This window comes from Pokkaliibacter sp. CJK22405 (assembly GCF_046614695.1).
GTDB lineage: Bacteria > Pseudomonadota > Gammaproteobacteria > Pseudomonadales > Balneatricaceae > Pokkaliibacter.
Window position 1 is genome coordinate 1 of record NZ_JBKKHQ010000027.1, and the last position, 57,671, is coordinate 57,671.

48 protein-coding genes (1 of these 48 running past the window's edge) are annotated in these 57,671 nt (G+C 52.5%); 30 read left to right on the forward strand and 18 right to left on the reverse strand.

Annotation, left to right across the window (positions count from 1 at the left end; all coding sequences use genetic code 11):
* Positions 1-227 precede the first annotated feature (227 nt).
* Positions 228-983, forward strand: a complete 756-nt coding sequence (locus ACKC9G_RS17110; protein WP_411407648.1) for a hypothetical protein — start codon at positions 228-230, stop codon at positions 981-983.
* A gap of 33 nt (positions 984-1,016) precedes the next feature.
* Here the strand turns inward: ACKC9G_RS17110 and ACKC9G_RS17115 are convergent, their stop codons facing one another.
* Entirely contained in the window at positions 1,017-1,382 is a 366-nt protein-coding gene (locus ACKC9G_RS17115) for a hypothetical protein (RefSeq protein ID WP_411407649.1), read from the reverse strand.
* A gap of 368 nt (positions 1,383-1,750) precedes the next feature.
* On the opposite strand from ACKC9G_RS17115, the gene rpsA reads away from it, so the two are divergent.
* From rpsA to phaR, 3 genes are all read left to right on the forward strand, one after another.
* Complete coding sequence (gene rpsA, locus ACKC9G_RS17120; protein ID WP_411407651.1) at positions 1,751-3,406, forward strand: 30S ribosomal protein S1; 1,656 nt, start codon at positions 1,751-1,753, stop codon at positions 3,404-3,406.
* An 87-nt stretch (positions 3,407-3,493) separates the two neighbouring features.
* Positions 3,494-4,141 carry a hypothetical protein gene (locus ACKC9G_RS17125; protein WP_411407653.1) on the forward strand — a complete coding sequence of 216 codons (648 nt, stop codon included), beginning with the start codon at positions 3,494-3,496 and terminating at the stop codon, positions 4,139-4,141.
* A gap of 473 nt (positions 4,142-4,614) precedes the next feature.
* Positions 4,615-5,097: a polyhydroxyalkanoate synthesis repressor PhaR gene (gene phaR / locus ACKC9G_RS17130; RefSeq protein ID WP_411407655.1), complete on the forward strand. Its 483-nt coding sequence runs from the start codon at positions 4,615-4,617 to the stop codon at positions 5,095-5,097.
* A gap of 78 nt (positions 5,098-5,175) precedes the next feature.
* On the opposite strand, the gene phaC is transcribed toward phaR, so the two are convergent.
* The 3 genes from phaC to ACKC9G_RS17145 all read right to left on the reverse strand — a co-directional run bounded on the left by phaC (position 5,176) and on the right by ACKC9G_RS17145 (position 8,400).
* Positions 5,176-6,237: a class III poly(R)-hydroxyalkanoic acid synthase subunit PhaC gene (phaC, locus tag ACKC9G_RS17135; protein ID WP_411407657.1), complete on the reverse strand. Its 1,062-nt coding sequence runs from the start codon at positions 6,235-6,237 to the stop codon at positions 5,176-5,178.
* Between the two features lie 14 nt (positions 6,238-6,251).
* Complete coding sequence (locus tag ACKC9G_RS17140) at positions 6,252-7,343, reverse strand: poly(R)-hydroxyalkanoic acid synthase subunit PhaE (RefSeq protein ID WP_411407659.1); 1,092 nt, start codon at positions 7,341-7,343, stop codon at positions 6,252-6,254.
* A 160-nt stretch (positions 7,344-7,503) separates the two neighbouring features.
* Positions 7,504-8,400 carry a LysR family transcriptional regulator gene (locus tag ACKC9G_RS17145; RefSeq protein ID WP_411407661.1) on the reverse strand — a complete coding sequence of 299 codons (897 nt, stop codon included), beginning with the start codon at positions 8,398-8,400 and terminating at the stop codon, positions 7,504-7,506.
* A 107-nt stretch (positions 8,401-8,507) separates the two neighbouring features.
* Between ACKC9G_RS17145 and leuC the strand changes: the two genes are divergently transcribed.
* The 15 genes from leuC (at position 8,508) to purF (ending at position 25,917) form a co-directional block, all read left to right on the forward strand.
* Positions 8,508-9,929, forward strand: coding sequence for a 3-isopropylmalate dehydratase large subunit (gene leuC / locus ACKC9G_RS17150; protein WP_411407663.1), 1,422 nt, complete (start codon positions 8,508-8,510; stop codon positions 9,927-9,929).
* Positions 9,930-9,940: 11 nt separating this feature from the next.
* The gene (leuD, locus tag ACKC9G_RS17155; protein WP_411407665.1) at positions 9,941-10,579 is read left to right on the forward strand and encodes a 3-isopropylmalate dehydratase small subunit; all 639 of its coding nucleotides are present in this window, start codon (positions 9,941-9,943) and stop codon (positions 10,577-10,579) included.
* A gap of 110 nt (positions 10,580-10,689) precedes the next feature.
* Positions 10,690-11,772: a 3-isopropylmalate dehydrogenase gene (gene leuB / locus ACKC9G_RS17160; protein ID WP_411407667.1), complete on the forward strand. Its 1,083-nt coding sequence runs from the start codon at positions 10,690-10,692 to the stop codon at positions 11,770-11,772.
* Between the two features lie 66 nt (positions 11,773-11,838).
* On the forward strand, positions 11,839-12,951 hold the full coding sequence (gene asd / locus ACKC9G_RS17165) for an aspartate-semialdehyde dehydrogenase (protein ID WP_411407669.1): 1,113 nt from the start codon (positions 11,839-11,841) through the stop codon (positions 12,949-12,951).
* Positions 12,952-13,104: 153 nt separating this feature from the next.
* Positions 13,105-14,079, forward strand: a complete 975-nt coding sequence (locus tag ACKC9G_RS17170; protein ID WP_411407671.1) for an Asd/ArgC dimerization domain-containing protein — start codon at positions 13,105-13,107, stop codon at positions 14,077-14,079.
* A 225-nt stretch (positions 14,080-14,304) separates the two neighbouring features.
* On the forward strand, positions 14,305-16,878 hold the full coding sequence (locus tag ACKC9G_RS17175; protein ID WP_411407673.1) for a FimV/HubP family polar landmark protein: 2,574 nt from the start codon (positions 14,305-14,307) through the stop codon (positions 16,876-16,878).
* Positions 16,879-17,040: 162 nt separating this feature from the next.
* A complete protein-coding gene (gene truA / locus ACKC9G_RS17180) occupies positions 17,041-17,868 on the forward strand; it encodes a tRNA pseudouridine(38-40) synthase TruA (RefSeq protein WP_411407675.1) in 828 nt (275 codons plus the stop codon).
* A 136-nt stretch (positions 17,869-18,004) separates the two neighbouring features.
* Positions 18,005-18,634, forward strand: a complete 630-nt coding sequence (locus ACKC9G_RS17185; RefSeq protein WP_411407677.1) for a phosphoribosylanthranilate isomerase — start codon at positions 18,005-18,007, stop codon at positions 18,632-18,634.
* Positions 18,621-19,838, forward strand: coding sequence for a tryptophan synthase subunit beta (trpB, locus tag ACKC9G_RS17190; protein ID WP_411407679.1), 1,218 nt, complete (start codon positions 18,621-18,623; stop codon positions 19,836-19,838). The genes ACKC9G_RS17185 and trpB overlap by 14 nt, the downstream gene beginning before the upstream one ends.
* Positions 19,839-19,847: 9 nt before the next feature.
* Entirely contained in the window at positions 19,848-20,651 is an 804-nt protein-coding gene (gene trpA / locus ACKC9G_RS17195) for a tryptophan synthase subunit alpha (RefSeq protein WP_411407681.1), read from the forward strand.
* Between the two features lie 79 nt (positions 20,652-20,730).
* The gene (accD, locus tag ACKC9G_RS17200; RefSeq protein WP_411407683.1) at positions 20,731-21,618 is read left to right on the forward strand and encodes an acetyl-CoA carboxylase, carboxyltransferase subunit beta; all 888 of its coding nucleotides are present in this window, start codon (positions 20,731-20,733) and stop codon (positions 21,616-21,618) included.
* Positions 21,619-21,718: 100 nt separating this feature from the next.
* The gene (folC, locus tag ACKC9G_RS17205; protein ID WP_411407685.1) at positions 21,719-23,029 is read left to right on the forward strand and encodes a bifunctional tetrahydrofolate synthase/dihydrofolate synthase; all 1,311 of its coding nucleotides are present in this window, start codon (positions 21,719-21,721) and stop codon (positions 23,027-23,029) included.
* Between the two features lie 147 nt (positions 23,030-23,176).
* Positions 23,177-23,746 carry an SPOR domain-containing protein gene (locus ACKC9G_RS17210; RefSeq protein ID WP_411407687.1) on the forward strand — a complete coding sequence of 190 codons (570 nt, stop codon included), beginning with the start codon at positions 23,177-23,179 and terminating at the stop codon, positions 23,744-23,746.
* A gap of 100 nt (positions 23,747-23,846) precedes the next feature.
* The gene (locus tag ACKC9G_RS17215) at positions 23,847-24,341 is read left to right on the forward strand and encodes a CvpA family protein (protein WP_411407689.1); all 495 of its coding nucleotides are present in this window, start codon (positions 23,847-23,849) and stop codon (positions 24,339-24,341) included.
* A gap of 61 nt (positions 24,342-24,402) precedes the next feature.
* Complete coding sequence (purF, locus tag ACKC9G_RS17220) at positions 24,403-25,917, forward strand: amidophosphoribosyltransferase (RefSeq protein ID WP_411407691.1); 1,515 nt, start codon at positions 24,403-24,405, stop codon at positions 25,915-25,917.
* Positions 25,918-26,112: 195 nt separating this feature from the next.
* Here purF and ACKC9G_RS17225 read toward each other — a convergent pair whose 3' ends face one another.
* From ACKC9G_RS17225 to ACKC9G_RS17240, 4 genes are all read right to left on the reverse strand, one after another.
* A complete protein-coding gene (locus tag ACKC9G_RS17225) occupies positions 26,113-28,032 on the reverse strand; it encodes a methyl-accepting chemotaxis protein (RefSeq protein WP_411407693.1) in 1,920 nt (639 codons plus the stop codon).
* A gap of 526 nt (positions 28,033-28,558) precedes the next feature.
* Complete coding sequence (locus tag ACKC9G_RS17230; protein WP_411407695.1) at positions 28,559-29,221, reverse strand: anthranilate synthase component II; 663 nt, start codon at positions 29,219-29,221, stop codon at positions 28,559-28,561.
* Positions 29,218-30,627, reverse strand: coding sequence for an anthranilate synthase component I family protein (locus ACKC9G_RS17235; protein WP_411407697.1), 1,410 nt, complete (start codon positions 30,625-30,627; stop codon positions 29,218-29,220). The genes ACKC9G_RS17230 and ACKC9G_RS17235 overlap by 4 nt, the downstream gene beginning before the upstream one ends.
* Positions 30,628-30,753: 126 nt before the next feature.
* Complete coding sequence (locus ACKC9G_RS17240) at positions 30,754-30,999, reverse strand: Trp family transcriptional regulator (RefSeq protein ID WP_411407699.1); 246 nt, start codon at positions 30,997-30,999, stop codon at positions 30,754-30,756.
* A gap of 111 nt (positions 31,000-31,110) precedes the next feature.
* Between ACKC9G_RS17240 and ACKC9G_RS17245 the strand changes: the two genes are divergently transcribed.
* Positions 31,111-31,794, forward strand: a complete 684-nt coding sequence (locus tag ACKC9G_RS17245; RefSeq protein ID WP_411407701.1) for a lysozyme inhibitor LprI family protein — start codon at positions 31,111-31,113, stop codon at positions 31,792-31,794.
* Between the two features lie 87 nt (positions 31,795-31,881).
* On the opposite strand, the gene aguA is transcribed toward ACKC9G_RS17245, so the two are convergent.
* The 4 genes from aguA to ACKC9G_RS17265 form a co-directional block, all read right to left on the reverse strand.
* Entirely contained in the window at positions 31,882-32,979 is a 1,098-nt protein-coding gene (aguA, locus tag ACKC9G_RS17250) for an agmatine deiminase (protein ID WP_411407703.1), read from the reverse strand.
* Positions 32,980-32,981: 2 nt separating this feature from the next.
* Positions 32,982-33,854 carry an N-carbamoylputrescine amidase gene (aguB, locus tag ACKC9G_RS17255; RefSeq protein WP_411407705.1) on the reverse strand — a complete coding sequence of 291 codons (873 nt, stop codon included), beginning with the start codon at positions 33,852-33,854 and terminating at the stop codon, positions 32,982-32,984.
* Between the two features lie 244 nt (positions 33,855-34,098).
* A complete protein-coding gene (locus ACKC9G_RS17260; protein WP_411407707.1) occupies positions 34,099-34,758 on the reverse strand; it encodes a TetR/AcrR family transcriptional regulator in 660 nt (219 codons plus the stop codon).
* A 130-nt stretch (positions 34,759-34,888) separates the two neighbouring features.
* Positions 34,889-35,935, reverse strand: coding sequence for an NAD(P)H-dependent flavin oxidoreductase (locus ACKC9G_RS17265; protein WP_411407709.1), 1,047 nt, complete (start codon positions 35,933-35,935; stop codon positions 34,889-34,891).
* A gap of 254 nt (positions 35,936-36,189) precedes the next feature.
* On the opposite strand from ACKC9G_RS17265, the gene ACKC9G_RS17270 reads away from it, so the two are divergent.
* The 4 genes from ACKC9G_RS17270 (at position 36,190) to ACKC9G_RS17285 (ending at position 39,295) form a co-directional block, all read left to right on the forward strand.
* Positions 36,190-36,888 (forward strand): YebC/PmpR family DNA-binding transcriptional regulator, encoded by a 699-nt coding sequence (locus ACKC9G_RS17270; protein ID WP_411407711.1) that lies wholly within the window; start codon positions 36,190-36,192, stop codon positions 36,886-36,888.
* A gap of 177 nt (positions 36,889-37,065) precedes the next feature.
* Positions 37,066-37,707 (forward strand): TetR family transcriptional regulator C-terminal domain-containing protein, encoded by a 642-nt coding sequence (locus ACKC9G_RS17275; protein WP_411407713.1) that lies wholly within the window; start codon positions 37,066-37,068, stop codon positions 37,705-37,707.
* Between the two features lie 82 nt (positions 37,708-37,789).
* Positions 37,790-38,773 carry an MDR family oxidoreductase gene (locus ACKC9G_RS17280; RefSeq protein ID WP_411407715.1) on the forward strand — a complete coding sequence of 328 codons (984 nt, stop codon included), beginning with the start codon at positions 37,790-37,792 and terminating at the stop codon, positions 38,771-38,773.
* A gap of 48 nt (positions 38,774-38,821) precedes the next feature.
* A complete protein-coding gene (locus ACKC9G_RS17285; protein WP_411407717.1) occupies positions 38,822-39,295 on the forward strand; it encodes a GFA family protein in 474 nt (157 codons plus the stop codon).
* Positions 39,296-39,338: 43 nt separating this feature from the next.
* Here ACKC9G_RS17285 and ACKC9G_RS17290 read toward each other — a convergent pair whose 3' ends face one another.
* The 5 genes from ACKC9G_RS17290 to ACKC9G_RS17310 all read right to left on the reverse strand — a co-directional run bounded on the left by ACKC9G_RS17290 (position 39,339) and on the right by ACKC9G_RS17310 (position 45,135).
* The gene (locus ACKC9G_RS17290; protein WP_411407719.1) at positions 39,339-40,043 is read right to left on the reverse strand and encodes an NTP transferase domain-containing protein; all 705 of its coding nucleotides are present in this window, start codon (positions 40,041-40,043) and stop codon (positions 39,339-39,341) included.
* Positions 40,044-40,073: 30 nt separating this feature from the next.
* Positions 40,074-41,138 (reverse strand): XdhC family protein, encoded by a 1,065-nt coding sequence (locus ACKC9G_RS17295; RefSeq protein ID WP_411407721.1) that lies wholly within the window; start codon positions 41,136-41,138, stop codon positions 40,074-40,076.
* 64 nt (positions 41,139-41,202) lie between these two features.
* Entirely contained in the window at positions 41,203-43,449 is a 2,247-nt protein-coding gene (locus tag ACKC9G_RS17300; protein WP_411407723.1) for a xanthine dehydrogenase family protein molybdopterin-binding subunit, read from the reverse strand.
* A 13-nt stretch (positions 43,450-43,462) separates the two neighbouring features.
* On the reverse strand, positions 43,463-44,452 hold the full coding sequence (locus ACKC9G_RS17305) for an FAD binding domain-containing protein (RefSeq protein ID WP_411407725.1): 990 nt from the start codon (positions 44,450-44,452) through the stop codon (positions 43,463-43,465).
* Positions 44,449-45,135 carry a 2Fe-2S iron-sulfur cluster-binding protein gene (locus ACKC9G_RS17310; protein ID WP_411407727.1) on the reverse strand — a complete coding sequence of 229 codons (687 nt, stop codon included), beginning with the start codon at positions 45,133-45,135 and terminating at the stop codon, positions 44,449-44,451. Before ACKC9G_RS17310 ends, ACKC9G_RS17305 begins: the two co-directional genes overlap by 4 nt.
* 695 nt (positions 45,136-45,830) lie before the next feature.
* Between ACKC9G_RS17310 and ACKC9G_RS17315 the strand changes: the two genes are divergently transcribed.
* The 5 genes from ACKC9G_RS17315 (at position 45,831) to ACKC9G_RS17335 (ending at position 56,269) form a co-directional block, all read left to right on the forward strand.
* Positions 45,831-48,386, forward strand: coding sequence for a hypothetical protein (locus tag ACKC9G_RS17315; RefSeq protein ID WP_411407729.1), 2,556 nt, complete (start codon positions 45,831-45,833; stop codon positions 48,384-48,386).
* Positions 48,387-48,488: 102 nt separating this feature from the next.
* A complete protein-coding gene (locus ACKC9G_RS17320; RefSeq protein ID WP_411407731.1) occupies positions 48,489-51,200 on the forward strand; it encodes a hypothetical protein in 2,712 nt (903 codons plus the stop codon).
* A 203-nt stretch (positions 51,201-51,403) separates the two neighbouring features.
* Complete coding sequence (locus ACKC9G_RS17325) at positions 51,404-53,011, forward strand: hypothetical protein (RefSeq protein WP_411407733.1); 1,608 nt, start codon at positions 51,404-51,406, stop codon at positions 53,009-53,011.
* 39 nt (positions 53,012-53,050) lie between these two features.
* Complete coding sequence (locus ACKC9G_RS17330; protein WP_411407735.1) at positions 53,051-54,604, forward strand: hypothetical protein; 1,554 nt, start codon at positions 53,051-53,053, stop codon at positions 54,602-54,604.
* A 36-nt stretch (positions 54,605-54,640) separates the two neighbouring features.
* Positions 54,641-56,269: a hypothetical protein gene (locus ACKC9G_RS17335; RefSeq protein ID WP_411407737.1), complete on the forward strand. Its 1,629-nt coding sequence runs from the start codon at positions 54,641-54,643 to the stop codon at positions 56,267-56,269.
* Positions 56,270-56,279: 10 nt separating this feature from the next.
* Here the strand turns inward: ACKC9G_RS17335 and ACKC9G_RS17340 are convergent, their stop codons facing one another.
* A complete protein-coding gene (locus ACKC9G_RS17340; protein ID WP_411407739.1) occupies positions 56,280-57,182 on the reverse strand; it encodes a LysR family transcriptional regulator in 903 nt (300 codons plus the stop codon).
* A gap of 148 nt (positions 57,183-57,330) precedes the next feature.
* Here ACKC9G_RS17340 and ACKC9G_RS17345 point away from each other — a divergent pair, with 148 nt between their 5' ends.
* A protein-coding gene (locus tag ACKC9G_RS17345; protein ID WP_411407741.1) for an SDR family oxidoreductase crosses the window boundary here: on the forward strand, positions 57,331-57,671 show its 5' portion. 700 nt of this gene lie beyond the right edge of the window; the window shows 341 of its 1,041 coding nt (coding positions 1-341); it begins with the start codon at positions 57,331-57,333; its stop codon lies off the right edge, out of view.

Below are 57,671 nucleotides of genomic sequence, written 5' to 3' on the forward strand. Positions count from 1 at the left end.
GGGCTATAGCTCAGCTGGGAGAGCGCTTGCATGGCATGCAAGAGGTCAGCGGTTCGATCCCGCTTAGCTCCACCAAAAGAACTGCCTTTCCTTATCTCTATATCCTTCTCTTTTTTCTCTACCTTCTCTGGTGATTTCTGATCTTGTATTCAGTAAAAAGCCATAACTTACTTGAGTCTCTGTTATCAATCTGGCAGCGTGTAAAAACGTAGTTGTCAGGGGTTTGTATGAAGCGATTGGTTGTGGCGTCTGTGCTTGTTGCGGGCGTGGTGGCTGGTACGGTTTCGTATTTCTTGTTCAAGGGGCAGGATCTCTACCAAGATAATGTGGCTGATTTTGGAAGCTTTGGATATAAAGTGATTCCAATGGCCAGTAGCGGTCGTGCATCTTCTTTTCTGTCCGGGTCTTCCGAGCCTAAGATTTCGCCGGATGACTTGCCTGTGCCTCCATCTAATGTGGCTAGGGTTTATGAGCTGCAGAATCAAAATACGCAGCTTGTTGCGGAGGTTGGGCGTCTTCAGGGTGAAAATAAGGTCTTGCTTAAGGAGACGGAGAAGCTGCGGTCGCAGTTGGATCTCTACAAAGCTCCTATTCTTCCCGCTGGGGTGACTCAGGATTCCATGAAGGGGTTTTTGGTTTCTATTCCTGAAATATCGAGAATGTCCTCTGCTCGTCAGGACTTATCCTCGGCGATGGCTTATCGTGCGTATCTTCGCGTAGTTGATCAGTATGGAGTCTTGCTTACGCCAAATCGGCGGGATCAGCTGTTGCGAACAGGTATAGCAAGGTATGCGTACTGTATCGGAGATGCTGCCAGTTATATTGCTAATAATTCAGCGGAGATGGCTGAGCTTAAGCGGTATCTGGAGACGGGGAAGGGTGAGATGGCCACGGCACTTCAGTCTGATGTGGTGCGGGGATTGGTTCCCTGCAAGAAAGACCTTGATGACTATGTGGCCAATATTCTCATGGCGACAAACTAGATAGTTGTCGCGATTCTTCCAGTATTTAATGACTTATTTGGTCATTTTGCTGAGTGCGGCTTGGCGTTTGGCCTGCTCGCGTGCTTTCTTTTCGGCGGCTTTTGCTGCCTTCTTGTCTTTGAAAGACTGCTCGCGCTCTGTTTGGAACTGCTCGTAGCTTTCCTGGCGTGACTTGTCTTTATCGCGTTTGTTTTTAGCCTGCTCTTTTAGCTCTTCTTTTAATTGAGAATTGTTTTCCTCAATTTCGGCGCTCAATTCAGCAAGACGTTCTTGCTTTTCGCGACTCATGGTTTCTTCAAGAGCCTGCAGTTTGGCAATCTGGGTTTCGAGATCCAACGTGTAACTCTCCGCCTGCAGCGAGGTGATTTTCTTTAGAAGGGTGAAAAAAACGAGCGTCATTGTAGCCAATATATCTGTATTTGGCTATGTCGTTTATGAATGAATTTTCGATTTTTTCAATGAAATTGAGCTTATTAACGGTAAAAAGGATCAAATGTGCAGGTGGTGGTGCTTGGGTGTGTAACATCTCCCGAATGGTTTTTTACTTAGAGCGGACTGCTGTTCATAGAAAGTGTGTGATCTCGTGAGTGTCTTTCATGCTGTGCAGGTTTGTTTGCGTAATAGAATTCCTGTACAATTTTGGCCCACTTGTCCCGGGATGGATATTTGAGCCAGCGCATCTACCCGGACCATAAAAGAAACTACCCCTGTTGATGCTGGCCAGCAGGTGAATCTGATCACTTTGTGATCTCAATTCGGAATCTAACATGACTGAATCTTTTGCCGAACTCTTTGAAGCTTCCTTAAAAGAACTTGAGATGCAGCCTGGCTCACTTGTTGAAGGTGAGATCATTGCAATCGATAGTGACTGGGTAACCGTAAACGCTGGCCTCAAGTCTGAGTCCATCATCCCACGCAGCCAGTTCATCAACGAGAAAGGTGAGCTTGAAGTTGCTGTTGGCGATACTATCAAGGTTGCTCTGGAAGCTGTCGAAAACGGCTTTGGTGAAACCCGCCTGTCCCGTGAAAAAGCTAAGCGTGCTGAAGCATGGTCCGTTCTGGAAAAAGCTTTTGAAGAAGATGAGACCGTTAAAGGTGTTATCAGCGGTAAGGTTAAGGGTGGTTTCACTGTTAACATCATGAACATCCAAGGCTTCCTGCCTGGTTCTCTGGTAGATGTTCGTCCAGTTCGTGACGTTGACTACCTGGAAGGCAAAGAGCTTGAGTTCAAACTGATCAAGCTGGATGCCAAGCGTAACAACATCGTTGTTTCCCGTCGTGCAGTTCTGGAAGCGGCTAACAGTGCTCAGCGTGAAGAGCTGCTGGCTACTCTGCAGGAAGGTCAGGTTGTTAACGGTATCGTTAAAAATCTCACCAACTACGGTGCGTTTATCGATCTGGGCGGTGTTGATGGTCTGTTGCACATCACCGATATGGCGTGGAAGCGTATCAGCCACCCAAGCGAGATGCTGACTCCTGGTGACGAGCTGACTGTTAAGATCATCAAGTTTGATCGCGAGTCCGGCCGTCTGTCCTTGGGTCTGAAACAGCTGAGCAACGATCCTTGGGATGATATCGAATCTCGTTACCCATCAGGTGCTCGCGTTAAGGCTGTTGTTACCAATCTGACTGACTACGGCTGCTTTGCTGCACTGGAAGAAGGTATCGAAGGTCTGGTTCACGTTTCAGAAATGTCCTGGACCAACAAAAACATCCATCCTTCCAAAGTCGTTCAGGTAGGTGATGATGTTGAAGTGATGATCCTGGATATCGACACCGCGCGTCGTCGTATTTCTCTGGGTCTGAAACAGTGCCAGGAAAACCCATGGGTAACCTTCTCCAGCACCTATAAAGCTGGTGACAAGGTTCAGGGCAAAATCAAGACTATCACTGACTTCGGCGTGTTCGTTGGTCTGGAGTGGGATCTTGATGGTCTGGTTCACGTATCTGATCTGTCCTGGGATGCTGATAACGAAGCTCTGCTGCGTCAGTTCAAGAAAGGCGACGAAGTTGAAGCAGTTATCCTGGCAGTAGATCCTGAGAAAGAGCGTATCTCTCTGGGTATCAAGCAGCTGGATAGCGACTTCTTCTCTGAGTATGCTGCAGCTAACCCCAAAAACACCAAAGTAACTGGTCAGGTTAAAGAAGTTGTTAGCGATAAAGAAGCGCTGATCACTCTGGCTGACGGTGTTGATGGTGTTCTGAAGTCTGATACTGCTGGCATGAACGTTGGTGACAGCGTTGAAGCTATGGTTGTTAATGTTGATCGCAAGCAGCGTGTTATCTCTCTGTCTACCAAAGCTCTGGAGCAGGCAGAAGAGCGCGCAGCACTGCAGAATGTTCGCAACCAAGAGCCTGCTGAAGGAACTGGTCCTACCACTATCGGTGACCTGATCAAGCAGCAAATGGCTAGCCAAGGCTAATCTCGCCTCGAGATCAGCTTGATCAAGAGGGCCGCCTAGTGCGGCCTTCTTCTGTTTGTGAACTTAGCTTTGTAGGTCCCGTCATAAATGTCCGACGCTGCCGTTACTACCTATCTCATCAAGGCTTTCTGGAGCCAGGTCGAAACCACGATTGACTGGGTGATTAATCGCTCAGGCGCTGTTCACGTGCATGTAGACGATATTCTTTATGGTTATGAGCGTCTGCTTAAGCAGATTGACTCTAACCTTACTTTGCATATGACACATGCTATACCGGAAGACTCCATGGAGATGGTAATTGGTTGTGACGGATATGCAGAATCCATTTCCAGCGTGATGAGCCTTGTTCAGGCTGCGCCGGTATTGGGAAATCTCAAGGTTCGCGCTTTTCACGATCGTTTGTCTGATATTCCAACGTCGATTGAAACCAGTGAAGAAGAGCTGAAGCTTGAGGACATCTGGTTTCATATCAGTCAGTCCGCTGATGGTTTGTTCCTCAGTCTGTTTATCAAAGAGTTCAGCGGGCTTGATGAGGATAATCGCGTTGAGGCTGTTATGTATTATCTGGACGCCTTCATCGGTGAGTTTGATATGATGACGCGGGTTTCAACATTAAACTGGTATGGCTTACCACCGGAACCGCTTGATTTTGGATTGAAGCCGCTGAACGAGCTTCGGCACGATTTTGATTTGCTTCGCACTCAGGTTAAGCCTGTAGGCGTTACTTTGCATTGATATAGACCTTGATGCATCAAGATCGGCTCTTGGTGATGTGTGGGTAAAGCCTATAAAAAATAAAGCGACTCTTGAGTCGCTTTATTTTTTATTCTCTGATGGCTCTAGCACATAAAGTGCATGGCTTCAGGCATTTTCATTAGTTATTGGAGAGGATGCAAACGCTCTCGCTATCGTCTTCTTCTACTGCTGAGTAGGTGGCAACGTTATTCATGGTGAATCCTGTTTCCGTGGATGAGTGTTTTATTTAAAAGGAATTATACTAAGGTCTAATCTATGTATCCAGTCTGTAAATGCCCGAGAGTGTTCAATTGTTATACAAGTTTGTTATAAGAGTTGACTGCTTATTTCCGGGTTATGGAGCTCTACGATGATGGCGGCCTTAGTCATCATGCATTAGAGTAGTGATATTGCCCTGTTGGATTGATGATTCATCCTGCAGAAGGTTCACCCTTGATCTGGTCGGGAGTGGTATGAGAATTCTCAGGAAATATACCAATCGACGTCTCTATGACACCTCGCGTAGCTGTTATATCACTCTGGAAGACGTCAAGCAGTTAGTCCTCGATAACGAGGCATTCAAGGTAGAAGATTCCAAGACGGGCGTAGATCTCACAAGAAATATCCTACTGCAAATTATCAGTGAGCAGGAGGGGCAGGGTGGGAGCGCTTTGCTGACCAATCAGGTTTTACAGCAGTTGATTCGCTTTTATGGTGATTCAATGCAAGGACTGATGGCTCAGTATCTCGAGCACAGTGTTGGTGCTTTCCTTGAGCATCAGGAGCGTATCCGTGAACAAATGGAGAGCATGATGAGTGCGGCGAATCCATTAACTGTCATGAATAGGATTGCGGATCAGAACATGGCCATGTGGCAGATGTTCACTCACGGCTTTGATCGTAATAAGAAAGGCGCTGATCCCAAAGCGGATGTGTCACAGCCTGAAGAAGAGTAGTTCGCTCTATTGGCTCTAGGTATTGAATATAGAAAGCCCCGCATGGCGGGGCTTTTTTCGTTGCAGGCTTAGGGTTGTTTAGTCCCTTGAGGCAAGCCAGCTGGAGATCTTTTCCGGAATTTCTTTTTGTGCGCGACTACTAACAAATATGCCGATATGACCCGCCTTAAAGGCAAACTCTTCATAGTCCTTGCTGCCAACGTGCTGCTTTAAGGGTGTAGAAGCTGAAGGTGGGACTAAGTGGTCATGGGTGGCATACATGTTAAGGACAGGGCTTTTAATGCTATTCAGATTTACTGTGCTGTCGCCAATCTTCGCTTCGCCCTTCACCAGAAGATTTTGCTGGAAGAACTGCTTAATGAACTGACGGAAAGCTTCACCAGCCTGATCAGGGCTATCGTAAATCCATTTTTCCATCCGCAGGAAGTTGATCGCCTTTTCCGGCGTTTCGAGATTGGCAGGCATGCCAAGATTTTTCTGAATGCCGAGGCGCATTGGCATCAAGGAGTTGTAGGCGTCATTCAGTACTGTGCCAGGAATGTTGCCATAGGTATCGACAGCCAAGTCGGTATCGACTTCCCGTGCCAGATGGGAGAGTAGGTTCTCGGGTGTATGGAAATCGACGGGCGTCACCATGGTGATCAGATTTTTGACCTTGTTAGGATAGAGGCTGCTATAGCACAGGCTTAAGGTTCCACCCTGACAAATACCCAGCAGGTTGATGCTTGAGGCTTTGCTGATTTCGCAGATCCTATCGACGCAGTTATTGATGTAGCCATGAACGTAGTCATCCAGATCCAGATAACGATCTGCAGGATCCGGATAGCCCCAGTCGATGATATAGACGTCGAGTCCCAGCTTTAGGAGTCCGCTTATCAGGGAGCGGTCATGCTGTAAATCCACCATGTAGTATCGATTGACTAACGCATAGCAGATCAGCAATGGGGTTTTGATCTTGGGTTTGCCGCTGCTGTAGCGATACAGGGTCAGCTTGTCTTCTTCGTAAACCACCTCTTTAGGGGTTGGGCCAACTTCAATGTCACTGATTTGATGTAGCGTCTGGAAGCTCTTGACCAGGTTGGCATTATAGTCTGCAAGTTCCTGAGCGATCTTTTGTGGATCGAGTTTCAAACCTTTCATCGCAGTCCTCTCCCTTAGGCTTTAGGTGTCGTCCCTGAAGTGGATTTGGTGGTTCGGCGTCGTGTGCTGCCTGAGCTGCTTTTAGGGGTTGCGGATGTTGTCTTGCGTGATGAGGCTGTGCTGGAGCTGGTACTTTTGGTGGCAGCTTCAGAATTGGCTGGCTTGGCTTGTTTTTCAAGCAGAGCTGCCTGATCCTTCACCTGTTTTCGCAGTTCGCTGATTTCTTCCTGCATTGCGGACAGGTGCCGGTGAACGGTACGTAATTCTTTGCGTGCATCATGCTGTCGCTTGAGTGCTGTATTCATTTCCAGGCGTGTTGGCATGCCCAGAGTTTTAAGCTGCATATCGCGCATGTCGATGTTGTATTTACGAATCGCCATAAAAGCATTGCTCAGGCGCCCATGTGCGTGACGATAATCATCAGTGAATACCAGCTTCTGATAACACTGCTCATAGCAATCTACCCAGAGATCGTGAAGTTCGCCAAGCGAGGTGACTTCGACCTCTTCCTGGTCGAGCTTTTCCAGCATTAATTTAGTGGTATCAGCGTTGATGGAGCCATAAAGCTCTGCATAGCGAGTGAACGATTCCTGAAAGTCCAGCCAGAGCCTTGAGCCATGCTGTATCTTTTCCTGAAACTCGCGATTTGAGCCGACGCTAGGCATGTCTAGCTGGCTTTTCAGGCCTGTCATGAACGCGTTATCGAAAAGCAGGTCATCCTGAAAGCTGTGAGTTTTGAACAGGGCGGTGAATTGCTCTGGTAAGGCATACTCTTTAAGCAGGTTGTCGATGACCTGCTTTTGCATCAGGCTGCTGAACTGTTTTAGAAGGGTTTCGGAGCCCATCTGAGGCTGGAAGTTCTGCCAGCTCTTCAGCATTTCTTCGCCTATGGAGGTGAACCATTCTGTTTGTTTGCTCATATCCTGGAAGGCGTCTCGTGACTGACCGTTAAAAGTCTGTCCGGCAAAGGTCTTCCAGTTATCCATAAACCCTTGCCATGGCGGGGTTTGGTATCCCGCTGACGTCGTGTTCTCGGCGAGCTTTTGCCAATACTCCTGCTGCGCTTCAATCCACTTGTCCAGGCCAAAAAAAGGGTTGGCTTCCATGGTCTCCTCCTTTGATTAAGATTGGCACTACTGAAATCATTTTGCGCTGCACAACGAAACTCGACAAGTCCTAAACCGGCCAAGGCTGTTACGGTCTTGATCTGTCTCAGCAGAAAATCAGGTTGTTGAGCCGGGTGTGAGTCAATGAACAGCAACAGAACTACTCTGCTGTTGTTTCATTTGTATGGTCTCGAAGCGTTTGCATAAAGGCTTCTGCCGCATTGGACAAAGTGCGCTCACGATGTCGTATGTAACCCAGCGGTCGATCAATGGGTTTATCCAACAGAGGGAGAAGGCACAAACCTTCGCTCAGTTTAGAGGGAAGAAGGCTCCAGCCTTGTCCAATTTGCACCAGCATTCGAATGGTATCGAGGTTGTTGGTCGTCATCCCAAGCTTTAAGCGTAGCTCATGTTCTTTTAAAAGTTCTTCCAGTCGCTGTCGGGTAAAAGTGCGCTGATCCGGAAGAATGGCTTCATATTCAGCGAGCTGCTGAAGTGTCAGAGCCTCTGCTTGTGCCAGTGGGTGATGTTGGCTGCACACAAAGCGAAGCTCGTCATCCCAGATAGAGATGCTTTCAAGGCGTGGGTCTGGGTCGGGTGCAAGGGTGATGATAGCCAGCTCAAACTCGCCTTTTAGCACTCCCTCATAGGCCTTTTCGGATTCGCCAAAGCGGATGTCCAGTCGCACGTTAGGATATTGGTGAGCAAAGGTTTCCAATACCGGCGGAAGTCGATGAAGGCCTATGTGATGACTGGTTGCGAAGGTCAGCGTGCCAGCAATTTCACCATCAAGGTTGTCAAGCGCGCGACGGGTGTCTTCCATCATGTCGAAGAGTAAATAGCTGCGTGCAAGTAGCAATTTGCCTGCTTCAGTTAACTGGATTTGTCGGCCGACCCTGTCAAAGAGTCGCTTGCCCAGCTGCTCTTCTAATCCTGCGATACGTTTAGAGATGGCTGGCTGAGTTAAAAAGAGTCGCTCAGCGGCTTGCGAAAAGGAGCGGCTTTCAGCCACTGCAATGAAGGCGTGTAAAACCTGAGTGTCAAATGTATTCCCCATGGGAATTCCTAAAATAAAAATTATGAATTTGTTTTATTCTAGCTCGACTAATAGCATGAGCAACATAACTAGATACATTCACCGTGATGTGTGGACTGAGGTGTGTAATGACCGCCAAGACCTTGTACGACAAATTGTGGGATGCCCATTTGGTGCATCAGAACGAAGATGGCAGCGCGTTGATCTATATCGATCGACATTTACTGCATGAAGTCACTTCTCCGCAAGCGTTTGAAGGTCTGCGACTTGCGGGCCGTAAGCCCTGGCGTCTGGCGAATAACCTGGCCACTCCTGATCATAATGTTCCCACTACGGTTGATGAGCGTGCTCGCGGCATTGATGGTATCGCAGACCCTGTGTCGAAAACGCAGGTGCAAACGCTGGATGCTAACTGTGAAGAGTTTGGTATTCAGGAGTTTGCGATGGGTGATATCCGTCAGGGTATCGTGCACGTCGTTGGCCCTGAGCAGGGCGCGACGCTGCCCGGTATGACCGTAGTGTGCGGTGACTCTCATACCTCTACCCATGGTGCTTTCGGCGCACTGGCGCACGGTATCGGCACCTCTGAAGTTGAGCACGTGCTGGCGACTCAGTGTCTGGTGGCCAAGAAGATGAAAAGCATGCTGATCCGTATTGACGGCAAGCTTGCCAAGGGCGTGACGGCGAAAGACCTCGTCCTTTATGTCATCGGTAAAATCGGTACTGCAGGCGGTACTGGTTACGCTGTTGAATTTGCGGGTGAGGCTATTCGTCATCTGAGCATGGAAGGTCGTATGACCATCTGTAATATGGCGATCGAAGCGGGTGCCCGTGCCGGTATGGTGGCAGTGGATCAAACCACGATTGATTACGTTAAAGGCCGTCCCTTTGCGCCTCAGGGGGATAACTGGGAAAAAGCCGTGACTTACTGGAACACGCTTCACTCCGATGAAGGCGCAAGCTTTGACAAAGTGATTGAGCTTCAGGCAGCGGACATCCATCCGCAGGTTACCTGGGGTACTTCACCGGAAATGGTTACCGATGTGTTCGGTATTGCGCCCAAGCCTGAAGAAGAGAGCGATGGCATCAAACGTATGGCCATCGAGCGTGCGCTTAAATACATGGGCCTGCAGGGTGGTCAGCGCGTTCAGGATATTCAGCTCGATCGCGTCTTTATCGGCTCTTGCACTAACTCCCGTATCGAAGATTTGCGCGAAGCCGCTGAAGTCGTCAAAGGCAAAAAAGTCGCTGCGACGCTCAAGCAGGCAATGGTTGTTCCGGGTTCTGGTTTGGTGAAACAGCAGGCGGAAGCCGAAGGGCTGGATAAGATTTTCGTTGAAGCGGGCCTTGAATGGCGTGAGCCAGGCTGCTCCATGTGTCTGGCGATGAATGCCGACAAGCTGGGGGTGGGTGAGCATTGTGCTTCTACCTCTAACCGTAACTTCGAAGGACGTCAGGGCTTTGGTGGCCGTACTCACCTGGTGAGCCCTGCCATGGCGGCGGCCGCAGCCATTGCCGGTCACTTTGTTGATATCCGTGAGTGGAACTAAGGAGCGCCCCGATGAAAGCATTTACTCAGCATCAAGGTATTGTGGCGCCGCTTGATCGTGCCAACGTCGATACCGACATGATCATTCCTAAACAGTTTTTGAAGTCCATCAAGCGTACTGGCTTTGGCAAAAACCTGTTTGATGAACTGCGTTACATGGATGAAGGTCAGCCTGATCAGGATTGCTCCGCGCGTCCATTGAATGAAAGCTTTATGCTCAACCAGCCTCGCTATAAACAGAGCACCATTTTGCTGGCGCGTGAGAACTTTGGCTGTGGCTCAAGCCGTGAGCATGCGCCGTGGGCGTTGGATGACTATGGTTTTCGTGCGGTCATCGCGCCATCCTTTGCCGATATTTTCTACAATAACTGCTTTAAAAATGGCCTGTTGCCTATCAGCTTAAGCGCTGAACAGGTGGAAGAGTTGTTCAAAGCAGTCGAGGCCAACGAAGGCTATCAGCTGGAAATTGATCTTGCTGCACAAGTTGTGCGCAAGCCCGATGGCGGTGAGTTTGCCTTTGAAGTGGATGCGTTTCGTCGCCACTGCTTGCTGAATGGTCTGGATGAAATCGGCCTGTCATTGCAGCAGGATGCGGCCATCCATGCCTATGAAGAAAAACGTAAAGCGCAGGCGCCCTGGCTTTTCAGCTAAGCTTGCAGCTTTAAACGTCTGAAGAAACACCGCACCATTCTGCGAGAGTGGTGCGGTGTACGTGTGTTTAATGAACTCTACGGGCTATGGCCCACGAAAAGGATTCGATGATGACCAAGAAAATTCTTGTCCTGCCAGGTGATGGCATTGGTCCTGAAATCATCAATGAGGCTGTTAAAGTCCTGAAAGTGGTCGACAGCAAGTTTGATCTGGCGCTTGAGCTTGACGAAGCGCTGCTGGGTGGCGCGGCAGTGGACGCCACAGGCGTACCCATGCCAGAGGAAACACTGACCAAAGCTAAAGCTGCTGATGCGGTGCTGCTGGGTGCCGTCGGTGGTCCTAAGTGGGACAAGATTGAGACGGCCAATCGCCCTGAACGTGGCCTACTGGGTATTCGTTCCAACCTTAAACTCTTTGCTAACCTGCGCCCGGCGATTCTTTACCCGCAGCTGGCCGATGCTTCTTCACTGAAGCCTGAAATTGTCAGCGGTCTGGATATCTTAATTGTGCGCGAACTGACCGGCGGCATCTATTTTGGTCAGCCACGGGGCATTCGCACACTGGAAAATGGTGAGCGCGAAGGCTTTAACACTTATGTGTATTCCGAGTCTGAGATTCGCCGTATCGCCCATGTTGCCTTTGATCTGGCGCGCCAGCGTAACCGTAAAGTTTGCTCCATTGATAAATCCAACGTGCTGGAAGTGACTGTGTTGTGGCGCGATGTCATGGAAGAAGTAGCGAAGGAATATCCTGACGTTGAACTGAGCCACATGTACGTCGATAACGCCGCCATGCAGCTGGTACGTGCACCCAAACAGTTTGACGTGCTGGTGACCGGCAACATGTTCGGTGACATCCTTTCGGATGAAGCGGCAATGCTAACGGGTTCCATCGGCATGCTGCCAAGCGCCTCCCTGGATATCAATGGCAAGGGCATGTACGAACCCTGTCATGGTTCAGCGCCTGATATCGCCGGACAGGGGATTGCCAACCCCTTGGCAACCATCCTTTCAGCTGCCATGATGTTGCGTTACACCTTTAAGGAAGGTGAGGCTGCCGATGCTATTGAACAAGCGGTCAGCAAGGTTCTGGATCAGCAGCTGCGTACAGCAGATATCTGGTCAGAAGGCATGCAGAAAGTGAGCACGTCAGCAATGGGTGATGCTGTCATCGCGGCACTGCAAGCAAGCTAAATACTACTAATAGAGAACGAAAGGGGCGCATTTGTCGCCCCGTATTCTGTGAGAACGAAAATGTCCATGATGCGTGTAGGTCTGGTTGGTTGGCGGGGCATGGTTGGCTCCGTCCTTATGCAGCGAATGCTGGAAGAGCGTGATTTCGATCATATCGATCCCATTTTCTTCACCACCTCTCAGGTGGGTAAGACCGGACCTGCTATTGGAAAAGACATTCCCACCCTGAAAGATGCCTATTCCATTGATGATCTGAAGACGCTGGACGTTGTCATTACCTGTCAGGGCGGTGACTACACCAATGATGTTTACCCACGTCTGCGTCAGGCGGGCTGGAATGGCTACTGGATTGATGCGGCTTCCAGTCTGCGCATGGACAAAGATGCCATCATCGTACTGGACCCGGTTAACCAGTCTGTTATCAAACAAGGTTTGGTGGACGGTGTTAAAACTTACGTCGGTGGTAACTGTACCGTTAGTCTGATGTTGATGGGCTTGGGTGGTCTTTTTGAACGTGGACACGTTGAGTGGATGACCGCGATGACCTATCAGGCGGCTTCTGGTGCAGGCGCGCAGAACATGCGTGAACTGCTGAACCAGATGGGTACTCTGCGTCAGGGTGTTGCCGCTGAACTGGACACTCCTTCCAGCGCTATTCTTGATATCGACCGTAAAGTCGCTGAGCTGATGCGCTCTGACAGCTTCCCCACAGATAACTTTGGTGTTCCTCTGGCAGGTAGCTTAATTCCATGGATTGATAAAGAACTGGAGAATGGTCAGTCGCGTGAGGAATGGAAGGCTCAGGCTGAAACGAACAAGATTCTTGGCCTCTCGGGTGCACCGATCCCTGTTGATGGTATTTGCGTGCGCATCGGTGCTATGCGTTGTCACAGCCAGGCACTGACCATCAAGCTCAAGCAGGATATTCCTGTCGATGAGATTGAAGGAATGCTTGCTGCTCATAACGACTGGGTAAAAGTGGTGCCTAATCACCGTGATGTCACTATCACTGATTTAACCCCCACTGCAGTGACTGGAACACTGACAGTACCGGTTGGTCGTATTCGCAAGTTGAATATGGGTCCACAGTATCTGGGAGCCTTTACCGTGGGTGACCAGTTGTTGTGGGGGGCCGCAGAGCCGCTTCGCCGGATGCTGCGAATCCTCTTGGAAGATTAGGTCTTACCTCAATGCAAACCCGGCTTAGGCCGGGTTTGTTGTTTTGGTGGAGCTTGTCAGTTGTGTTGCCAGCCAGTAGAGTGCCCACCTTCATATTAACTGCAGAAACGTGTACTGCTTCTGTAGAACATGCTTTAGCCCGGGAATAGTCAGATGAAAGAGAAGTTGGATATCGCCATTGTTGGCGCCACAGGTGTGGTCGGTGAGTCGTTGCTGGAGTTACTGGAATCCAAAGAGCTGTCAGTTGGAAAGCTGGTGCTTCTCGCTAGCGACCGTTCCTTGGGAAAGGTTATGTATTTCAAAGAGCGTTCCATCAAAATCCAGGATGTGGCGACCTTTGACTTTTCATCCGTTAATGTGGCGATTTTTGTCGCGGCAGCCGATGCGTCGGAAACCTTTGTGCCTAAAGCAATCAGTGCTGGCTGTAAGGTTATTGATGCCAGCAGCTACTCCCGCAGCAATGCGAATATTCCGCTTTACGTTGAAAATATCAGTACTGAAGCCTTGGGGCAGAGTGCTCATATTGCGGTTGCGGATTCTTCAGCAGCTATCGTTAGCCAGGTAATGACAGCCGTGCAGCAAGTTACCCAGATTAACCGTGCTGATGTGCTGGTATACCAGGCCGCTTCAGGCGCTGGTCGTGAAGCAGTGGAAGAGCTGGTTAAACAGACCGTGCATATGATGAGCGGCAAGGGCCGCGAGGATGCGCCTCGTGAGCTGATGCCTGCTACGCTTGGTTTTAATGTGATTAAAACTGATGAAGCCTATGATCAGCAGCTGGCCAGTGAGGTTGTGCGTCTCACCACTATTGATGCCGGCTCCGTGATGGTCTCTTCAGCCTGGGTGCCTGTTATCTATGGGTCTGGCTTCATGTTGCATTTGGATCTGGCCGAAGCCCTGAGGGAAGAACAGCTCTCTACAGCTATAAACGCTATAGCAGATCTCAGCTGGACCAAGGAAGTGGTTACGCCAGCGGACCAGGCCGCTGGTAAAGAGCAAATCCTTGTTCAGTTAGCCCAGCAGCATCCTCACAACGCCAAGCGCATTGCGCTCTGGTGTGTTGCCGACAATATCCGTAAAGGTGTCGCTGCTAACATTCTTAGCGCAGTATCCGCATTACAGGGCTAAGAATGTCTCTCTGACTAAGTTGTCTAACTGTTTGAATCGCCATTGATTCCGGCTTTTCCTCCAGTTAGACACAGCGTGTCACAATGCATATACTCGAAACGCAAGCTCTATGCTAAGTGCTGCTACTTTGCTTATGCCATGCACTCAGCGCAGCTTCTGTCGTTCCTCATTTTTTAGTACTGTGATGAGGTTCATAAGGATGATTACAGAGGGTCAGGACGTCGAATGCTGCGTAAAATAGCAACGAGTGTTCTACTGGCTGGTGCTTTTTATGCACCAGCTTCATGGGCCTTGTCCCTGGGGGAAGCCTCTCTGGGCTCCTATATTGATCAGCCTCTTAATGCCGAACTCCCCCTGAATGATGTAGGAAGTGTCGATCTTTCTCAGATGCAAGTGCGCCTGGCTGATCGCTCTGCCACACCGGCATCTGCCTTATTATCAAGTATCCGTTTGCAATTAATGACTCGTAATGGTCAGGCATTTATTCGTGCGACCAGTTTACGGCCCGTTGATACGACCTATCTGAATTTTATTGTTGAAGTGACCTGGCCCCAAGGGAGTCGTGCACGCGAATACACCCTGTTCTTTGATCCGCCTCCTGCTTCAGTCCAGCTCATTGGTAATTTGCCAGCAGGGGCTCAGGCTGCTTCGGATTATCGAACACCTGACCGCCCTTTTAGCGGAGGTGTTCCAGATAACTCTCCCGCGGAACCTGTGATCTCGAAAGTGCCCGCTGAGACCGTTCAAACCCAATCTGTGCCGGGTAAGTCGGTACGAGTCGGGAGAGCTGATACTCTCTGGTCAATTGCTCTTAAAAATCGTCCTGTCTCCGGTGTTAGTCCTCAGCAGGTCATGCTGGCTTTCCAGCGGGTTAATCCTGATGCATTCATAAATGGCAACATTAATCAGATTAAGCGTGGCTCAGTACTTAAGATTCCTTCCTTGCAGGAAATTCGTAAGCTGAATTTTGATCAGGCACTGAAAGAAGTCGCCCGTCAAAACCGTCTATGGCGAACCCGGGGCGCAGCGCCGAAAGCCAAAGCTGCTTTGACGAATAAAAAAGCAGAAACTCCCGCACCTAAAGTCGAACCAAAGGAACAGGGTCAGTTACGTCTTACAACGCCGAAAGCGGAGGAAGCTGCTACTGCGACTGACGGAACAGGTGATGGTCGAATTCCGGACGTTAATAGCCGCTTTAAAAGCTTACAAGACAAGCTGAGTCTGACGCAGGAAGAACTGGATAAAACTAAGAGCGAGTACGCGGATACCAAGAGCCAGCTGGCAGATATGCAGGCTCAGATTGATGTGATTACTAAGCTCCTTACCGCCAAGAATGAAGAGCTAGCCGGTTTACAAAGTTCGCTTAAGTCAACGCAAACGGATAATGATGACTTGCGTAAACGTAATGCTGAGCTTGAGGCAATGCTCAAACAACAGCAGGAAGCGCAAGCTCAGACTGTAGAGGCCCCAAAAGAGGATGAGAAGAAGGAAGAGCCTGTCACTCCTGCGGCCTCTGAAGATTCACTGGCCGGAATTCCTCTGACGTATTTGATCGCTGGGGCAGCAGCACTGGTTGCTTTACTGATTGGTTTACTGCTTTGGCTGCGGAAGCGCTCAGGTTCGGACGAGGACTCTACTGAGAAAATCCGTCGGGAGCTTGAAGAGCAGATGCAGGCCCGTAACCAGATGGCGGATGCCGCTACAGGGGCCGCCGCTGGAGCAGCAGCTGCCGCTTATATTGATGCGCAGTCGATGTCGGAGGAGCCGGAGTTTGAAGAGGTGGACCCGCTCGATGGTTTTGACGAACTCTTTGATGAGGATCTGGACCTCGATATGGAGTCTCCCGATCCAACGGATCCTTTCAATGCGGCAGATGATCCTTTTGATCTGGATGAAGAGATTGATGAAGACGCCGGTTCAGATATCGAGAGCGAAATCGAAGCGCTTGCAGCAGCCAGCGACCCTTTAGCAGATATCGACCTTGATCTTGATGATTCTGAAGAAGAAACAAGCTCTTTGCTCGAAGAGGCTGAAAATGAAGCAGCGGGCGTTTTCCCTGAAGAGTCAGTTGATGAAAGTGCTGCTGAGGAAGTCAGTGATTCAGATCTTGATGACCTTCTCAATGAGGCAGCCGCAGAGCAAGAAGAACAGTCAGAGGTGGAGACGAGCCGGCAAATTGGCGAGTTTGATGAGGATGACCTGGCACAGAGCGTTTCTCTGGATGTCAGTGATACGCCAGAGCAGGATGAAGAAGCCTTTGTGCAGACACTGATGCAGGAAAATAATATCGCATCAGATGAGCCTGACATTGATAGCGAGCCAGTAGCTGAGGTTTCCGAGGCCACAGAAGATGCGCTTCCTGAACCAGAGGATGAATTTGGTCAGGATGATATTGATGCTTTGCTCGATCAGGATGACGGGGCTGCAGATGATGAATCTATCCCGGATCTTGAAGAAGTTGCAGATCTGAGCGAGCTGGATGACCTGGATGATGTTCTGGTCGAAGATGAGGCCGTCATCGAAGATACTGATCCCAATATGCTAAGCCTGGATGAAGAGCTGGATGCGCTTCTTGCTGAGGCAGATCAAGGCGGCTTTGTTGAGGAGGAAGCGTTGGGCGAAGAGGATTTTACTTTCCTCTCCGGCGCAGATGAAGCGGCGACAAAGCTGGACTTGGCCAGAGCCTATCTGGATATGGAAGATATTGACGGTGCGCGCGACATCCTTCAGGAGGTCATGAGCGAGGGCTCGGAAGTACAACAACAGGAAGCGCAAGAGCTGCTAGCTTCACTGGGTTAAATACAATGTGATATTGGCCCCGGTGCTTTGAGAGGTGCCGGGGTTTTTTATTTTTCCTCAGGTAGGCAACTTGCCTTTTAGGTTGGTTGCGAACACAGCGATAAGTAATTCAGTGGCCAGAACCTGATTTTTTCCGGTCAAAACAACAGAGTAGTGGTGTGCATGCAGCAGAGTGACGCTCCTGCCCTCTATAGGGTGGCTTTGGGAGTTGAGTATGACGGCAGCCGGTTTTATGGGTGGCAGTCACAGAAATCAGGAATTCGCACAGTACAGGCCGCGCTAGAACAGGCGCTGGCGCATGTGGCAAACGAGCCTGTGAATGTCGTTTGTGCCGGTCGGACAGACGCGGGGGTTCATGGTAGCGAGCAGGTTGTTCACTTTGAAACTCACGCCTTTCGGGAAATGCGTGCCTGGCTATTCGGTACTAACTCCAGACTTCCTGATGATGTTTGCGTCAAGTGGGCGAGTCCGGTTGATGACAGTTTTCATGCTCGCTTCAGCGCTCGAAACCGCCGGTACCGCTACGTGATCTTTAGTGATCAGGTCCGTCCCGCTGTCATGAGCAAACAGGTGACCTGGACATACAAAACGCTCGATGTTCAGCGGATGCAGAAAGCGGCCAACTATCTGTTGGGTGAGCACGACTTTACCTCTTTTCGTGCTGTTCAGTGTCAGGCGAAAAGTCCGGTGCGCACTTTGATGCACCTTCGCGTTGAGCAGGTGGGTGGCTATGTCGTTCTGGATGTTAAAGCGAATGCATTCCTGCATCATATGGTGAGAAATCTCGCTGGCGTGCTGATCAAGATCGGTGCGGGTGAGGCAGAACCTGAGTGGGCAAAAGAAGTGCTTGAGGCTCGGGATCGAACCCAAGGCGGAGTGACTGCGCCTCCTTACGGTCTGTATCTGGTGCAGGCGGGATATCCTGACTTTGAACTGCCGCAACAGCCGTTGGGGCCACACTTTCTGCGTGGGCTGATTTCTGATGACTAGCCAGAACCGTATGGCCTATGTGAAATCAAGCAAGGAATAAGGCTTAGCGTTCACCCAATATAATCGCAAGTTGTTGTTATCTTGGGGTGTATCCCTTGTTCTGGTAACATGCCCTCATTTTGGAACCGTTCACACTATGGCACGTACCCGGGTCAAGATATGCGGAATTGGTACACTTGAGGATGGTCTTGAGGCCATTGATGCAGGTGCAGATGCGTTAGGTTTTGTTTTTTACGCCAAAAGTAAACGCAACATTGATATCGAACGATGCCGGGCGATCACCTCCAAACTTCCACCGTTTATCGAAAAAGTGGGCTTGTTTGTAGACGCTGAGGTTACTTTCGTAGCCCAGGCTGTGAAGGAAGCCGGGCTTTCGTTACTGCAGTTTCATGGTGATGAGACGCCCGAGTATTGTGAGCAGTTTTCTTTACCCTATATAAAAGCGGTGCGGATGAAACCAGGTGTTGATCTTCACAAGATCGCACAGGAGTTCATGAGTGCCCAAGCGCTTCTGGTTGATGCCTACCAGCCTGGAATACCTGGTGGTACCGGACAAACGTTCAATTGGGATGTTTTGCCCAGTGCGTTGGCTAAGCCCATTATTCTGGCGGGTGGCTTAACGCCGCAGAATGTCGAACAAGCTATTACACAGGTTCATCCCTACGCTGTAGATGTCAGTGGTGGTGTTGAGTCTGCACCTGGCAGCAAGTCTGCTGATTTGATTAGTAAATTTATGCAAGGGGTGTTTCGCAGTGACGCACGTTGATCCCAAAGATTTGATCAATCTCCCAGATGAGCGGGGGCATTTTGGTCCCTACGGTGGACGTTTCGTCTCAGAAACCCTGATGGCCGCGCTCGAGGAGCTGACCGCTACTTACGAGGAAATGTGGAAAGACCCTGAGTTCATCGAAGAGTTTGACCGCGACCTGAAATACTACGTTGGCCGTCCTTCGCCGCTTTACCATGCTGAGCGTCTTTCTCGCGAGTTGGGTGGTGCGCAGATTTATCTCAAGCGTGAAGATCTGAACCATACCGGCGCGCACAAGGTAAACAACACCATTGGACAGGCGCTACTGGCGAAGAAAATTGGCAAGCCCCGCATCATTGCCGAGACGGGCGCCGGCCAGCATGGCGTTGCTTCTGCAACGGTAGCTGCGCGCCTGGGCCTTGAATGTGTTGTCTATATGGGTGAAGAGGATATTCGTCGTCAGGCACTCAATGTGTACCGGATGAAGTTGTTGGGCGCCAAAGTGGTTCCTGTGACTTCTGGTACTAAAACGCTCAAGGATGCCCTTAACGAAGCGATGCGTGACTGGGTCACTAATATCGACAATACCTTCTATATCATTGGTACTGCGGCTGGCCCTCATCCTTATCCAAAAATGGTACGTGATTTCCAGTCTGTGATTGGTCGTGAAGCTCGCGAACAGTGCCTCGAACAAGCGGGTCGCCTGCCGGATGCTGTAATTGCCTGTGTCGGTGGTGGCTCCAACGCGATTGGAATGTTCTATCCCTTTATTGAAGATACTTCCGTGCGCATGATCGGTGTTGAAGCAGGTGGTCATGGTCTTGAGACTGGTGAGCATGCGGCTCCGTTAACCGCAGGGCGTCCTGGTGTACTGCATGGAAACCGCACCTATCTAATGGCGGATGATGCCGGTCAGATTCAGGGCACTCACTCGGTTTCAGCCGGTCTGGATTATCCAGGTGTTGGACCTGAGCATGCATGGCTTAAAGATACCGGGCGTGCAGAATACGTTGCCGCGACGGATGATGAAGCCATGAATGCTTTCCGTATGCTGACCCGGGTTGAAGGTATCATGCCTGCGCTGGAGTCTAGCCATGCGGTCGCTCATGCGATCAAGATTGCGCCTACTATGCCTAAAGACAGTATTCTGGTCGTCAACCTTTCAGGTCGTGGTGACAAGGATATTCATACTGTAGCAGCCATCGATGGCATTGATGTCTAAGGAATCAAGATGAGCCGCATAGCGACCTGTTTTAGTGAGTTGAAAAGCCAGGGCCGTCAGGCGCTGATCCCTTATATCACTGCTGGTGATGGTGGTCAGTCGCTGACAGTTCCGCTGATGCATGAGATGGTAAAAGCTGGTGCTGATGTGATTGAGCTGGGCATTCCCTTCTCTGATCCCATGGCTGATGGTCCGGTCATTCAGTTAGCTTGTGAGCGTGCGCTTAAGCACGGCACACGGTTGGCGGATGTGCTGGACATGGTAAAATCCTTTCGCCAGCAAGATGATAAAACCCCGGTAGTTTTGATGGGGTATATGAACCCTGTCGAAATGATGGGTCATGAGGTCTTTGCTGATGCTGCTGCGGCGGCAGGTATTGATGGCGTTTTGCTGGTGGATATGCCACCTGAAGAAGCAGAAGAGATGCCGCAGTTATTGAAAGATCGTAATATCGACACGATCTTCCTGCTGGCGCCAACCAGTCAGAAATCACGTATCAAGGCCGTTGAAAAAGCGGGCAGTGGCTATGTCTATTATGTCTCTCTTAAAGGCGTAACGGGCTCTGCCATTCTGGATACGGCTGACGTTGAGCGGCAGGTGGCTCGTATTCGTGAAGATGTCTCTCAGCCTGTCGGCGTAGGTTTTGGTATTCGTGATGCCGCGTCTGCAAAAGCCGTGGCGGCAGTCGCGGACGGTGTTATCGTGGGCAGTGTGCTCGTGAATAAGATGGCGGAGTATCAGGAGGACAGTGCGGCGATTCTGCGTGAAGTGCCTGCCATCCTGAATGATATGCGCCAGGCAATGGATTCCTGACAAGAATAGAAAAGTGTTAGCTCAGCAGAAACGGTAGGGTGGTTTACCACTGTTTGTTGCCGAAGAGCTCGGAGAACTTATGAGTAACTGGCTAGAAAAAATTGTTCCTTCTCTGGTGCGTGTTCAGCGTAAAACGACCGCATCTTCAGTGCCTGAAGGGCTTTGGAAGAAGTGCCCAAAGTGTGAGGCTGTACTGTACAAGCCTGAGCTGGATAAAAGCCTGGATGTTTGCCCCAAGTGTGACCATCACATGCGAGTCAGTGCTCGCCGTCGTCTGGACATCTTTCTGGATGCGGAGAATCGCAATGAAATCGGTGCAGAAGTCGAGCCGACAGATCGTCTGAAGTTCCGCGATACCAAGCGTTATCGTGATCGTATTCAGAGTGCTCAGCGTGACACCAATGAGAAAGATGCGCTGATTGCTATGAGCGGTACGGTCGATGGTCTGCCCATCGCTGCTGTGGCTTTTGAATTTAGCTTTATGGGCGGATCCATGGGTTCCGTCGTGGGTGAGCGTTTTGTTCGCGCCGCAACCTATGCGCTCGAAAATCGGGTACCACTGGTTTGCTTTGCAGCCTCCGGTGGTGCGCGTATGCAGGAAGCGCTTTTCTCCCTGATGCAGATGGCCAAAACCAGTGCTGCCCTTGAGAAACTTAAGCAGGCAGGCATCCCTTATATTTCTGTGCTTACTGACCCTGTGTTTGGCGGTGTATCAGCGAGTCTGGCAATGTTGGGTGATCTGAATATTGCCGAGCCTAACGCGCTGATCGGCTTTGCCGGCCCGCGTGTTATCGAGCAAACCGTTCGTCAGAAGTTGCCTGAAGGCTTCCAGCGTTCCGAGTTCCTGCTGGAGCACGGTGCAATTGACATGATCGTTCATCGTAAACATATGCGTGAGCGTGTTGGCGGAATGCTTCGCAAGTTCTCACACCTGCCACAGATTCAGGTAGAGACAGAAGAAGAGTAAGTACTCTTTGCGCTTTTTTAAGCCGACCTTGTCTTGCTGACATCGTCGGCTTTTCATTTCTCACCCCAGACGGGGTCGCCGGAAGCTGATCGGTATCATCATGTCAGAGTCTAAGCAAAGCCTTTCGCAGTGGCTGTCGTGGATGGAACAACAACATCCGAAAGCGATTGATCTTGGTCTTGAACGGGTCAGTCGTGTCTGGCAGGCACTGGGTCAACCCGAGGTCGCCAAAAAGATCGTTACTGTTGGCGGTACCAATGGCAAAGGCTCCACGGTCACTTACTTGCGTGATTTGTGCTGCGCTGCGGGCTATCGTGTTGGTGTTTATACATCCCCTCACTTCCTGCGTTACAACGAGCGCATCTGGCTTGAGGGTAATGAGGTTTCGGATGAAGCTCTATGTGAGGCTTTCGAGACGATTCATGCCTGCTCGCAAAAACTCGATCCTCAAATGACGCTGACCTATTTCGAAATGGGCACACTGGCGGCGCTGTGGCTACTTGCCCGCGAGTCTTTGGATCTGGCGATTCTGGAAGTGGGTCTGGGTGGTCGACTGGATGCCGTCAATATTATTGATGCCGATATTGCGGTACTGACTTCAATCGATATTGATCATGCGGATTGGCTGGGTACTGACCGGGAGAACATTGGCTACGAAAAGGCGGGTATTTTTCGCCCTGGTGCCCTGGCTATCTGTGCTGAGCCTGATATGCCAGCGTCCATTGCGCGTCATGCCTCGATGTTGGGAGCGCAGCTTATTCGTATTGGTGAGCAGTTCGGTATCTCCGAGGAGCCAGAAGGTTACCGCTGTTTTGGCGTGTTGCCCAATGGCGCACCATGGTTTCTTGACAGCATCGAACAGCCAGGACTGCCCGTTCGAAACATGGCCCCCGCGTTGCAAGCTGCTTCGTGGCTGGGGATGTTGCCTGCTTCGGTCGATGTTACGCGCAATACACTCAAGAATGCTTCGCTACGCGGGCGTTTTCAGCAAGTCTTTTGGCAGGGGCGGCATTGGATGCTGGATGTCGCGCATAACCCGGAAGCTGCACGCCATATGGCTCAGTGGCTTAAGAAACGCGCTCCTGAGCGTAAGGTACTGGCATTGTGCGGCATGCTGGCTGACAAGGACTGCAAAGGTGTATTTAAGGCGCTGATTTCCTCCGTCAGTCACTGGCAGCTGATTGGTTTAGATGGCCCCCGTGGACAGACTGCAGTACAACTTGAGGGATTGCTTCAGACCGAGATGGAAGGACATTCCAACGTTGCCAGCCATAGCAGTTCATCGGATCTTAATGCCGCAACGAAAGATTTAATCGCGATCAGTGAGCCTGAAGATTTGATTCTGGTTTTTGGCTCATTTGTCACTGTGACCGGGATGCTGGGGTTGCTCGAGTCGCAACCTGATCACTAAGCCGAAGGCGGTTTTGCCCAACTCGGTTAAATGTCAAACCTATAAGGATTTAACATGCCTGCTGAATTTCGGTATCGGATAGTCGGCTCAATTGCTCTGGTTATTGTGATTGGCATCTGGGCAATTAGCTTCTGGGACGGAGATGGAATGTCATCTTTACCTCAGCTGCAGCAGGAAGTCCCGGATCGTCCCTCAGTTCCGACAGCGAATACCACTGAACCACAACAGCCGGTGGCTCCGATTGCTGAATCACAAGCGCCAGCACCTATCGCTAAGAATGATGATCAGATCATGGTCGAAGCACCACCCGGTCTGGCGACAGACAACGGTGGTGATGCTTCTCCGACAGCTACTAAAACCGGAGCAGCTCAATCTGACACCGCTCAGGTTTCAACAGCGCCAGCCGCGCCCGCTGAGCCTGTGAAAGAAGAGGTTAAAACGCCGGCTCCAGAGCCCGTTGCTGAAGTAAAAACCGATACGAACGGCGCCCCTGTGTCCTGGTCTTTGCAGGTGGCAAGTTTCAAGGATGAGCAAAATGCTGATCGACTAATGAATAAGCTTAAAAGCCAGGGCTTCAAATCCTATCAGGCGCTTAATGGCGGGCTTCATAAGGTTTACGTTGGGCCAGAGCTTGATAAAGATGCGCTGAATGCGATTAAGGATCAGGTGAAGTCCAAATTTAAACTGAATGGCTTTGTCGTGCGTTATCAGCCCTGAAAATCGCCAAAAACCATGTGAATGGTCGGATTTATAAGTGTTCGTGTACAGCGGTAGTGCTTCTGTTAGAATGCGCACGCCATCGCTATAGGAGTCAGGAATGAACTGGGCCGATTGGGTCATTTTAGGGGTCATCGGACTGTCCGGTATTATTAGTCTCACGCGTGGTTTCATGCGCGAAGCTATGTCCCTGATTACCTGGGTTGTCGCATTCATTATTGCCAGGCTCTTTACCGATCAGTTAGCTGTTATTCTCGCTCCCTATATCCAGACACCCTCTATTCGCGTTGCCAGCGCTTTTATTGCGTTGTTTATCGTCAGTCTGATTATTGGTGCGATGGTCGGGTATCTGGTGGGTCAGTTGGTGAAGGCTACCGGACTTAGCGGTACTGATCGTGTTCTTGGCATAGTATTTGGTGTTGCTCGAGGATGTATTCTCGTGGTCGTTGCTGTCGCCATGTTATCCTACACCCCTGTAGTGAATGACCTTTGGTGGCAGAGCTCACGCCTTATCCCCGAGTTCAAAATGATGGAATCCTGGTCACTGTCACTTCTGAAAGATGTGTCAGGGGCTGTACTGTCGGTTGGACAATAACTCCCCGAGAGTCGCTGGCTGCCTTGCGCAGTCACATGTTAGTTAATCTGAGGTGAACTTCATGTGTGGTATCGTCGGCATCGTTGCCAATTCCCATGTCAATCAGGAAATCTTTGATGCCCTGACTGTCCTCCAGCATCGGGGGCAAGACGCGGCAGGAATGGTGACCAGTCAGCAAGGACGGTTTTTTCTTCGCAAGGACAATGGACAAGTGCGTGATGTTTTCCGTACTCGTCATATGAAACAGCTCTTGGGTAATGTGGGTATCGGTCATGTGCGTTACCCCACTGCAGGTAGCTCAAGTGCGGCAGAGGCACAGCCGTTCTATGTGAACTCACCCTACGGTATTGCACTGGCCCATAACGGTAACCTGACCAATACCAGAGAACTTGCAGAAGACCTCTTCCGTGAGGATCTTCGCCATCTTAATACCACCTCAGACTCTGAAGTTTTGCTCAACGTTCTGGCCCATGAGCTGCAAGTGCAGCACAAAATGGTGCTGACGCCTGACTGCCTGTTTGAGGCTATGGGTAAAGTCTACGACCGTATTCGTGGCGCCTATGCTGTGGTCGCGCTTATTACCGGCTACGGTATTCTTGGTTTCCGTGATCCCAACGGTATTCGTCCAATGTGTATTGGCGTGCGTGAAACTGAGAAGGGCCATGAGTACATGATCGCTTCTGAAAGCTGTGCGCTTTTGGGTGGTGGTTTCCGCCTGCTGCGTGACGTAGAGCCAGGCGAAGCGGTATTTATTACTGAAGATGGCAAGCTGCACAGTAAAGTATGTGCAAAAGCGACGACATATCGTCCCTGTATTTTCGAACATGTCTATCTGGCTCGTCCTGACTCCATCATTGATGGTATTTCAGTGTACAAAGCACGTTTGCGCATGGGTGAGTTTCTGGCTGACAAGGTCAGTAATGAGCGCCCTGATCATGATATTGATGTTGTTATTCCTATCCCGGATACCAGCCGTACTGCGGCCATGCAGATGGCACTGAAGCTGGGTGTCAAAATGCGTGAAGGCTTTGTAAAGAACCGCTATATCGGTCGTACCTTCATCATGCCGGGTCAGAAAGTGCGTGAGAAATCCGTGCGCCAGAAGTTAAGCCCCATTGAGCTTGAGTTCAAAGATCGTGTGGTCATGCTGGTCGATGATTCTATCGTGCGCGGTACCACTTCACGTCAGATCATTGAGATGGCGCGTGAGTGCGGCGCTAAGAAGGTGTACATCGCTTCTGCCGCTCCTGCGATTCGCTTCCCGAACGTTTACGGTATTGATATGCCTGCTGTTCAGGAGTTGGTTGCTCATGGTCGTACTGAGCAGGAAGTGTGCGACTACATCGGTGCAGACTGGCTGGTATATCAGGATCTTGACGATCTGATCGCATCTACTGAAGGTGCGGATTCTCCTGCTACTGAGTTCGACTGCTCTGTATTCAACGGCCAGTACATTACTGGTGACGTGGATGAAGCCTACTTCCAGGCGCTACAGGCAGCTCGTAATGATGAAGCCAAAGCCCTGGACCCATCATTGGTTGAGAATGAAACTGCGGATATGCTGAAGCGTCTGTAAGCTTATTCGGGTAACGGAAAACCGGCATTCACTGCCGGTTTTTTTATGCCCTGAAAAAGCAAAGCGGGTGGGCCAGTCAGGGAGCGGAGCCGATCAGCGGCAGCAAGGGGGGGGGGGCGCTCTGGTGGCCACGTTGTGGTGCAAGTAAAAAAATACCCGGACAGCGCCGGGTATGTTCAGAGTTTTAGCGACGAATCAGGTACGGTAGTGGTTAACCGTTTTCTGCATTTCATCAGCCGCCAGAGTCAGCTTCTCGCTGTACTCAGAGGTAGTGGCAGAGAGTTTACGGCTATCATTAGACAGCGTTGTAATCTCCTGAATGGACTGGTTGATGTTCTCAACCACCGCCATTTGCTCGCTTGCCGCTGAGGCTAGTGTCTGATTAAAGGAGTCCACTTCCGATACATCGGTAATGATGGCCTGCAGAATATCAGAGAGGCTGGAGATGTCGGATGCGTTTTGCTTCGCACTCTCGCTATTTTCGTACATCACGCTCTGGGCGCGTCGAACGTCAGACTGCAAGCGCTCGATCATTTTATGAATTTCTTCTGTTGAGGCCTGAGTACGGCTCGCCAGAGAACGAACCTCATCCGCTACCACCGCAAAACCACGGCCCTGCTCACCAGCACGTGCCGCCTCAATCGCCGCGTTCAATGCCAGTAGGTTGGTTTGCTCGGCAATATTCTGAATAACCTCCAGTACTTGCCCGATGCCCTTGCTGGCTTCATTCAGCTCATCAATCACACTAACCGCTTGTTCCATTTGCTCAGACTGGTTCACGATGGCGCCGAGACTATGCTTGAGTCGCTCATCGCCTTCCAGCGCCTTGTGATTGGTGGCGCTGGTCAGGCTGGCTGCGCTTTCAAGACGATGAGTAACGTCCTGTAGGGATGCAGACATTTCATGGATGGCACTGGCGACCTGGTCGGTATTGCTGGACTGTGAAAGCAGTACCTGATTTGAGCGAGCCGCAATATTTGAAAGCTCAGCCGATGAGCTGGTGAGGGTGCCGCTCATCTCCTTCACATGAGAGACCGTATGCTGAATCTGGTCCAGCAGTTTGTCGAACTCCTGTGACATCAGGGAGACTTCATCTTTACCGGTGTAGTTAAGACGCAGCGTCAGATCACCATCACCTGCGGTGATTTCCTTGATGCGCTCAATGACCTTACTCAGTGGACTGGAAACCATGGTACGAAGCATCAGCAAAACAGCCACAATGACAATCACGCCGGCGATGATGATCTTGGCCAGAAGAGAGCCCGTTTGCGAGGCAATCATGGAATTGACTTCGTCATCATCGTAAGCAGTAACGATGGTATAGCCCCAGGCATCATAAGGTGTCTTTTTCACCTGCCAGCCATCTGCACCTTTCAGTGCTGATTCAACGGTGTCTTGGTCGACAGTAGATGAGAAGGCACGAATACGGTCTTTGTTATCAATCAATGCGACGAAGCCATGTTCCATGACGCGAGTGCTGGCGATGTAGTCAGTCAGGGTCGCAAGGTCAGCCTTATAACCGACATACCAGATACCAACGGTGTTGCCACTGGCGTCATGCATGGGTTCATAGCCAGTGAGGTAGGGGTTGCCGAGAATATCAACCTGGCCATAAAACGCGGTATTAGCGTTGATTTTTTTGATCGCGCCGCCGCCGGGCGCGAGGATAGTGCCGATAGCACGGCCCTTATCCGTCATGACGTTAGTGGATACACGAACATATTCATCACCGGATTTCACAAAGAGAGTCGCGGTACCGCCCATCTTGGCGGTGATGCCATCAACCAGATCAAAGTTGTTCGCTTGAGGTTTGTCGCCCAGAAGCAGCTGAGGCACCTGTTTCTCTTTGACTGTCACCTGACTGCCAAGAGTAGGAGTGCCGATTTGCTTACCCTGTTCCATGAGTTGGGCCATGCTACTTTTCACGCGCTCTTTCATGAGTGCGTCAGTAACATCAAGAATTCGCTGGGTCTGTTGAGTGGCTTCATCACTTTGCCGCTTAGCGTCAGCGAGTGTGTCTTTATTCACTCCGCTAATGGTCAGTGCGCCAGTGATCACAATCATGAGCACGATCAGGCTGGTGAGGGCGATCACAAATTTACGCGCGATGGTCATTGCTTCATCTCCATTAGATACGGCTCCAGAGAACGTAAAGAGAGGTTTTTCAGACTAATAGCAGAGTGAGGTAAATCGCGTCGGAAAGGGTGTCGTTGTTGCATAGCCAATCCTTGTAAGCGAAATACATACCGAATCATTTCACCGAGACTATTACAGACTGAAAACTTACGACTGTCATGACATGAGTCAACATTTTGCTGACAAAGAAGAATGTATACCGTCATCTTGCTTTCAAGTTGTACCAATCAAGGAAGATTAATGAATCATGTAAAGCTTAACTCTGACTTAAATCTGAAACAGCCTCGGTGCTGAACGTGTTAGCCCTGAGAGTTGACCCATAAATTTTTTGGATTCATCTGAACCTAGTACGTTTGAACACTATTGTCAGATCAAATTTTGAACAGAGAGTGTTTTGGAGTGCAGGCTGTTAAGAAATCGCCAATTAGCAATGGCGATCCAGAATGGAAACGCCCGGTTATACCGGGCGTGAATGGTCGGGGAGTTTTAGCCTGTGAGAGTGTGTTCAGGCGTGAAAGAGGAAGTTAGATACCAATTCTTTACCGCCTTCCGTCGCAAAAGACTCCGGATGGAACTGGATGCCATGAATAGGATAGTCCCGGTGTTGAACACCCATCAGCTCGAACTTGCCGCCTTGGCGAACCGTTTCCAGATTGACGAAGTCTTCACGCTGAAGAGCACCTACACTGGCAGTCACGCGCAGGCAGTCCGGGAAGCTTTCTGCCTCGGCCATCAGGGAGTGATAGCGCATTACCTCCAGCTGATCCGGTGTGTCTTGAAATACGCTGCTGCCATCGTGAGTGATGGGGCTGGTTTTACCGTGCATGGGTAAAGGGGCTTTCACGACCTTGCCACCGAACACATGAACAATCCCCTGCATACCCAGACAAACACCCAGTAAGGGGATGGTTTTCCCTAGTTCAAGAATCACCTCGGCGCAGACGCCAAAATAGCTGGCATCTTCAGGAGAACCGGGCCCCGGCGAGATAATGATCCGGTCCGGGTTATAGTCCCGGATATCAGCCAGCGTCACTTCATCATTACGTTTTACAACGACTTCAAAATGACTGATGCGACCCTGGAACTGCTCGGACTGCAGAATTTCCCCAACGAACTGATAAAGGTTGTAGGTGAAAGAGTCGTAGTTATCGATGATATAAACCTTCATGCCTCTTCTCCTTTCACCATAAACATTTCCAGCACTTTGCGGGTGCCGGCAAACTTGCGCTGGATCTCCTGATATTCATCTTCAGGGTTAGAGTCGTAGACATTACCGCCACAGGTTTGTACGTAGCTCTCTTCGCCGTTGGCAAAAATAGTGCGAATCGGGATAGCGAAAATGCAGTCACCATTAAAGGAGAAGTGACCTAAGGCACCGCCGTAGGGGCCGCGGCCTTCTGACTCCAGTCCGTCGATAATCTTCATGGCCTCAATTTTCGGCGCTCCGGTGAGTGTGCCTGCCGGGAAGTTACTGGCGAGGGCTGAGAACATATCCTCACTTTCCGCCAGGATGCCGACGATCTCTGAGGAGATATGCTGAACGTGACTGAAGCGCTTGATGTCCATAAGGCTGCGGACCTTGACCGTGCCAAACTGGGCCACACGGCCAATATCGTTACGGTGCAGATCAACGATCATGTTGTGCTCGGCGATCTCTTTCGGATCGTTCAGGAGCTTGCGTGCCAGCGCTGTATCTTCCTGAGGTGTTTTGCCTCGACCGGCGGTACCGGCCAGCGGGAAGGTTTCCATTTCGCCCTGACGCAGGCGGAACAGCAGCTCAGGGCTGGCGCCAATCATCTTCTGGTCACCAAACTTGACGTAATACATCTGTGGCGAAGGATTCACTTCACGTAGCTGCTCGTAAAGGTTAATGGTGTCGCCTTCGAGCCTGAAGCGGGATTTGAAGCCGACTTCGGCCTGAAAAATTTTACCGTCGATAATGTCCTGCTTCACCTTCATGACCGCATCGGCATGCTGCTCACGGCTCATGGTTTCGCCAAGCGGGGTGATTTTTAGCTCGCCGTTACCCTCATAAGGGCTTTCGATCAGCGCTTTGATTTGCTCGTAGCGGTTCTCATCGTAGTAGAAGTAGAAGACTTCACCCGTCATCTTGTCGAGTGTCAGGCCATCCTTGTACAAGCCAAAGCGGAAGGCATCGAACATCTCGCTGCTTTGAATATTGAGCGAGGGCTCAAAGTAGTTCATGGCATCGTAACCAAGGTAACCGGTCAGTCCACCGGCATAACGGCGAGAAATAATGTTCTGGGGAATGATGTCACGCAGCAGGTAATACGGATTTTCGCTGTCGTAGGCTTCGGTGTTGCCATCACGGTCCTCAATAAAAAGGGTCTTTCCCTGAGCGTAAAGCTGTTTTTCAGGGTCAAAACCGATTATCGAATGGCGGGAGATGTGGCTTTCCTCGCCGAGGGACTCCAGCATAAAGCAGCTGTCGAAGCGCTTATCGATCTTTTTAAACAGATCGAAGAAATCGATATCGGTCGCAAGCATCACATACTTGGGCTTACGGGGCAGTGACAGCATGGCGGGTTTGGCTGTCGAAATAGAGGCATTCATGAGCAAACTCACTTATGACAAAGAGGATTCAGGCGTAGGGGTCAGTGAATGACAAGAGCATTCGTCAGATTTCGGGACGCTAGCGACGCCATCGATGGTGCCCGTGAGCATAGGGTAAGGGAGTGTTCATCTGCCTGAAGCCTTGAGTGCACGTGAGCCGCGTGTCACTGTGGCAATGCCCACGCCGAGTGTTTCCGCAATCTGGCGCTGAGGAACTCCCTCTTCCAGCATGCGGAAAATCTGCAGCCGCTTACCGATTTCGCTAAGCTCTGCGGGGGTGAGTAATGCCTGAAGTGCCTGTTCCATATCCTCTGCCGTTTTCATGGACAGAAGGTGGTTCAGTAAAGGCTCAAGATAGATGTCTGTATTCATGTACTAGTACGATATTGATTTTTTAATAGATCGCAAGCTTTTTCTTAACTATTTCAATCATTAAGCAGTCAGCACTGGCTGCCGTGAGCGGATCTGGCAAGGGTCTCACTTATGAACATCAGGAGCATTAGCACCTTGGTCGTGCTTGCACTGGCCAGTCTTTTCAGCGTTGCAGGGCTGGCTGCCGGATTTAACTGTGCGACAGCCACCGGGCAGGTAGAGAAAGCGATCTGTGCCTCAGCACCGATTTCCCGCTTGGATGAAGAGATGACGGATATTCTTGCCAATGCCATTAAACTCAACCGGGAAAAGCAGGCTGTACTGGAAGCCGGCCAGCGCGCCTGGATCAGACAGCGGGACAGTCAGTGTATTAATGGGCAGGTGAATCGTTGTCTGGTGGAAAGTTATGGCCAGCATATGGCGTGGATTTACCTTACCTCTGAGACTGATAACCTTCGTCGAGTCAAAGACATCTGCAGCAAGGCGCCCAGCTTTTCCGATGCCATTATGTCCGGCAGTCAGCCTGATCATCGGCTCGACAGTTACATGCAGGCTCGTTGCACGTTGGGAGTCGTAAAAGCTATCGGTAGCGAACGGCTGAACGATGCCGACTGGGAGAGCCGGATAGAAACCCTGAGCGGTTTGATTGGGGAGATGGCCTATGCGCTTGAGACAAAACGCAAGGACTGTGATGCCGCCTGTGTGGCAAGGCATCCGCTGGACGTAGGGCAGGCCATGACTAGCTATCTGAATCGGATTATCGATCAGTATTACGCGTTCAGAAATGCCCCCTGACTGGATCGCCTTCCGCGCGTTTCAAGAGATACAAAAAAACCGCTGTCAGGGCAGCGGTTTTTTATCAGAAACAGGACGTCCCGGGGCTTAGCCAGCAGGTTGTTGTTGCGTCAGACAGTGGATGTTGCCACCACCCAGCAAAAACTCCCGGCCGGGGATCATGACAATCTCACGGTCAGGGAAGCAGCTCTGCAGGATAGCGCGAGCTTCTTCGTCTGTTTCCACATCAAACTTCGGCGCAATGATGCCGCCATTGACGATCAGGAAGTTCACGTAGCTGCCAGCCAGTCGATGGCCTGACTGACGAGAGTGGGCGTCCGCGACCTGATCAATGGTCTCGCACTCTTCCTCGGTAGAGTAGAGCGGGCCTGGAACCGGCACCTTATGTACCTTGATTTTCCGGCCTTTGGCATCAACCACTGACTCAAGGACAGCCATCGCCTGCTGGCAACGGCTGTAGTTAGGGTCGTTTTGATCGTCCGTCCATGCCAGTAATACTTCGCCTGGCTGAGTGAAGCAGCAGAAGTTATCAACGTGGCCGTCGGTCTCATCATTGAAAAGACCCCATGGCAGCCAGATAACCTGCTCGATATTCAGATAGTCACGCAGCTTGGCTTCAATCTCTTCCCGGTTCATGTGCGGGTTACGGTTACTGTTCAACAGGCACTCTTCAGTGACCAGAACGGTGCCTTCGCCATCGACATGGATAGAACCGCCTTCCAGTACAAATTCAGGCGTGCTGTAACGGTCAACCTTTTCCATGGACAGCACCTTGTGGGCGACCTGCTGGTCCCGATTCCAGGGGAAATACAGGCCGCCGTTGAAGCCGCCCCAGCAGTTGAAATCCCAGTCGACACCACGAACGTCACCTTTGTCATTGATCACAAAGGTCGGGCCGGTATCACGTACCCAGGCATCATCGGCACTGATCTCGACAACGCGAACATCCAGATGCGCAAGCTGTGTACTGGCATTTTCATACTGCTTGGCAGAAACGCCGATGCTGACCGGAACAAAGCGGGAAATCGCTTCTGCCATGGCAGCATGAGCTTTCTGTACCGCTTTGGCACCTAAACGCCAGTTATCTGTGCGCTCAGGCCAGAGCATCCAGACCTGATCCTGCCTGGCCCATTCGGCGGGCATGTAAAAGCCATCAGCGCGTGGCGTTGAGTTCAGGGTTTTCATGCTCACTTGACTCCGTCCAGTGTTTTGACGGGGCTATAGAGTTCAGGGCGACGGTCGCGGAACACCCCCCACGCTGAGCGGATCTTTTCCAGTTCATCCAGGTCAAAGGTGTGAACCAGAATGCCTTCTTCGGTTTCGTTCAGCTCGGCGACTTTCTCGCCGAATTGGTTGGCGATAAAGGAGGAGCCGTAGAAGGTGATGTCATAACCATCCTGCTCCTCTTTACCGATACGGTTGGAGGCAATCAGTGGCATGACGTTGGCGCCGGCATGGCCCTGCTGAACACGCTGCCAGTGATCGCGTGAGCTGATGGTGGAATCGTGTGGCTCGCTGCCGATGGCGGTCGGGTAGAACAGCAGCTCTGCACCCATCAACGCCATGGAGCGGGCAGTTTCGGGGAACCACTGATCCCAGCAGATGCCGACGCCGATGCGGCCAAACCGGGTATTCCAGACTTTGAAGCCAGTATCGCCCGGATTGAAGTAATACTTTTCATGATAGCCCGGGCCATCAGGAATATGGCTCTTACGGTACAGGCCCAGCATGGAGCCATCGGCATCAATAACGACGACGGAGTTAAAGCGCGCACGGCCTGCCAGCTCAAAGAAGCTGATAGGCAGCACAACGTTCAGCTCTTTTGCCAGCTTCTGAAAATGCTGGATGGCTGGATTTTCTTCAACGGTAGTGGCCAGCAGCAGATAGTCAGCATTGGGCTTCTGGCAGAAGTAGGGCGTCTCGAACAGCTCCTGAATCAGCACGATGTTCGCACCTTTGGCTACGGCGTCGCGCACGTGCTTTTCCGCTTTGGCGATGTTGTTCTCTCGATCCCAGCTACAGGACATCTGGGTGGCGGCGACGGTAACGTTGCGAGTCATAGTGATCCTCATTGAGTGTCTGACGTCTTGGGGTAACCAGCAGGTCTGGCCTCGCGAAAGCGCGTTGTGGCAATAACTATGCTGGCGATATCGGAGCAGGGCAACCGACACAGAATCAGGTCGGCGGGTTAATGCGATTGACGACAGTATCCGCTGCTCGAGAGCGCACTTTATAGTCGATAGTTATCGGTAAATAAAGTGTTTTAAACTATATAGAACAAATTTTATGGATCTAAATTCGATATTAATCGGTGTTTTGCTGTGGGGTGTTGGCTGTCTGGCATTTCAGCGGCAGATAGCGGGGCAGATACAGCCCAAGATAAGCCAACCCGGCCCGATAACCTTCTTCCGCATAGTCAGCATGAATGTACCCAAAGCGCTGCACACTCAGGCCGTACAGGCGGTCTGACAGCTGCATGCTGATATCGAAGATATCCAGATGCTGAGGCAGGGCAGGCAGAACGAAGTAATGCTGAAAGAGCGCGGCCATGGCTTCGCTTAACCGCAGATCATGCTGACGGTCGAGGGTTTGAACATCCACCAGCCCATGATTGCTCAGGATTAACTGGCGGGCAGCCTCATCGTTCTGATAGACCCTAAGGGTGCGGGCTTCGATCTGGTGCAGCAGCTCTTGCCAGTCCTTGGGCTGATAGTCGCCAGGGAAGGAAAGCGCATCCAGCATGGCCTCATGTACGCGGGCCGTCAGCGCGGTGAGTAGCGCCTGAACATTGGGAAAAAAGTGATAAACCGATGACGGAGGAATGCCCGCTGCTTCAGCCACACCATAGATGCTGAGCTCCGCGGGGCCGCCCTGGGCCAACAGCAGCCGTGCAGCGGACAAGACGGCATCAATGCGCGCCTGACTGCTGGCGCGGGGTTTACGGGCACTGCTGCGACTTGCCATAGACACTCCGAAAGGCACTGGGCTTGAGATGTGACGGCGGCAGGCTAGCGCAGGAGCAACGAAGAGGCAACACAGGGGCATTCACCGGAGACCGCCCGACGTTTGCCTCTATGCTCTCAGGGATTAAAAACTACCAACCTGCTTCTTTAGCGAGTGTCTCGACCAAAAGACAGGCGGGCATTTCCCGCGCCAGTCCAACCCCCTGACCTGCCCAATGTGCGGCATAGTCATGGATACCTTTTGCGGCGGCCAGCTTATGCAGTTGCTTGGCTGCATCGTAAGCGATGGGATAGTCCGGCTCGCTACCACGGTGTACTGAGCGATAGAGCTTATTACGAATTCCACGGGCTGCGCGGCCTGAAATCGCCGTGGTAATGGCGGTGTCTTCTGCTTCTGCCTCATGAATCGCATGGCGGTAGGCGCTACTGATCCCTGCTTCCGGGCAGAGCAAAAATGCTGTGCCCATTTGAACTGCGCTCGCTCCCGCTGCCAGCGCTGCTTTAATTGCGGCGCCATCCATAATGCCGCCTGCCGCAATAATGGGCAGCGAAGTGCGCGATCTCAGCCGTCGGGTTAGGGCGAGAGTGCTGATCTGGGCATCGCCCAGCTCAGGATAAAACACACCACGATGACCTCCAGCTTCCATTCCCTGCGCAATAATGGCATCCAGTCCGGCGGCGGCAATGGCATCGGCCTCCGCCAGATTGGTCGCCGTGGCAACAAGACGAATGCCTGCCTGATGGTAACGCTTCACCAGCGTTCGTTCAGGTAAACCGAAATGAAAGCTCACCACCGCCGGACGTAGCTCCAACAGCAGGTTTTGCATGGCTTCATCATCATTGAAAGAGAGGTAGGGGCTGCTCAGGATCTCGGGTACGGGTTCACCCAGTTCAGTGAACCAGTTCGCCATCTTTTGCAGCCAGCGGCTTTCTCGCTCTGGATTGGCCGTTGGGGTTTTATGACAGAAAACATTGATATTGATCGGGTAGTGCGTCAGTGCCTGAGTGCGCTTGATCACCTCGCGGGCTTGTGCTGCATTCATGGCGCCAATACCCAGAGCGCCCATACCGCCTGCGTTGCTGACGGCCGCGGCCAGATCCGGGGTGGACACGCCCGCCATGGGCGCTTGTAACAAGGGATAACGTAACTTCAGGGCATGCAAGAAATCCGTCGACATGGTGCCGTTATCTCCCGAAATTGGAGGGTGACAGGGGTGAGGCAGCTGGCTTGGCGGGCGCAATAACCCGCCTTAGGCTTTGCCTATCTCTTGTGCCTCGGCGTATACTCTCGGCCTGAATTTTTTGACCGTCCGGCCCACAGGGCGCGGGCATTCTCCCATAACAGAGTAACTGTCCTGATCCGGCTTGTCAGGTTGTGTCTTGCAGTCGGATAAGTGAAGGCGGTGCTCAGAGACGAAAGCGAGTACTCCTCATGGGTGCACAATGGAAAGTTAAAGGTAAGGCCGAAGCTGCCAGCCAACGTGGCAAGCTCTTTACCAAATTGACCCGTGAAATCACGGTTTCAGCACGTGCCGGTGCAGAACCTGACATGAACCCACGTCTTCGTATGGCGATCGATGCTGCTCGTAAGGCTTCCATGCCGAAAGACAACATCGAGCGTGCGATCAAGAAAGGCTCCGGTGTTGGTGCCGACTCGGTTGATTACGAACTGGTTACCTACGAAGGTTACGGCCCGCATCAGGTTCCCGTCATTGTTGAGTGTCTGACTGACAACAAAAACCGCACTGCCTCCGATGTACGTGTTGCCTTCCGTACCGGTCAGCTGGGTTCATCCGGTGCAGTGGCCTGGACGTTTGATTATGTCGGCATGATCGAAGCCACTTCCGATGGTGAGAACGATCCTGAAGAGGCTGCGATTGAAGCCGGTGCCCAGGATGTTGAAATCGGCGAGAACAACGAAGTGCTGTTTATCACCGAGCCTTCTGATCTGATGAGCGTTGCCGGTGAGCTGCCTAACTTCGGTATCGAAGTACAGAGCGCCAAACTCGGCTATATGCCAAAGAACCCCGTGAAGCTGGAAGGCGATGCACTGGCCGAAGCCGAAGCGTTCCTTGAAAAGCTGGAAGCCGTCGATGATGTGCAGAACATCTACGTGGGTCTGGATGCCTGATCGCATCCGATAAAGAAAAAGCGCCTCAGGGCGCTTTTTTTGTACCTGTGCGTTGGGCTCATGAGTGGGTTTACATTCACTCCCAAGTCTTTTAGGGTAAGCAAATTAATTAATAGACGTTTGGTCTAAAAAGTCCGGGCGTGTTGATCACTGATAGCACCAGGAATGACTGACACTGTGAAACAACCTGCCCGGCGCGGTCGTCCACCCAAAGTGCGTGGCGATGATCAGGACGTGCGCACTGCACTGATCCGCAAAGGGGTTGAGCTGATGACCGGCCAGGGCTTTCTGGCGACCGGGCTTGAGCCACTTCTGAGCAGCGTAGGCGTACCCAAAGGCTCGTTCTATCATTACTTTGAAAGTAAGGAAGCCTTTGGGCTGGCGGTTATTGAGGCTTATGGGCGCTATTTCATGAAGCGCCTGAACCGCTACTTTGAAGCTACGGATATTACCCCGCTGGCCAGACTTGATGCCTTTATCGAGTCAGCGATTACCGGCATGCAGAAATACGCTTTTGAGCGCGGCTGTCTGGTGGGCAATCTCGGACAGGAGGTCAATCTCTTGCCAGCCTCTCATCAGCAGGCACTTGAGCAAATGCTTAATGACTGGCAGCTGCGTTTGACTCATCTGCTTCAGGAAGCGGTTGAGGTAGGTGAGCTGGCTGCCGAAAGCTGGAAAAAGCCGCAGCGTGAAGAGCTGTCTGCATTTTTCTGGATCGGTTGGGAGGGCGCGGTTCTGCGTGCTCGATTGCAGAAAAGCGAGATGCCTTTGCGTATTTTCTCCCGCCAGTTCTGCGCCTTGTTGCACTCGCCAGACTAAGGCGATATCGCGATGACAAAATTGCCCTTCGGGGCTTTTTTAAACAGATTTACTAGACGTTTGGTCTAATAAGGAGTGCGTCATGTTTTCAGGATTATTAATCGAGAAAGATGAACAGGGTTATCGCTGCACACGGCAGCAGCTGGACGATGCCATACTGCCCGAGGGTAATGTCGAGGTGGCCATCAGCTATAGCACCCTGAACTACAAGGATGCTTTGGCGATTTCCGGCAGTTCTCCGATTGCGCGTACCTTTCCGCTTATTCCTGGTATCGATTTTGTGGGGACGGTCAGCCGCTCGGATGATTCTCTTTTTACGCCGGGTCAGGAGGTGTTGCTTAATGGCTGGGGCGTGGGCGAGTCACACTCGGGTGGACTGGCCCAGAAAGCGCGGGTGAAAGGCGACTGGCTGATAGCCAAGCCCGAGGCAATGAGTGCCAGAGATACCATGGCGGTCGGCACGGCGGGGTACACGGCGATGCTTTGCTTGATGGCGCTGGAGCAACATGGTGTCAAGCCCGACAACGGGCCGGTTCTGGTGACTGGGGCCAATGGTGGTGTGGGTGGCTTTGCTATTTATCTGCTCAGCCAGTTGGGCTTTGACGTCATGGCGTCGACGGGGCGTTTGGAGGAGGCTGAATATCTTAAAAGCCTGGGAGCGGGAACGATTATTCATCGTGATGAGCTGTCTTCCCCCGGTAAGCCGTTGAGCAAAGTGCGCTGGCAAGCCGCGATTGATGCTGTGGGTAGCCATACGTTAGCCAATGTGTGTGCAGCGACCGCCGAGGAAGGCATTGTGGCAGCCTGCGGTCTGGCGCAGGGGATGGATTTTCCCGCCAGTGTGGCCCCTTTTATCTTGCGCGGAGTCACCCTAAGAGGCATTAACTGCGTAACGCGGCCTCGTTCTCTGCGCGAAGAGGCCTGGAAGCGTCTGGCGAGTATGCTTGATAGCAAGGTTCTCACCTCCATGACTCAGGTGATCACACTCGACCAGGCGATTGAAACCAGCAAAGCCATGCTGGCGGGTAAGGTGCGGGGTCGTGTCGTCGTGGATGTGAATGCCTGATCGCTCACTTGTCCGCTCACATTATTGATCATCAAAGGGAGGTGCAGGATGCATCTGGAAGGTTCATGCCATTGCAAAGCGGTGACATTTTCACTGGAATCACCTCATCCTTATCCGTTTAACCGCTGCTACTGCAGTATTTGCCGAAAGACCGCAGGCTCGGGTGGCTACGGTATTAATCTGAGCGGTGTTTACTCGACACTTCGCATTCATTCGGGTGAGACATCGATAAACACTTATCAGGCCAAAATGGGTGATAAGACTTCCACGGGGATTCGCCATTTCTGCCGCGAGTGTGGCTCGGCCCTGTGGCTTTATGATCCTACTTGGCCAGAGCTTGTCCATCCGCATGCCAGCGCGATTGATACACCGCTACCCACACCGCCTGAAGTGGTGCACCTGATGCTGGGCAGTAAACCTGAATGGGTGCAGGTGGATCAAAGTCTGGTGCACCAGAACTTTGAGGAATACCCCGAGGAAAGTATTGCTGACTGGCATCAGAAACGGGGTTTGGAGTGCTGAATGCTAGAGAAAAGTACGCAAACGTGTCATTAGCAGTGAGTCACTAAAGGCCCTGATGAAAGGCGCGCCAGTCTTCAGGGGTGTCGATATCCATGGCGGCCTGGGGCAGTGACAGCTCCAGTCGGTTGGATTGGGCTTTCAATAAGGCTTTGGCACCTTTGTCGCCCTCCAGCTCAGCCAGACCTTCAAAACAAAAAGCCGGAAATATGGCCGGCACGCCGCTGTCGTCGCGGTAGAACGCATTGACGCAGCGCTTGCCGTCAAAGGCATATAACAGGCGGCGATAGTCTTCTGTGGTAAGCAGCGGCTGATCCGCCAGTGCGACCAGAATCCCGTCCCAGGGCGCTTGTTCATTCAGTGCTTTCACGCCGGCAGCCAGAGAGCTGCCCAGACCTTCCTGCCAGTTGGCATGATGCAGCGTGGTGGCAACTTCATCGACCGCATTTTTCACTTCCTCATGATAGGCGCCAGTAATCACCAGGCAGTCTGAACGGGGAAATAGCGGTTGCAGTTGATTAACGCTGTGCCGAACCAGTGAGGTGGTAGTGCTGACGGGCTGGCTTGAGGTAGGGCCGTTATGTGCGGGTTGTGAGGAGAGGGTCAGCAGCTGTTTAGGCTGGCCGAAGCGACGGGCTTCTCCTGCGGCCAGTACCAGCGCCGCAATGCGAAAAGAGGTGGGGGTCTGGGTTTCCAGCACGGCGGGCTCTCCCATGTTGATCCGGCCACGTCGTTTCTGTCGTTGCTGCATTGGGTCTTTCATAGTTAGAAGATCGGGCGGCTAGATCGCCTCGGCCAATGGTGCAGTGCAAAAACGCCTGTCTTTATTAAAGTACCATTGGTGAATTTCTGCCAGCATGGAAAGGGCAATGCTCTCCGGCAGCTGGCCGCCGATATCCAGGCCCGCCGGATTTGCCACGGGGAAGGGCAGTTGCCGGGCTGTGATTCCTGCTCGTGATAGCACTTCCTCGAAGCGATGACGCGGTCCCAGCGACTGAGCAAATCCCAGCGGGGTGGTGGCCAGAGTCGCCAGTGCCTGCGCATCCAGATTAAGGTTGTGGCTCATCAGGATCGCCACATCAACGCGCTCAGCTTGCACAAACTCAGCCAATGGTGCTTCCAGCGTTTTGAGAATATGCGTTGCCTGCGGGAAATGTTCACGACGGGCATTGGCCGCACGCGGGTCAGTGATGCTCACCTGCCAACCCAGCAGATGCGCCATCGCAGCAACGGGTTTGGCATCCATACCACCGCCAACGATCAGTAAATGGGGCGGCGGCACAATAGGGCTAACGAGCCAGCGCTCGCCATTCAGACTGACAACCCGACCGAGTTGATCTGCTTTTAAGGGCTTGTCGCTGCTTCGCTGTGGCTGAAACCGCGCGTTGGTCGAGTCTAGACTTAAATGGAATTCACCCGGCTGACGTTGTGACAGCGCCTGCTGTAATTCGCCAAGTGCGTCGTTAATCCTCCCGGTCACTGGCTGCAAAACGATATGCACGGTGCCGCCGCAGCCGATGCCCAGCTGGAAGGACAGATCGTCTTCATCGGTGCCGTCGTAGGTCAGCGTTTCTGTTATCCGGGTCTGCATTACCTTGCGGGCACGGCGAATAATATCTGCCTCCAGACAGCCGCCGCTGAGCAGGCCGTATTGCTGGCCCAGGTCATTGACCATCATCATGGCCCCGGCTTTGCGATAGGCGGAGCCTTCCGTGGCATAAACGACCCCCAATACCCAGGACGTTTCCGGTTTGGATTTTTTCCAGGCATCAAGCATCGCAGCCAGCTGATTAGAGCCTGCTGTGTGTGGCGAAGCAGACGAGGCTAAAAGGTTCGGTATTGCCATAGAAGTTGTCCGTTTGTGTCATGAACAGGGGCTCCCCGGAGGAAGCCCTGTAACGTGGCAAGCCTTAGCTGGCCAGCAGCTCTTCCATGAGTTTTTCCTTGGTGATTGGCAGATCACGCACGCGTTTGCCTGTGGCGTGATAGACCGCATTGGCGACTGCCGCCGCAAGGCCGGTGATACCAATCTCACCTATACCGCGTGCTCCCAGCTCATTCAGATGGGTATCCGGGTAGTCGAGGAGAATTACGTCAATATCCGGCTGGTCGGCATGTACCGGCACCACGTATTCAGCGTAGTTATTGTTGGTAGGCAGGCCGCTGTGTTCGTCATATTCGCCTGCTTCAAACAGCGCCATCCCCACGCCCATCACAATGGCGCCCTCAACCTGATTGCTGGCGGTCAGCGGGTTGATCACCTTGCCAACATCAATGGCACTGACCACACGGCGAACGCGCAGGCGGGAAATGCCCGGGTCCCAGCCTATCTCGACAAAATGCACACCGAAGGAGCGGAAAGAGTATTTGGACATATCCGCGCCGTCGCTGTGGTGATAGCCCTCGGCACGGCTAACCTTGTGTGCTTTAAGAATCTCACCAATGGAGGCTTGCTTGCCGTTGGCGTTGAAGCTTCCCTGGCTCAGAGTAACGCTTGGGGTTGGTACGCCTTCGAACACCCCGTTGGCCGCCACCGCATAATCGCGGACTTTTTCGAGGGCTTCGCGGGTGGCGACGGTCAGCGCCGAAGTCAAACTGGCCGTCGCCCAGGAGCCTCCTGAAACCGGGCCTGCCGGGAAGGAAGAACTGCCCAGCTCGACTTCGATATCCTCAATGGCAAGTCCGGTGATTTCGCTGACAATTTGCGCCGCGACCGTATAGGTGCCAGTGCCGATATCCTGCAAACCGCATTGAACCAGCGCTTTGCCGTTAGCGCGCAGCGTCACGCGGGCTTCGCACGGCACACAGAACGCATCCCAGTTACAGGCGGCAAGACCGTAGCCGATGATCTCATCGCCCTCACGCATGGAGCCTATCGCCGGGTTGCGCTTATCCCAGCCAAACTTCTTGCTGGCTTGCTCCAGCGCCTCTGGCAGGTGGTTGCTCGACCAGGGCAAATCGACACTTTCATCACGATCCGCCAGATTAAGCTTCCGAAACGCTAACGGGTCCATGCCGACAGCGTAGGCCATCTCATCCATCGCTGATTCCAGCGCAAATAACCCCGGCGCTGCACCGGGGGCGCGCATGGAGGTGGGTGTTCCGCGATTAATGCCGACGTTTTTCTGACTGACCATCACGTTATCGCAGGAATAGAGATTCTTGCTGACCACACCGCAGTTCTCTGAATAGTTCTCAAAGGTGGAGGTGGAGTTAATGGACTCATGGCGAAGGGAGGTCAGCTTGCCTGTGGCATCAGTTGCCAAACGCAAACGCTGTTGTGTTTCCGGACGGTGGCCGGTGGTCGTAAACATTTGTGCCCGGGGCAGCATGATCTGAACCGGACGCTTGAGCATTTTCGCCGCTGCGCAAACTGCAACCGAATGGGGCCAGGGCCAAAGCTTGCTACCGAAACCTGAGCCGATAAAGGGTGCCTGCACTTCAATACGGTCAGGCGGCAGATCAAAGACTTCGGAAAGGTAGTTACGGTGGCTGACCACACCTTGGCTGGACTCGTAGACATAGAGCTTGCCGTCTCTCCACATTGCGGTGGTGGCATGCATCTCCATGGGGTTATGGACTTCCATCGGCGTGGTGTAGGTCACATCCAGCTGCTTGGCACCTTGCTGATAGCCCTGCTCCGGATTGCCTCGTTCATGGCCACCGCCGCCGTTGGACAGTTGCCCCTGCCGGATGCCTTCAGCCAGAGAAATCACCGGCTGGGTTTCGCTGTAGCTGACACTTACTTTCTGCGCGGCAGCACGTGCTTGCTCAAAACTTTCTGCGACTACGAGTGCCACAAACTGTCCGGGGTAATAAACCGTGTTGTCTTCAAAAGGCAGGCGATGTTCATCGACATTGCTGGCCGTCAGAATCTTGCCAAGAGAAAAGCCGCCCTTGGCGCCGTGGCTGAGGTCGGGAAAATGACCGTGATGGAAAATATCCAGCACTCCCGGCATCGACTGAGCTTCACGAATATCAAGGTGTTGAATGGTGCCTTTGGCTACTGTGCTGAAAACACCATAGGCGTAGGCGACGTTCTCGGGGTGATGGTCAGCGGCATAGTGCGCCTGACCGGTCACTTTTAAGCGTCCATCGACACGGCGACGGGCATTGCCGACCACGGAGGTCTGACGGGGTGTGATTGCTTCACTCATCGGGGTTCCTCCTTCAGGCGGTCAGGTCGCGAAGATTACGAACAATGGCCTGTTGGCCGAGGGGGATCTTGAAGGCATTCTGGCTATAGGCTTTCGCTTCTTTGAAGGCGAGCCTGGCCACCTGTTCAAAGGTCGTTATTTGCGCAGGTTGTCCCATCAGTGCGGCTTCCGCTTCTTTTGCCCGCCACGGTTTGGTGCCCACACCACCGAGTGCAATACGAGCTTCCCGAATCTGTTTGCCATCCTCACTCAAAGTGAGAATCACGGCGCTTGACGCCAGCGCGAACTGATAAGAAGTACGGTCGCGCAATTTAAGGTAGCTTGAACGACTGCCTTTCAACGGCGCATCCAGAATCACGTGGGTGATCAGTTCATCGTCTCCCAGTGCATGCTCCTTCTCAGGCGTGTTTCCGGGCAGCAGGTGAAAGTCGAGAAAGTCAATTTCACGCATGCCCTTGGGGCCGGAAACCAGCACTTTGGCACCAATGGCGGCCATCGCCACACACATATCCGATGGATGGGCGGCAATGCATTGTTCACTGGTACCGAGCACGGCATGGACATTACGGTTATTGCCCTTGATGGCGGCGCAACCGGAACCGGGTTCACGTTTGTTGCAGGGGGAAATCCCATCGCGGAAGTAGCTGCAACGCACGCGCTGCATCACATTGCCGCCAGTGGTGGCCTTGTTGCGAAGCTGGGTGGAAGCGCCAGCGAGCAGGGCTTCAGACAGTACGGCGTAGTGCTCACGCACCAAAGGATGGTTGGCCAGATCCGTATTGGTCACCAGTGCACCAATGCGCAGACGACCATCGCTCAGAGGCTCAATCTGCTTGAGGGGCAGAGGATTAATATCCACCAGCTGAGCGGGCTGCATGACATCCAGCTTGACCAGATCAAGCAGGGTTGTGCCGCCGGCAAGGTATGCGGCGCTATCAGCGTGCTGATGCTGAATCACGGCCTGCTGCGGATCGCCGGGGCGACTGTAATCAAAGGTTCTCATGCGGCACCTCCCAGGGTTTTACGCGCGCTCTGGATGGCGGCAAGAATGTTCTTGTAAGCACCGCAGCGGCAGATATTGCCGCTCATGGCTTCGCGGACGCTGTCATCGTCTGTGCCGATAGCGGGATCATTCAGCAGGGAGACGGCACTCATCATCTGGCCCGAGGTGCAGTAACCGCACTGATAGGCATCGTGTTCCCAGAAGGCTTGCTGTACTGCATGCAGCTGGCCGTTTTGCTCCAGCCCTTCGATGGTGGTGATCTCATCCCCCTGATGCTGTACGGCCAGAGACAGGCAGGAGTTAATCGACTTGCCGTTCACCAGCAGGGTGCAGGCACCGCACTGGCCATGGTCGCAGCCTTTCTTGCTGCCGGTGAGGTGCAGGCGGTCACGCAGGACATCCAGCAACACCGCGTTTGGCGTCACATTGAGGCGGTGAGCCATACCGTTGACCCGAAGCGTGATCTGTATTTCTCCGGCTTTCGGTGCGCTGTCCTTCACGGCTTCAACCGGTGCGGCAGTGGCCATCTGCGCCCAGGCAGGGGAGGTGGCTGCTGCGACACCTGAGGCGCCGAGGGATTGAAGAAAACGCCGACGCGAGGCGACATTGGGCTCCGGTGTATGGCTTTGTACGGCATCATCAAGGCCAGTCGTTCGGCCTTGTGGGCGGGAATCCTTTGGCATGGCTGGTCTCTCTTTAACTCATCTGGCTCTGTATAGGGCGATAGCGCACTTGAGTCATTGCTGACTTGTGCCGTCGCATCCTGAATCGCGGTCAATTGAGGGAGAGCACGTTGCCGTCATTGGCTCAGTAAAAACCGGCGGCTGAGGCTCTCATCCCTGCATTTTCAGCCTGGGAGGCTGAGTTATTGTTTGTGTGCTTGCGCCATGCAGTGAATGACGCTGCTCAAAACATGTTGGGGAGAGATAAGGCAGGGAACAACGGCCTCCTGTTGCATGCACCTATGAGGAGGAATCATGAATAGGGCGGTCGTGACTTTTCAGGGGTAAATGGTGCGAAGTGTATCGGAAGGGGCGGCATCAGGGATTGTTGCATTAGCAATGGGAAAGCCACTCTGGGCCCAATAACAGTGGCGCTATTGCCTGTCCTGTTTCATCCAATGCAAGGACTTTTCCGGTTGTAATCTCAAGGGGGTTCACTAGAATGTGATCCTTTGTTGCAAAACGTTAATTATTGCAGTTTTTCCATCCTGTCGTTTTTTCTGAATATCCGTGGCTATTTACGTCAATCAACTGCTTTGAGCGGTTGAGGGCAGGGCGTGCTATTGACGGAGCTTTCACCAGTCAAACGATAGAGCTGCCAGCCTCTGAAATGAGCTGTCAGTACCTTCGGGTGTGGAGTCTTCAGGGAAAGCACTATGAATCAGGGATGTTGGCAGCAACTCGGGATTAGCCCGACGTCGCAGCCGGAAGTTATTCGTCAGGCGTTTCTTGCCGCGATGAAATCAGCGCAGTCGCTGGCGGATCGCCATGCTCAGTCAGAACAGGTGCGTAACGTTCGTCATGCCTATGATGAAGCCTTGCGTCAGGCAAGACGGATTCATTCTCAAGAGATAGAGCTGCAAAGCGATAGACGTCGTGTCGTCGTTGAGCCGTCAGAACCTGTTCAGCTCTCAGCGGAGCAGGCACCAGCAGTGAGTCAGCCTCCTGTTGAACACGAAGGTCTGGCAACGGCAGAGCCCACGCCGTTACCAAACAGTGCTCACACGAACCCTATTCAGAATACCGAATTAGTCCCCGCCAGCGCTTTTGTAAGCACCTCGGCACCTCTGAGTACTGAGCCTGATACTGCCGTTGAACCGGCACTTGCAGCCGAAACGCCCTCCGCAGTGGCAAAGGAATCTGAGGTAGCGACGGAATCTGAGGTAGCGAAGGCGCCAGCGGCGCAACCTATCCGCACTGAGTTCAGCATCCCTGCGGCCGAGTTGCCCGCTTCTCCTGCTAATACCGCTGATGATCAGGCTGAGCCATCGTTAGCGATGCCTGTAGAGACAGCCGTGGCACTCGACACCGCGCATTCACCCGTTATCGAGCTTCTCAAGGAGGCTCACGCCAACGCTTCTGAACTCCTTGAGTGGTGCCAGTCGCATTGCCCGCAACTTTATCCGCTGTTCTGGTGCATGTTGCACAGTGAGAACCGTCTGACTCCGGAATTAGTGACGCAGGATGTTTACACCGCCTGCTCTGCGCTTGAACGGCTTGGCTTGCCAGCGTCGGTTAAGGATGAGATAACTCAGATGCTGGATAGGGCGCCGGAAGGTCTCGATAAGACATTTATCGAATGGTTGTTGTTAGAAGATGGGGAGTGCTCATGGGATCAGCCCTGTAATGATGCCGGACTTAGTACCTATATTCTTAAACCCACCCATCCCCCCGATGAGCAGCTTTACATTAACGCCTGGAAACTCTGTAACGAGGGTGAGGCGGGGTTGCAGGCGCTTGTCGATAACGTCAGTCCGAGTGATCCCATCAGTGCGTTTATTGATAAGGTGATTAAACAGCGTGCCGCTGAGCGTCTGGACTACTGGAAAAAACAACCATCACTGACGCCATTACTACAGCAGGAGTTCCCTGATTCCACGAGCCAGGCCGATAAAGAGTTGCGTGATGAAGTCTATCGTCGTTGCTTAGATGATGACGCAGTGTGTGCCATGCTAATGGATTGGTTCTCGCGCTATCGGGCGATGCCTGCCTTTCTATTCAACGAAATTTACGAAGAGTTGGATTGTGAAGTTCCGCGCCATTATTACTGGTCTCCGTTTCAGGAGGATTTGAAATACCGTGGGCTGCTTAATTATGAATTTCAGCCCATCAGCTCAATGGGTTACACCAGCGAGTTTTTACTGATGTTTCAGCTCATCATCGAGCTGAATACCCATTTGGCAAGATGGCAAGCGTGGATCGAAGTCGTTAAAGAACGGGACGACTTTGAGGAAGCTCTCGCTCTGCCCAGACTCTGCTATCCCCCGCTAATGCAATACAGCAAGCATTGGATTGCCCCACCCGCTGTATTTAGTGAACGACTACCTGATGAGCGTGAGCTCTTTGCACTGATCCAGAAGGACTTGCCTGCGCTCAGTGCGACACCTTACACCCTGGGGCATCTTTGCATAGCGCTGCAGTCCTCCTCGGAACTTTCAAAGAGCGAGATTGATGAGGTTAGCGGATGGCTTAACACGACTCCGATACTAGCGGTCAAAGTGAATGAGTTAGCCGATCTTAGCGCTGCCTCTCACGAACCATGGTGGTATGAGAAAAAAAGACGAGATACGAAATCTGCCAAGCGCGCAAACGATGATTTTGTGGATTTGATGAAAGATGTTGGCCAGAAAGTCTTTCTGCCCGATAGCCCATGTTTCAGTGATGATCAGCTTTGTCTGATGCAAGCGATCAAAGACAGCGATAAGTTCAGCCTTGCGCTGCGTTACCTGATGGCTCTTATGCTATACCGGACGCAACAGCTTTTGCTGCAATACCAGCGACGCGAACGCGGTTGGATAGAAGTCTGGGAACGACCATTCTCGCGACTTAGCGTAAAGGCAACTCTGATGTACATCCTGTTATTTACGCTGATTGGCGCAGGGCTTTATCACTTCAAGCAGATACCACTTGATCAGTTAGAACGTTGGGGGTCATGGGCCGCCCTGTACTTAGGTTTTCGGCGAGCAATGAATTGTCTGCCGGTTTTCCTTTTATCCCCCTTGCTGTTTATCAACGGGTTTTTCCCCTATGCACTTTTGTTGACGCTGTTTATCAAAGGCAGACGCCTTCCCAGTCGTTTTGGGCCCAGTGCCTGGATTAACGAGCAGGATCTGAAGGAGTTTCAAAGGCTCCTTCGTGGCGAGGGCAATGTAGTGAAATTTAAGAAAGAGTATCAGCTCGCGCTTGAGTCGCTGGAGAAGGAAAAACCGTAAAGTTAATTGTTTAAGTTTGCAGCCCCCCTTCAACAACAAACAGAGGACAGCGCTTATCACGTTTGATCGGCGCTACAGGCTTGAAGCCTTACAGGATGATTCATGAGTAACGATTGCTGGCAGCAGCTGGGCCTTTCACCCACCGTTGACCCGAACATTATTCGTCAGGCGTTTCTTGCTGCGATGAAATCAGCTCAGTCGCTGGCGGATCGCCATGCTCAGTCAGAACAGATGCGTAAGGTTCGTCATGCCTATGATGAAGCCTTGCGTCAGGCAAGACGGATTCATTCTCAGGCGATTGAGCTGGAAAGCTTCAATAACGATCTGGATGATGCCGATGCACCAGCTGTAGAGTCTGCCACGACATCCGCGCGAGCTTCAGCTGCAAAGGCCACCGTCAGTGCTGTTCAGCCCGAGGTCACGCTGGTTCAACCGGCGTTTACTAACGAGTTCGATACTGCTGCTGTGGTGGAAACCTTACCGGAAGTAGAAGAGCCCGAAGACCGCCAAGCTGACGCTTCCCGAGAGGGGCTGGCGGAGCAGACAACCTCCGACATTGAGAGATCCTCCCCGGCAGATTCCAAGGTTCTGTCGACTACGCCCTTGGTGATTGAGCCTTTAGTCACCGCGCCTCTGGACAAGTCTTCAAGCAGTGAATTCAGGCTTGAAGTGCGTGAAGACGAGCAGCCTGTTATCGCGACAGCCAAGCCTGAAAAAACACGGTCGCTCTTTGATATCCAGTCAGAGAAGTTCGCCCAACCGCTTCGTAACAGCCCCTCTGGTGAAGCAAAACCGACACGGATGCACCCAGCCACGAAACAGCCTGACGCCAGCCCAGCGGTGAGCCTGGTCAGTGGCAAGGCAGACAGCACGATTCAGTCTGAAAAAACGACGCATGCTGCCGAGACTGCTGTGCCATCGCCTCAGGCTGACTCCCAGATTGCGACGCTCATCAGCAATGCCCGACACAATCCTGAGGGGTTGTTGTCCTGGTGTCGCGAGCATCGTCCGGCGCTTTATCCGCTGCTGTGGTGTGTATTGCGCAGTGAAAACCGTCTCGTGCCTGAGTCAATGACCTATCGGGTGGGTGAGTCCTGCTCGCCACTGTACCGCCTTGGTCTTCATTACTCTGACAGTGATGAGCTTCGAAGCCTGCTCAGCATGGAGCTCGGTGAGCTGGCCAATGACTTTATCGAATGGGCAGTGTTTGGCGATGAGATTGGCTTTAGTGCGCAGGTGCTGAATCCGGAACCAACGCCCATCGAGCTGCTTTATATGGACGCCTGGAAACTCTGCAATGAGGGCGAGGAAGGTCTGCAGGCACTGATGGAGAAGAACAGCAACTGGCATCCGCTGAATGCGTTTATCAATAAGGTCTTTAAAAAGCGCGCCAATGAGCGCCTTGCCTTCTGGAAAAAGCGTGAAGAAATTCACAACTTTGTCTATTACGCCAACCAGCCCAGAGACAAGGTGCGAATAGACTACGGCAGGGTTCGCGAGAAGCTGCATGAGCAATGCAAGGCGGACCCGCAAACCCGTGCGGTCGTGGCCGACTGGTTTACCCGTTTCCGGCCTTTGTCTGCACCGGCTTTTAATGAGTTCCTGGCACTGCTTGAGGATGACGAGCTTCCTCGTGTTGATGCCTGGCGCCAGCTTTCTGAGGTGCTCGAGGACGAAGGCGTTGTTAACAATGAGGACAGCGCTGTCACCACCCTTGGGAAGTCGACCGAGTTTTTGCTGATGCTGGAAACCATGCCAGCGTTGCATAAGAACCTGCTTAGCTGGCGTCGTTGGGTCAAGGCTGTCGATGCTCGGGAGGATTTCGAAGAGGCCGTGGATCTTCTTAAGCAGGCATATCCGGACCTGATAAAGGCAACCAAAGCCTGGCAGGCGCCAAAAAACGAGTTCTCCAGCGAACGCCTGCTGGGGGATCGTGAACACCTCGATCTTCTTAAAAAACACTCCGCCGCCCTGATGAAGACGCCCTATGCCTGGGGTTATGTCTGTCTGGTACTGGAAGCATCGCCGGAGCTGCTGCCCAGCGAGCGGAAGATGGTCAGCCTTTGGCTGAACAAGCCGCCGACGTTGGCCACTACGCCATTACTCAGTGAAGCGCAGTGGGTATCGGGACAACCCAAAGCGTGGTGGCCCAAACATCTTGAGGATATTGAAAGACAACCGCGCACGTTAGAGTTCAGGGCGCTGATGAGCCATATCGGCGAGGAGATCTTTCAGTCAGGTGATCCGTCCTATGGCTTTGATGAGCTTTGCCTGATGCAGGCCATCAAGGACGATGAAGATCAGCCTCTGGCCTTGCGCTATCTGATGGCCTTGATGCTTTATCGGGTTCAGCAGCGCTTATTGAGTTTGCAGCGACGCCAGTCCGGCTGGGGTAAAGGCGTGATGCGGCTTGTGTCCCGCATGAGTTTCAAGGACACCCTTTCCTGGGCTGCGGCACTGGCATGCGTGGGCGGCGGGTTGTTCTATTTCAGAAGTGTTCCACTGAATGGCCTTCTCCTCTGGGGCACGCTAATCAGTGCCTATCTTGGCCTTCGACGCTCTCTGGACAGTCGCCTGGCGCTCCTGTTTCTTCCCGTGCTGGTTGCCTGCTGGTATTTCCCCGCCGCACTTGCCATACCACTGTTTTTCCCGGGATACCGTTTTCCAACGCGTTTTGGCCCGAGCAGCAAAGTCACCGAAATGGATCTGATGGAGTTGCAGGGGTTGATTCGCGGAGAAGGGCGGCCCGAAACCGAGAAGGCGGATTATCAGCGAGCGGTGAAGCTTCTCAGCGTGAAAGACAAGACGGATTAATCTCAGCCGAAGCCAAGGTCTGAACCCAGGTTAGAGCTTAGACCGAAACTTAGGCCGGAATTCGGGCTTTTATTAGTTAAAGAAAGGGCGCTTAGGCTGTTTGAGCTGCCCGGTAGTCAACACAAACCGAACAATAACAAACAGAATGGCGCGCTCTGGTTTTCGGGCACGCCGCAGGCCAAAGGCCTGTGCAGGGAGAGTTCATGAGCAACGATTGCTGGCAGCAACTGGGCCTTTCACCCACCGCCGACCCGGATAGGATTCGCGCCTCCTTTCTGGCGCAGCTTGAAAAGCAGGAAGAACAGCAAGGCACACTTCACAGTACCGATGCCCGGGCACTTCGCCACGCCTATGACGAAGCCTTGCGGCAGGCGCGCCGTTTGCACTCTCAGGGTGTCGAACTGGCGGAAAGCTCTTCCCGTGAGTTGCAGGAAGAGGTCGAAGACCTGCAGACGCTGCGCGAGCGCAAGCCTTTCCGACTCTTTGACCCAGCAGGGCGCGCTTCGCTGGTGACGCCGCTGGAAGAATCAGTAGTGGCAGAACCCTCAGCCGAGGTGAAGGCAGGGGAGGAAATCGTTGAGCCGGAGTTTGAGCCTGTCACTGTAACGCCCGTGGCGGTGATGGAGGCGGCAGACACCACTTCGGTGTATGCCGCAGAACAGGTCGAATGTGTGGCTGAGGGCGCTCTCGATCCACACACATTGACTCGCATTTCAGTGGATTCTGAGCGTTCAGCGGTGACTGACAAGGCTAAAGGCGAGGGCGCTGTAGCGGCGGCTGCAACCAATGAAAACCCTCACGGTGGCAGTCTTGGCCATCACCTGATCCATTCAACCTCTTATGAAGCCGTTCAGTCCATGATGTGCCAGTTACCAGATCATCGTGACGAGTTGCTCGCTGACCCTGAGTCCGCCATTGCCTATCTGATGTATTTGGCAAGCTGTTATGACGACCTGCCGGTCAATGATCTGAACATCACTGAGCCTCAGTATTGGCAGGTGCAGGCTTTACTGCGCGAATGTTTTCAGCGCCTGCGTGAGAAGCCCGGTGTCGCACCTTTTGTGAAAGAGACCTCACCGGATCTGTATTGTCGGCGCTACACCTGCACATTACGTGACCGTTTTGATGATCCTCGCATCAGCCTGCTGTTCTTGCGGGTGTTTAATGACCGTCTTTTCGTGCCGGCACAGAGTTATACCATCCTTGATTTGCAGCTGTTGGAAGATGTTACCAACGATGCTGCCATGCCTATTGGCCTGCGTGCCTATTTTGCCGCGCATCTTTATGTGTTGCAGGAGCGCTACCTCACTGAACAGAAGATTCAGCAGCTGGAACTCGAACGCCGTCGCCTTCAACGCAAGCGTGACATTGAGGAGGGTAATGGCAGCATGTCGTTTAGCTTTGGCACAGTTTTCACAAGTGAAAATAAACAATCTCAGGGCACCGTTATCCCAACTGGCATCGAGCGCCTTACTCCATTCCGTATGGGGATCTTCACTCTGTTTGGCCTGCTCTATATTCCTTTATTTTGGGCATGTGCCGTGTTTGGCAACAATGTGCTGGGTTATGTCTATCTGTTCATTGCTTGTTTTGTGTACCAAAAAGCGCTCTGGCGTATTCGTGACTCCATTCTCAGCTCACGATGGGATTATCTGGTGACCTCCTGTGTGGTGATCTTCCCGGCGCTGCTGATTCCGCTCACTTTTATTCCTTCCGATGTGCTGCCCAATCGCCACGGTCCCAGTAACCATTATTCGCTGAGTGATTTCGATAACCTCAGGGCGCTGCTTAAGCGCGAGTCTGAGCGTTAACAATGGGTTCTCTAGCACCGGTAATCAGGAACAAGTCTCATGAGTAATGCTTGCTGGCAGCAATTGGGTATTTCGCCGACAACGGACCCGGACGTTATCCGCTCTGCGTTCCTGGCGCAGATTGAGGCGCAGAAAAGTCGTGGTCAGCATGATATTCGTGACCTTCGCCATGCCTATGATGAAGCACTTCGTCAGGCGCGCCGTTTGCACTCTGAGGGTGAGGAGCTGGCGGAAAGTTCTTCCCGTGAGCTGCACGAAGAGGTTGAAGACCTGCAGGAGCAGCGTGAGCATGGGGCGAAAGCCCAGACCGTTAATACTGAGGATGAGGCTCAGTTAGCACATAAACCCTTCCGGCTCTTCGACCCCGCTGGTCGTACTTCGCTGGTAACGCCGACAGAGGCGCCGGTAGCGGAAGCACCTGCGCTTGACGTTCAGACCGAGGAAACCGCTGATAAGCCAGTGTTTCAGCTATTCACCGGGAATGACGCTGATTCTGACCCCGTTAATAACGCCAGCGTTGATAGCGCAGCGGAAGAGGAGTCTGACGCTTTCGACAGGACTGATGTGGGTGATGGGTGCGATGAGTATGAAGTTGATGAGTCTTCACACTACGCCGGGGATCTTAAAAGGGCCGTCACTTCGTCGTATGCCTATGTACCGATCCAGCAAATGGCGCGTGATCTGAATCGGTATCGTACAGACCTGATGTCAGACCCCTCATCAGCTATTGTCTATTTGATCTATCTGGCCAGCTGTTACAAAAGCAAAAAGCCTGTGACGGATTTGAGCATCACTGAGGATCAGTATGAGCAGGTTCAGCAGCTCATGGGAGAGTGCTTCCTGCAGCTTAAAAGTACGGACGAAGCCGCCTCTCTGGCAGATCTGACCTTCGCCGACCTTTACTGCAGCCAGTATGCACGCCTGTTGCTGGAAAAGTGTCCTGATCCCCGTATCAGCCTGCTCTTTCTTCGTGTATTCAAAGACCGGCTGTTTGTGCGCAAGGAACACTATTCCATGGGGGAGCTGCAGCTGATGGAAGAGGTGACCAACGATGCGACGATGCCAGTCGGCCTGCGGGCCTATTTTGCCGCCCACCTTTATCTGCTTCAGGAGCGTTTGCTGAAGGAACAGTGGACTCAGCAAGAGCGTAATAGCATCAGTAAGGCGATTGGGCGCTATCCGGAAGACCCAAGGATCAATAAGATCACGCAAGCGGTGTATGATGATATCCGTGCCTGCGCCAACTCGCGCAAATCCGGCGGTCAGTTGATTGGGCCCTTCTTTCTGGCTCTATTGGCTTTACCTGTTTTTGCGGTGATTTCCACCGTGCTTATCCCGGCTTTCCTCTTTTACCTCATCGGTTGCGTATTGATTTATGTGTTATCGCGGGAGCGTATTCGCGACTCGGTTCTCAACAGTGGATGGAACCCATTGGTGGCATCCATGACGGCAATATGTCCTTTATTAATGGTGCCACTAATGATGATTCCTGCTGATGTGCTACCTAATGCCTATGGCCCCAGCCGGAGGTATTCCACAGTGGATTTCTACAATTTGCGTGCGCTACTCAAAGACTGGTCAGCAAGTGGATAGCGCTAATCTTGAACAATCTCAATGGCGGAGCCTGCGATGAATAATCCTTGCTGGCAGCAACTCGGTATTAGTCCGACGACGGACCCTGAAGTGATCCGTTTGGCGTTTCTGTCGCAGATGAAGGCGCTAAAAGGCAGCCCTCAGCAGGACACTCGAGGCCTTCGTCATGCCTATGATGAGGCCCTTCGTCAGGCGCGAAGACTGCATTCGCAGGGTGATGTTCTGGCGGAGAGCTCGTTGCAGGGGCTTCGTAAAGCCATGGCTTCCCTACGTCCTGAACCTGTGACGCTGCCGGAAGCTCCCACAGGTGATATAGAAATTATCGAAGTGGCGCTAAATACGCCGCGGGGAGGGGTCGCCAAGCCACACAAAGTGCAGGTGGAAGGCTGGATTGCACAGACAAAACCTCCGGTTACAGACAAACCTGCAGCGCCACTGGAAAGAGCGCCTGCAATGACCGCGCCTTCGGAACAGGAGGTGATGTCGGTCTATCTGGGAGGCGAGGCGCCATCAGCCATCGACAAGCCTGATGCCGTGGTGGAGGGTAGCCCAGAGAAGCAAGAACCTGGCTACAGTGATGACTACATCATCAACGTGCAGGAGCGTTCCGGCGTTGAGCGTTTAGCGATAGAAAGCCCCCACGCGACCGTGCCTGTGCTGGATGATGTGGTCGATGATGAGCCTAAGGTAGCTGTCGCGAAAATCCCCTTCGATGGGGCGCCTTTGCCTGAGCAGTCGCCGTGTAAAAGTGGTGCCCTTGTTGAAGGTCAGCAGAAACCGCTGCCTGATGCTAAAAGCCCTCAGCAACTGCTCGCTAAACTCAAGCTGCATCTGCTGACGCCTCGGGAGATCGGTGAGCTGCTGCTTAACTCGCCATTACCCGATAAGTCAGAGCGACTTGCGACTATTTGTCTTTGCTCCTACCTGCAAAAAGCCGATATGTCTGTATTGCCTGAAGAGGCGCAGATGCCCCTTGCTCAGTGGCAGGCACTAACGGCTTATCTGAAGGTGGCCGAGGAGGTCAAGGTTTCAGCTGCTGAACTGCGTCACTACTGGAAGGTATTAGCACTACAGGTGGCGGAGGAGTTTGGCCCGCGGTTAGCGCCGCTCATTAGAAAGCTGGCGGATGAGCAACCGAACAATCCGCAAACTCGTCGCTACAGCAAAGAGGAGCTGGAGGCGCTGCAGTGGCTGAAGGATGGCCCGGATGCCAGTCTGGTATTGCGAGCATTGGCAACACTGCATTTGTATGTACTCCAGTGTCGCTGTGTGGAGCTTCAATGTGAGTTTGCGGCCAGTGGCTCAGTCAACCGACGGAACACACCGGCTAAACGAAGTGCTGGCGTTTTTGTCATGGTGAGCCTACTCAGCCTGATACCGATTGCCGTTATGGTGCTTGGCTTCTTTTTTCTGTTTAAGGAAAGTGTTGTGGCTACCTCGGTGGCCAGCGGTGCTCTTCTGGCAGCTGGTGCTCGCAATCGGCTGAATGATGTGCGACTCACTGAGGGCGGGGCTGTGTTAATGAATCTGGCCATTGTGGCTTTTCCACCGCTCTATTTTTACGTGAGGTCGATGCCATCTTCCGCGCTGCCAAACCAGCATGGGCCTTCTCCTTTCTACCCTTACAGCGACTTTTCCGATATTCAGTCGATACTCCGGCTCTAAATTGCCGGGGTTACTGACCTGGCCCCAGGGTTGCCTGCAGATTCTCCTGCAGGAAGTCGATTAGTAGCCGCAGGCGTTGCGGCATGGGGTCGCGTGCCGGGTAGATGGCATACACATTCACCTCATGGTGGGTGTACTCATCCAGCACCGCCTGTAAGCGACCAGCGGCAATGTCCGCGGCCACATCCATGGCGGATTTCAGCACCACCCCGGCATCATCCATCGCCCATTGGCGCAGCACACCGCCATCGCTGGCGGTTCGATCACCACGCACCCGTACCGAGAAGCTTTTTTGCTGCTGACTAAAATGCCACTGGCTTTGCGGATCACCCGGGCGCTCCAGCACCAGACAATTATGCTGCATCAGCTCTGTGGGATGCGCGGGCACGCCATGCTGCTGCCAGTAACGAGGTGATGCGCAGACCAAACGCCGGGTACTGATCAGGCGTTTACACAGAAAACGCGAGTCTGTCAGCGGGCCGGTGCGAAGAGCCAGATCAAACTGATCCTCAACCAAATCGGCGACACCATCACTGAGAACAAGCTCAATACGCACTTCAGGATGTTGCTTCAGAAAAGCATCAATCAACCCCGGTAAGCGCGTGCGACCAAAGTCATTGGTCGAGGTAATCCGCAGGTTGCCGCGCACATTGCCCGCCTGTGACAGACGCTCCAGCGCGCGATCGTAATCTTCCAGCAGGCGTAAACAGTCGGCCAGAAACTGATCACCCTCGGGCGTGAGGGACAAACGCCGGGTAGTACGAATCATCAGGTTGGTGCCGACTTCGGCTTCCAGTTGTTGCAGTGCCTGCGTAATGGCCGAAGGCGCCACCCCACGCTGGCGGGCGACATTGGCAAGGCTCCCGTAACGCTGGATATCAACAAATACCTGTATCAGGCCTAAACGATCCATACGAGGTTCCCGTGCTGACTCTTCTCGAATCCTTGAATAATCAATTCAGATTTTACTGATTTATAAGGTCTCATCTTAACGATAGGTTTTCCAACACTGAATTATTGCCTGCTTCACGCAGGATACGGACGTACTAAGGGAGATCATCATGGAGTTTCTTATCGCCGGTGCCAGTGGGGTCAGCGGTCGCGGTGCCACCGAAGTGCTGGAACGCGCAGGCGTGAAGGTCATCACCTTGTCCCGCTCTGCCAGCGGCCCGGGTAAAGGCCCTCATGTGCAGGCGGATTTACTAAAGCCTGAGACGCTGCTTGAGCAAAAAGCCGCACTGAAAAATGTGACCCACGTCTTCTATGCCGCACTCAAGCCCGTGGATGACCCCGCCGAGGAGGCGCGGGTTAACGGCGAGATGATGGAAAACCTGATGACCTCTCTGAAGACAATAGGTGCGCCTGTCGAGCAGCTGATCTTTCTGCAGGGCGGCAAAGTCTA

What these genes read in the sequence shown, in the direction of transcription:
- ACKC9G_RS17110 (WP_411407648.1), top strand. Translation starts at nt 228, where the DNA reads ATGAAGCGATTGGTTGTGGCGTCTGTGCTTGTTGCGGGCGTGGTGGCT.
- ACKC9G_RS17115 (WP_411407649.1), bottom strand. Translation starts at nt 1,382, where the DNA reads ATGACGCTCGTTTTTTTCACCCTTCTAAAGAAAATCACCTCGCTGCAG.
- rpsA (WP_411407651.1), top strand. Translation starts at nt 1,751, where the DNA reads ATGACTGAATCTTTTGCCGAACTCTTTGAAGCTTCCTTAAAAGAACTT.
- ACKC9G_RS17125 (WP_411407653.1), top strand. Translation starts at nt 3,494, where the DNA reads ATGTCCGACGCTGCCGTTACTACCTATCTCATCAAGGCTTTCTGGAGC.
- phaR (WP_411407655.1), top strand. Translation starts at nt 4,615, where the DNA reads ATGAGAATTCTCAGGAAATATACCAATCGACGTCTCTATGACACCTCG.
- phaC (WP_411407657.1), bottom strand. Translation starts at nt 6,237, where the DNA reads ATGAAAGGTTTGAAACTCGATCCACAAAAGATCGCTCAGGAACTTGCA.
- ACKC9G_RS17140 (WP_411407659.1), bottom strand. Translation starts at nt 7,343, where the DNA reads ATGGAAGCCAACCCTTTTTTTGGCCTGGACAAGTGGATTGAAGCGCAG.
- ACKC9G_RS17145 (WP_411407661.1), bottom strand. Translation starts at nt 8,400, where the DNA reads ATGGGGAATACATTTGACACTCAGGTTTTACACGCCTTCATTGCAGTG.
- leuC (WP_411407663.1), top strand. Translation starts at nt 8,508, where the DNA reads ATGACCGCCAAGACCTTGTACGACAAATTGTGGGATGCCCATTTGGTG.
- leuD (WP_411407665.1), top strand. Translation starts at nt 9,941, where the DNA reads ATGAAAGCATTTACTCAGCATCAAGGTATTGTGGCGCCGCTTGATCGT.
- leuB (WP_411407667.1), top strand. Translation starts at nt 10,690, where the DNA reads ATGACCAAGAAAATTCTTGTCCTGCCAGGTGATGGCATTGGTCCTGAA.
- asd (WP_411407669.1), top strand. Translation starts at nt 11,839, where the DNA reads ATGATGCGTGTAGGTCTGGTTGGTTGGCGGGGCATGGTTGGCTCCGTC.
- ACKC9G_RS17170 (WP_411407671.1), top strand. Translation starts at nt 13,105, where the DNA reads ATGAAAGAGAAGTTGGATATCGCCATTGTTGGCGCCACAGGTGTGGTC.
- ACKC9G_RS17175 (WP_411407673.1), top strand. Translation starts at nt 14,305, where the DNA reads ATGCTGCGTAAAATAGCAACGAGTGTTCTACTGGCTGGTGCTTTTTAT.
- truA (WP_411407675.1), top strand. Translation starts at nt 17,041, where the DNA reads ATGCAGCAGAGTGACGCTCCTGCCCTCTATAGGGTGGCTTTGGGAGTT.
- ACKC9G_RS17185 (WP_411407677.1), top strand. Translation starts at nt 18,005, where the DNA reads ATGGCACGTACCCGGGTCAAGATATGCGGAATTGGTACACTTGAGGAT.
- trpA (WP_411407681.1), top strand. Translation starts at nt 19,848, where the DNA reads ATGAGCCGCATAGCGACCTGTTTTAGTGAGTTGAAAAGCCAGGGCCGT.
- accD (WP_411407683.1), top strand. Translation starts at nt 20,731, where the DNA reads ATGAGTAACTGGCTAGAAAAAATTGTTCCTTCTCTGGTGCGTGTTCAG.
- folC (WP_411407685.1), top strand. Translation starts at nt 21,719, where the DNA reads ATGTCAGAGTCTAAGCAAAGCCTTTCGCAGTGGCTGTCGTGGATGGAA.
- ACKC9G_RS17210 (WP_411407687.1), top strand. Translation starts at nt 23,177, where the DNA reads ATGTCATCTTTACCTCAGCTGCAGCAGGAAGTCCCGGATCGTCCCTCA.
- ACKC9G_RS17215 (WP_411407689.1), top strand. Translation starts at nt 23,847, where the DNA reads ATGAACTGGGCCGATTGGGTCATTTTAGGGGTCATCGGACTGTCCGGT.
- purF (WP_411407691.1), top strand. Translation starts at nt 24,403, where the DNA reads ATGTGTGGTATCGTCGGCATCGTTGCCAATTCCCATGTCAATCAGGAA.
- ACKC9G_RS17225 (WP_411407693.1), bottom strand. Translation starts at nt 28,032, where the DNA reads ATGACCATCGCGCGTAAATTTGTGATCGCCCTCACCAGCCTGATCGTG.
- ACKC9G_RS17230 (WP_411407695.1), bottom strand. Translation starts at nt 29,221, where the DNA reads ATGAAGGTTTATATCATCGATAACTACGACTCTTTCACCTACAACCTT.
- ACKC9G_RS17235 (WP_411407697.1), bottom strand. Translation starts at nt 30,627, where the DNA reads ATGAATGCCTCTATTTCGACAGCCAAACCCGCCATGCTGTCACTGCCC.
- ACKC9G_RS17240 (WP_411407699.1), bottom strand. Translation starts at nt 30,999, where the DNA reads ATGAATACAGACATCTATCTTGAGCCTTTACTGAACCACCTTCTGTCC.
- ACKC9G_RS17245 (WP_411407701.1), top strand. Translation starts at nt 31,111, where the DNA reads ATGAACATCAGGAGCATTAGCACCTTGGTCGTGCTTGCACTGGCCAGT.
- aguA (WP_411407703.1), bottom strand. Translation starts at nt 32,979, where the DNA reads ATGAAAACCCTGAACTCAACGCCACGCGCTGATGGCTTTTACATGCCC.
- aguB (WP_411407705.1), bottom strand. Translation starts at nt 33,854, where the DNA reads ATGACTCGCAACGTTACCGTCGCCGCCACCCAGATGTCCTGTAGCTGG.
- ACKC9G_RS17260 (WP_411407707.1), bottom strand. Translation starts at nt 34,758, where the DNA reads ATGGCAAGTCGCAGCAGTGCCCGTAAACCCCGCGCCAGCAGTCAGGCG.
- ACKC9G_RS17265 (WP_411407709.1), bottom strand. Translation starts at nt 35,935, where the DNA reads ATGTCGACGGATTTCTTGCATGCCCTGAAGTTACGTTATCCCTTGTTA.
- ACKC9G_RS17270 (WP_411407711.1), top strand. Translation starts at nt 36,190, where the DNA reads ATGGGTGCACAATGGAAAGTTAAAGGTAAGGCCGAAGCTGCCAGCCAA.
- ACKC9G_RS17280 (WP_411407715.1), top strand. Translation starts at nt 37,790, where the DNA reads ATGTTTTCAGGATTATTAATCGAGAAAGATGAACAGGGTTATCGCTGC.
- ACKC9G_RS17285 (WP_411407717.1), top strand. Translation starts at nt 38,822, where the DNA reads ATGCATCTGGAAGGTTCATGCCATTGCAAAGCGGTGACATTTTCACTG.
- ACKC9G_RS17290 (WP_411407719.1), bottom strand. Translation starts at nt 40,043, where the DNA reads ATGCAGCAACGACAGAAACGACGTGGCCGGATCAACATGGGAGAGCCC.
- ACKC9G_RS17295 (WP_411407721.1), bottom strand. Translation starts at nt 41,138, where the DNA reads ATGGCAATACCGAACCTTTTAGCCTCGTCTGCTTCGCCACACACAGCA.
- ACKC9G_RS17300 (WP_411407723.1), bottom strand. Translation starts at nt 43,449, where the DNA reads ATGAGTGAAGCAATCACACCCCGTCAGACCTCCGTGGTCGGCAATGCC.
- ACKC9G_RS17305 (WP_411407725.1), bottom strand. Translation starts at nt 44,452, where the DNA reads ATGAGAACCTTTGATTACAGTCGCCCCGGCGATCCGCAGCAGGCCGTG.
- ACKC9G_RS17310 (WP_411407727.1), bottom strand. Translation starts at nt 45,135, where the DNA reads ATGCCAAAGGATTCCCGCCCACAAGGCCGAACGACTGGCCTTGATGAT.
- ACKC9G_RS17315 (WP_411407729.1), top strand. Translation starts at nt 45,831, where the DNA reads ATGAATCAGGGATGTTGGCAGCAACTCGGGATTAGCCCGACGTCGCAG.
- ACKC9G_RS17320 (WP_411407731.1), top strand. Translation starts at nt 48,489, where the DNA reads ATGAGTAACGATTGCTGGCAGCAGCTGGGCCTTTCACCCACCGTTGAC.
- ACKC9G_RS17325 (WP_411407733.1), top strand. Translation starts at nt 51,404, where the DNA reads ATGAGCAACGATTGCTGGCAGCAACTGGGCCTTTCACCCACCGCCGAC.
- ACKC9G_RS17330 (WP_411407735.1), top strand. Translation starts at nt 53,051, where the DNA reads ATGAGTAATGCTTGCTGGCAGCAATTGGGTATTTCGCCGACAACGGAC.
- ACKC9G_RS17335 (WP_411407737.1), top strand. Translation starts at nt 54,641, where the DNA reads ATGAATAATCCTTGCTGGCAGCAACTCGGTATTAGTCCGACGACGGAC.
- ACKC9G_RS17340 (WP_411407739.1), bottom strand. Translation starts at nt 57,182, where the DNA reads ATGGATCGTTTAGGCCTGATACAGGTATTTGTTGATATCCAGCGTTAC.